The sequence below is a fragment of the Collinsella sp. TF07-1 genome, from assembly GCF_003437235.1.
GTDB lineage: Bacteria > Actinomycetota > Coriobacteriia > Coriobacteriales > Coriobacteriaceae > Collinsella.
Genome location: NZ_QSRV01000004.1, coordinates 44,442 through 97,674 on the forward strand (window position 1 = coordinate 44,442; position 53,233 = coordinate 97,674).

Sequence of the window (53,233 nt, forward strand, 5' to 3'; positions counted from 1 at the left end):
CCCCGTCCCAGAAAAATCATCGGAGTGGCTAAATAGCCTGAATTGATAAAGCGATTTAGCAAAAACATCGCATCTGACCTGCATTCTTCTTGTAGTGGTATCTTCATAAGGTAACCATCTTTACCTACCGTTTACCGCTAGTTTTAGCACGTTTACCAAACCGCGCACCCTCTGCTCAAGCCTGCCCAAAACCCGCCGTATAGTTCCCTCACGGCCTGCATCTGGCGGGTCGATTCGTTACCACGGTCGTGCGCGTAAGCGCATGGAAGGGGAAGTATCGTGAGCGATTGCAAGAGGGTTTACCGTTTTGGAACCGACGCCCAGGGCACCTGTGTCACCGAGGGCGACAAGTCCATGAACTTCGTGCTTGGTGGCAAGGGCGCTAACCTTGCCGAGATGAGCCGTATCGGCCTGCCGGTTCCCGGTGGCTTTACCATTACCTGCCAGACTTGCGTTGAGTACTCCGGCGCCGGCAACGTGTGGCCGGAGGGCGCGCTCGACGAGATCGTTGCCGCCGAGGTCGACCTCGAGGCCCGCTGCGGCAAGAAGCTCGGCGATGCCTCCGATCCGCTGCTCGTGTCGGTCCGCTCGGGCGCTCCGTTCTCCATGCCCGGCATGATGGACACGGTTCTCAACCTGGGCCTCAACGACGATTCCGTCCAGGGCCTTATCGCCCAGACGCAAAACCCGCGCTTTGCCTGGGATAGCTACCGCCGCTTTATCCAGATGTTCTCCAACGTCGTCATGGGTGTCGATGCCGACTTGTTCGAGAATGCCCTGACCCAGGCCCGCCTGGTCGCCGGCGTTCGCGTCGATTCCGAGCTTTCGGCCGAGGACCTGCAGGAGCTCGTCGAGACCTTTAAGGGCATCTTCTCCGAGAACGTCGAGGCTGCCCTGTATCCCGAGCTCGAGGTCGCTGACGGCAAGCCCGTCTTCCCGCACGACCCGGAGCTTCAGCTGCGCCTTGCCATCCAGGCCGTCTTTGGCAGCTGGATGAACGAGCGCGCCTGCATCTACCGCAAACAGCACGGCATCTCCGACGAGCTCGGTACTGCCGTCAACGTCCAAGCCATGGCCTTTGGCAACAAGGGGGAGACCTCTGCGACCGGCGTCGCCTTTACGCGCAACCCGGCCGACGGCACTAAGGAGTTCTACGGCGACTTTCTGGTCAACGCGCAGGGCGAGGATGTCGTCGCCGGCATCCGCAACACCGAGCCCATTGCCGACCTCAAGACCACCCCGGGCCTCGAGTCCGCAGGTGAGGAGCTCGAGCGCGTGTTCCTGACGCTCGAGGATCATTACCGCGATATGTGCGATATCGAGTTCACCATCGAGCAGGGCAAGCTCTGGATGCTCCAGACCCGCGTGGGCAAGCGCACTGCTACCGCCGCCCTGCGCATCGCTATCGAGATGGTCGAGGAGGGCCTCATCACCCGCGAGGAGGCCGTGAGCCGCATCGATCCCGCGCAGCTCGATCAGCTCCTGCACCCGCAGTTCGACGCCTCCAAGAAGTACGAGGCCCTGGCCAGCGGCCTTAACGCCAGCCCCGGTGCCGCCGTGGGTGAGGTCGTGTTCTCGAGTGATGACGCCGTCGCGCGCGCCAACGAGGGCCACAAGGTCATTCTGGTTCGCTGGGAGACCAACCCCGACGACCTGAAGGGTATGGTTGCCGCCGAGGGCATCCTGACCAGTCACGGTGGCAAGACGAGCCATGCCGCCGTTATCGCCCGCGGTATGGGTACGCCCTGCGTCTGCGGTGTCGAACGCTTCCACATCGACGCTGCCGAGAAGGTCGTGCACATCGAGGGCAGCGACCGCGTGCTGCGCGAGGGTGATGTCATCTCCATCGACGGTACCCAGGGCATCGTCGTCGACGGCGCCGTCGACCTGGTTTCGGCCGAGCTCACCGGCGACCTGGACACCATCCTGTCCTGGGCCGACGAGATTCGCCTGGACGAGACCTGCGGCCACGCCAACCACGTGCGCGTCAACGCCGACAACCCCGAGGATGCCGCGCTCGCGCTCGAGTTTGGCGCCGAGGCCATCGGCCTGTGCCGCACCGAGCATATGTTCCTGGGCGACCGCAAGAACATCATCCAGAGCTTTATCCTGTCCGATGACGAGGCCGTAAAGCAGCAGGCCCTGGCCGACCTGCTCAAGGTCCAGACCGAGGACTTCCTGGCGATGTTCAAGACCATGTCCGGTCGCGATGTGGTCGTGCGTCTGCTCGATCCGCCGCTGCACGAGTTCCTTGACGATCCGCGTGAGCTTGAGGTCGCCATCACCAAGAAGGAGGCCGCCGGCGCCAGCGAGGAAGAGCTTGCCGCCCTGCGTGCCCGCCTGCGTCGTATCGACGGCATGGTCGAGTCCAACCCGATGCTCGGTCTGCGCGGCGTGCGCCTGTCCGTCGTCTTCGGTGACCTGCCGCTCATGCAGGTCCGTGCCGTGGCAACGGCTGCCGCCCGCCTTATCAAGGAAGGCGTCGACCCGCGTCCCGAGATTATGGTCCCGCTCGTTTCCATTACGGCCGAGCACGTTCAGACTCGCGAGGTCATCGAGCGCGTGATCGCCGAGGTCTCCTCCGAGGAAGGTGTCGAGCTCAACATTCCCGTGGGCACGATGCTCGAGCTGCCGCGCGCCTGCATGGTCGCCGACGAGATCGCCCATCACGCAGATTTCTTCTGCTTTGGCACCAACGACCTCACCCAGACGACCTTCGGCTTCTCCCGCGACGATGCCGAGGCCAAGTTCATTCCGCTGTACTTGCACAAGAAGATCCTGAAGGACAACCCCTTCGAGACCATCGACACGGCGGTGCTGGAGCTCGTGCGCTTGGCCGTCGAGAAGGGCCGCGCCACCAATCCCGACATGCACTTTGGCGTGTGCGGCGAACACGGCGGCGACCCCAAGTCCATCAAGGGCCTGTTTAACGTGGCCGATGTGGACTATGTGTCCTGCTCGCCTTACCGCGTGCCCCTGGCGCGTCTGGCTGCCGCTCAGGCCAAGCTCGAGGCCAAGCGCAACGCCTAGCGCCCTGCGCATCGACGCCTGGCATAGTCCCCCTTCATACCGCCCGTCTCATTCGTGAGGCGGGCGGTTATCATGTGCGGGTTTTGTCTTTTTGTCTGCGTAAAAAATTGTTCTTGCAGCAGAAACCCGCGCGTGTATACTCGAATACGTTTGTTCAACTACGTGCCGGCCAGGGTGGTACGGCACCTCTAGAAGAGTAAGGAATTGCACATGGATTACATCCGCGCAATCGAGCGTCAGCAGATCCGCGAGGACATTCCTCAGGTTCGCGTCGCCGACAACGTCAAGGTTCACTACCGCATTAAGGAAGGCGACCGCGAGCGCATCCAGGTCTTCCAGGGCGACGTCATCCGCATGGCCGGCGCCGGTGCCCGCGAGACCTTCACCGTCCGCAAGATGTCCTTCGGTGTCGGTGTTGAGCGTACCTTCCCGCTTCACAGCCCCAAGATCGCCAAGCTCGAGGTCGTTCGTCATGGTCGCGTCCGTCGCGCCAAGCTGTACTACCTCCGCGACAAGGTGGGCAAGGCTGCTCGCATCCCCGAGAAGCGCTAAGAAGATCGCAGCGTCTGTCCACTCGTTTGGACACAAGGGTCACCTTCGGGTGGCCCTTCTTTTTATCTGATTTGCATGCAAGGAGGGCCTGGTATGGCCAACATGACGAGCTCGGTTTCGGCATCGCAGGTTGCCGGTGAGTTGGCGAGCGCTACGTTTGAGGAGATTCCCGCCCTCGTGGAGCATTATCGCGAGGACCCACGCCAGCAGGTGATCAAGGCTTGTGAACGCGCCCTCAAACGCCATGCCAAAGAGCTTGCCGAGCGCGAGCGCGTCAATGACATGTACGAGCTTATGCATGAGCTTGGTGGCGATGGGGTGGTCGTTGGTGTCGACGAGGTGGGTCGCGGATCGGTGGCCGGCCCTTTGACGGTATGCGCCGTCTGTCTTCCTATGGAGCCGCGCGTCTGGGGTATCAACGATTCCAAAAAGCTCACGCCCGCGCGCCGCGAGTTGCTCTCAGTGAAGATTGCCGAGGTGGCGACGGCGATCGGTTTTTGCCATATCGCGCCGAAGGATATCGATGAAATGGGCATGGCCCGTGCTATCCGTACTGCCGTTGCGGGCGCCGTGGCCGATACGGGACTTGAGCCCGACTGCGTCCTCATGGATGGTAACCCCTTGGGCGCCGTTCCTAACGAGCGCGATGTGGTGAAGGGCGATGCCAAAATCGCCTGCATCGCCGCGGCGTCCATCATGGCCAAGGTCACGCGTGACGAGATGATGGTCGAGTACGACGCCGAGTATCCCGAGTACCATCTGGCCGAGTCGAAGGGCTATGCAAGCCCCGAGCATATCGAGGCCATTCGCAAACATGGACTTTGTCCACTGCACCGCGTGAGCTTTTGCGGAAACTTTCTGCAGACTGAGCGCCTTTTCTAGGTCAATTGTGGAGACAGGGACCTCTGGGGTTTTATAAACCTGCTGGTGGCGGGCCGTATGCAACACCATTGCTGCGTACGGCCCGTTTTTTGACGGCATTTGGTCAGCTTTTGGTTTGCTTCCGGTACTTACCCGCACGAAAGGTGCCCTCATCATCGGGGCAATGCAGCGTGCGGGAAAGGAGACCCCATGAGTGCCGCAAGCAAAAAGAGCAAGACGCAGCAGCTCAAGGAGCGTTGGGAAAACGGCGAGCTCGACTGCGGGGCGATGACGCCTGAGTTTATCAAGGGACTCAGTCCCCGCGAGCTGGGCATGCTGGGCGAGCTGATCACCATCGACTACTTTAACGAGCGCGGCTACACCTTGCTGGAGCAGGGTTATCGTTGCTCCGAGGGCGAGGCCGATCTGGTGCTGCTCGATGAACTCGACGATGTCGTGGTGATGGCCGAGGTCAAGACCAGACGCGTCGCACTGGATTGCAGCACGCGGGTCTTTCCCGAGGAGGCCGTGGACGCCCAAAAGCAACGCCGCTACCGCCGCATCGCAAGTTGCTATCTCATGGAGCATTATCCGCTCAAGGCGATTCGCTTCGATGCCGTGGGTGTCACCATTCGTGGCGGGCATATCGCCGAGATCGAGCATCAGTACAACGCGTTCGATTGGCAGGTGTCGTGATGGCGTTCGAGACGTTTGCCGTTCACGCGGCCTGCATCCGTGGCGTCGAGGCGATTCACGTCACGGTCGAGGTCTCGCTTGCCGGTGGTGTTCCGGGCATCCAAATGCTCGGCATTCCGAGTATGGAGGTGATGGAGTCACGCGGTCGTATTCGCTGCGCGATGCGCTCCGCCGGGTTCGAGATCCCACGCTCGGGCATTACGGTCAACCTAGCGCCCGGCGATATTCGCAAGACCGGTAGCGGCTTTGATCTGCCCATCGCCATCGCGGTTCTGGCGGCCGATGGGCAGATTCCCCGTGACAACCTCGATCGCTGCCTTATCGCCGGCGAGCTCGGCTTGGACGGTACGGTGCTTCCCGTCAAGGGCGAGGTGGCGTTTCAGCTATTGGCGCGTGATATGGGGCTGTCCTTTATCGCCGGCAGGTCCGATCAGCATGTGCCGCTCGCGGGCGTGGATTGTGGATTCATCGATCATTTGTCTCAGCTTGCCCATGGCATGGGCGAGGCGGCTCGGCACTATCTGGATTCCGAGGGCGTCGAGGCGACCTTTGAGCCTGAGCTCGACTATGCCGACGTGCTGGGGCAGGAAGTCGCTAAACGCGGCATGGCGCTTGCGGCGGCAGGAGAACTCGGCTTGCTCATGATCGGGTCCCCGGGATCGGGCAAGACGATGCTCGCGCGTCGTATGACCGGCATCCTGCCCGAGCTTTCCGTTGAGGATCAACAGGAGGCGCTGTGCATCCATTCGGTTTTGGGTGAGAACATTGATGGCTTGTTGGCGGGGCACCGGCCCTTCCGCAGTCCCCATCACAGTATTTCGACCGCAGGTCTTATCGGCGGTGGGCGCCCGGTGCACCCGGGTGAGATCAGCCTTGCTCATGGCGGCGTGCTATTTTTGGACGAGCTTGCCGAGTTTCCCACGGGTGTGCTGCAGACGCTGCGTCAGCCCATCGAACGCGGCTACGTCAGGATCGTACGCGTCGACGGGGCCTTTACCTTCCCGTCGCGCTTTCAGCTGCTGGCTGCGAGCAATCCCTGCCCCTGCGGCTTTTTGGGCGATCGTGAGGTACCGTGTCGCTGCTCGGCGGCGATGGTCGAGCGCTATCGGTCTAAACTGCGCGGTCCTTTGGCCGACCGTATCGACATGATGATCGATGTGACCCGTCCCGACCCTCAGGTGATTATCGAGGGCGCGGAGGGTATGTCGTCAGCTGAGTTACGTGACTACGTTGTGCGCGGTCGCGCTTTTCGCGCTTGGCGCGAATCCCGTATGGACGATGCTGATGCCGAGGCCGAGGATGACGAGACACGGTCCATTGACGGCGTCGTTTCGACCTTTGAGCTCGATGATGCGGCGGAGAAGTGTGTGCTCGGCCTGTCGAAGCGCACGCATCTCACGGGCCGTGGCATCGTGCGCCTGGTTCGCATTGCGCGCACGATCGCAGATGTCGCCGAGAGCGAGCATGTGACGCAGGACCACGTGCTCGAGGCGGCGATGTACCAGGGAAGGAGGGACCAATGATGGCCGAGGGAACCTTCGAGCTGCATCCAGGTGATACGTTGTATCCCGAGACCGTTTTGGAGCTTTCTGATGTACCCCAGACGCTCTATGTGCGCGGCAACCCCGAGGTGCTTTCGACGCCCGCGCTCTCCATCATCGGCGCGCGCAAGGCCTCGCCGTATGGTCTTGCCGTGGCAGAGCTTGCGTCAAAGGTAGCGGTCGAGGCGGGCGTGACGGTAGTCTCGGGCGGCGCGGTCGGTTGTGACCAGGCCTCGGGTTGGGCTGCGGTCAACGCTGGCGGTAAACACGTCGTGGTGCTGGGGACGGGCGCCGACGTGGTCTACCCGCGTTCGAGCGCGGGGCTTATTACGCGCACACTCGATACGGGTGGCGCGGTCGTGTCGATCTCTCCGTGGGGCATGGGTCCGCGCAAGTTTGCCTTTCCGCGCCGCAATCGCGTAATCGCGGCCTTGTCGCAAGCCCTCTTTGTATCCGAGGCGGGTATGCCTTCCGGGACGTTTTCTACAGCCGAGGCTGCTATGGATTTGGGGCGAGAACTTCTTGCCGTGCCGGGGTCGATCCTATCGCCCGAGTCGCGTGGCACGAATTACCTCATTGCGAACGGTGCCTGCTGCATCATCGACGAGGAATCTATCGAGATGGCTATTTCACGCATCTACGGCACCCTGCGCTACTCGCGCCCCGATGCTCCCGGCATTGCCGACCTGGATCAAACACAGCAGACCGTGATGCATGCACTCATCGCCTCTCCGCTCAAGGTCGACGACATCGCGGCACTCGTCTCGCTCGATGCCGTTGGCGTACTTAAGCTCCTGGGTTCGCTTGAGCTCGAGGGCCTTATCGAGCGCATGATGGATGGAAGGTATGCGCCCTCCAAGTTTGCTCTTCACGCCCAGACACCCTTCGGTCACAATGGAAAACATGTCAATTAGAAAGGTGTTTGCAGATGCTGTTTGATCAGGTGACGGTTATCGGTGGCGGTCTGGCGGGTTCGGAGTGCGCGATTCAGCTGGCGGATCGCGGGTTTTCCGTAAAGCTGTGCGAGATGCGCCCCCAGGTGAGCTCCCCGGCCCACCATACCGATCACCTGGCAGAGCTCGTCTGTTCCAATTCGTTTAAGTCGACCCGTCTGGATTCCGCGGCTGGTTTGCTGAAGGCCGAGCTTGAGCGCATGGGTTCGGTCCTGCTCGATTGCGCCCATCGCGCGGCTGTTCCCGCCGGTGGCGCCTTGGCGGTCGACCGCGTCAAGTTTTCCGAGCTTGTCGAGGACGAGGTTGCCGCCCGTCCCAATATCGAGATCGTTCACGGCGAGGTCACGCAGATTCCCGAAGGTCACGTGGTCATTGCCGCCGGCCCCTTGTGCTCGCCGGCGTTGAGCGAAGAGGTCATGAAGCTCGTCGGTGGCGACGCCCTTGCGTTCTTCGATGCCGCGGCGCCGATCGTCGATGCCTCCACGCTCGATATGGACGTGCTGTTCTCGCAGTCGCGCTACGAGGAGCAGGGGAGCGGCGACTATCTCAACGCTCCGCTCAACAAGGAAGAGTACGAGGCCTTTATCGAGGCGCTTACCACGGCCGACCGCGTGGTGCTCAAGGACTTTGAGGGCGGCGATCTGTTCCAGGCCTGCCAGCCTGCCGAGGAAGTTGCGCGCACCGGCAAGGACGCCATTCGCTTTGGCGCCATGAAGCCCGTCGGCCTCACCGACCCGCGAACCGGTCGTCGTCCCTGGGCGGCGATTCAGCTGCGTGCCGAGAACAAGGAGAAGACCGCCTATAACCTGGTGGGCTTCCAGACCAACCTGACCTTTGGCGAACAGAAGCGCGTCTTCCATATGGTGCCGGGCCTGGAGAACGCTGAGTTCTTCCGCTACGGTGTCATGCACCGCAATACCTTTGTCGATGCGCCGCACGTGCTCGATGGCACCTTTGCCGTGCCTGGTACCGGCGTGCGCCTGGCCGGTCAGATCACCGGCACCGAGGGGTACATGGAAGCCGTGGCGACAGGTCTGCTCGCGGCACTCAACACCTATGCCGAGGCTGTCGGGGCCGCTCCCGTCGAGCTGCCGCGCGTGGGTGCTTTGGGCGCGCTCGTGGGCTATGCGACCGATCCTGCCACCGTGGGCTATCAGCCTATGCATGTCAACTTTGGCCTGGTGCCGCCACTCGATGATGGTAAGCGCCGCAGCAAGCGCGACCGCTACCAGGCCTATGCGGACCGTGCGCTCGAGGCCCTTGATGCCTATCTGGCCACTCGCCCCGATCTGTTTGGAGGCGACCGGTCATAGCCTTTGACCTGTACGACACCGTCGACTCGTTTATCGCCTATATCGCACGTGTCGAGGGGCTTTCTCCCAATACGGTGACGGCCTATGGCTCGAGGCTGGAGCGCTTTGCTGCCTGGTGCGAGCGCGAGGATATCGATGCTTTCGCTGCCGACGTGCGCACCATTCGTCGCTATCTTGCCGAGCTTTCGCGTGAGCGGGTGGCTCCCCGAACGCTTGCGGCGCATCTGTCGGCTATCCGATCGCTCTATCGATGGATGGCTGCCGAGGGGGTCGTGGAGGGCGATGTGGTCTCGGCAATTTCCTCGCCCAAGCTCCCGCGCGATCTACCCGGTGTGCTGACGACCCAACAGGTGGAGGCGCTGCTCAAGACGCCTGATACCTCAACACCCGCGGGACTGCGCGATGCGGCGATGCTCGAGCTGCTCTATGCCTCGGGCGCCCGTATCTCTGAGCTCGCAGCACTCAATGTGGAGTCCATTGCGTGGTCCGAACGCACGCTGCGCCTGTGGGGCAAGGGGAGCAAAGAACGTATCGTCCCTCTGTATCGTCGTGCGCTCGAGACGACGCGTCTCTATATTGAGGAGGGGCGGCCGGAGTTGCTCGCTCAGGCAAAGCGCCGTGACCCCGCTACCGGGCCGCATCCTCTGCTTATATCGGCGCGCGGTAATCGCATGAGTGCCGCCATGCTCAGGCGGCGGTTTCATATGCTGGCGACGCTCGCCGGCATTCCGGCCGACATCGCCCCGCATGCGATGCGCCATACCTTTGCGACCGACTTGCTCGAGGGCGGCGCGGACCTGCGCTCGGTTCAAGAGCTGCTGGGTCATGCGAGCCTGTCCACGACGCAGATCTACACGCATCTCACGCCCGATCGGCTCAAACGTGCCGTGGCTCAAGCCCATCCCCGAGGCGAATAGTGGCTGGGACGTCCCGCGCCGCGCTCAGGTGTGTGGTTTTGATTGCGGGTTGGCAGGAAGATGCATTCCTGCTATCATTCATCGGGTTGCTTCACGGCAACAGGTTTTTATCACGCACGCGCGGCTACTTCATACCGTGGTGCCCGGGCTTTGGTAGCACATGTCCGGGTTGGTTTTGGAGGATGACCCCGCGCGGAGGCAAACCACAGGAGGTTTAACATGGCTACCAAGATTAATATCCGCACCCTGCTCGAGGCCGGCTGCCACTTCGGTCACCAGACCCGTCGCTGGAACCCCAAGATGAAGCCGTTCATCTTCGGTGAGCGCAACGGCATCTACATCCTCGACCTCAAGCAGACCATCCTCGACGCCGATCAGGCCTACACCTTCGTCAAGAACGTCGCCAAGGGCGGCAATGTGCTATTCGTCGGCACCAAGAAGCAGGCTCAGGAGGCCGTCAAGAACGCTGCTGAGCGCGCCAACATGCCTTACATCAACCAGCGTTGGCTCGGCGGTATGCTGACCAACTTCGTCACCATCCGCTCCCGCATCAACCGCATGGAGGAGCTCGAGGCCATGGTCGAGGACGGCCGCATGGCAGTGCTCCCCAAGAAGGAGCAGGCTGTGCTCGGCAAGGAGCTCACCAAGCTCCAGACCAACCTCGGTGGTGCCCGCGACATGAAGGGTCTGCCCCAGGCTCTCTTCGTCATCGACACCAAGCGCGAGGAGAACGCCATCAAGGAGGCTCAGCGCCTGAACATCCCCGTCGTCGCTCTGATCGACACCAACTCCGATCCCGACGAGGTCGAGTACGGCATCCCCTGCAACGATGACGCTATCTCCGCTGTCACCCTTATGTGCGAGCTCATGGCTGACGCCTGCCTCGCTGGCTCCGGCAAGGAGCAGGTCTCCGAGGCCGAGATGGCCGCTGAGCCCAAGGCCGAGTAAATCAGTCTTAGTTAATTCTTTTTCATCTCTTTGAAAGGAACCACAATGGCCCAGATTACCGCCGCTATGGTCAAGCAGCTCCGCGAGATGACCGACTCCCCGATGATGGAGTGCAAGAAGGCTCTCGTCGAGGCTGACGGCGACATGGACGCCGCTGTCGACGTTCTGCGTAAGAACGGTCTTGCCAAGGCTGCCAAGAAGGCTGGCCGTGAGACCAACGAGGGCGCTGTCGCCGCGTTCGTCTCCGAGGATGGCAAGACCGGTGCTCTGCTCGAGCTCTCCTGCGAGACCGACTTCGTTGGCTCCAACGCCAAGTTCACCGGCTTTGCTTCTAAGGTCGCTGAGGTTGTCGCTACCACCGAGCCTGCTGACGTCGACGCTCTGCTCGAGAAGCCGATGGGCGAGGAGACCGTTTCCTCCGAGCTCACCGAGATGATTCACATCATGGGCGAGAACATGAAGATCTCCCGCTTCGCTGCCCGCAAGGCCGAGAACGGCGCGCTCGCTTCTTACATCCACATGGGTGGTAAGATCGGCGTCCTCGTCGAGTTCGCCTTCGAGAAGGCCGAGACCGCTCAGGCTGAGTCCTTCAAGACCTTCGCTCACGACGTTGCCCTTCAGGTTGCCGCCGTCGCCCCGATCTGCGCTACCCGCGATCAGGTTCCGGCCGAGACCGTCGAGCACGAGAAGCAGATCTACATGGCCCAGGCTGCCGAGTCCGGCAAGCCCGAGGCTATCCAGGAGAAGATGGCTGTTGGCCGTCTGGAGAAGTTCTACAAGCAGTCCGTGCTCACCGAGCAGGAGTTCATCAAGGACAGCTCCCTCACCATCAAGAAGTACGCTGAGCAGGTCTCCAAGGAGCTCGGCGACACCATTACCGTCGTTGCCTTTGACCGTCTGGTCCGTGGCGAGTAAATAAGCTCTTGTAGCTGGTAATGAGCAGGCTGTGGGTTTTACTCACAGCCTGCTTTTTCATGGCTCTTATCAGAGCCTTTGATATCATATTGAGAGTCTAATTAAAGGAGGATCGCTTTGTCCGACATCCGATATAAACGCGTGCTTCTTAAGCTTTCCGGCGAAGCACTGATGGGCGACGGCCAATATGGCATCGACCCCAAGGTTACCGATCATCTTGCCAAGCAGGTCAAGGAGCTGCTCGCCGTTGGCCATGAGGTCGGCGTCGTTGTCGGCGGCGGCAATATTTTCCGTGGCATGGCCGGCGCTGCCGGTGGCATGGAGCGTGCCCAGGCCGACTACATGGGCATGCTGGCAACCGTTATGAACGCGCTCGCCCTGCAGGATGCCTTCGAGCATAACGATGTTCCCTGCCGCGTGATGAGCGCTATCCAGATGAACGAGATCTGCGAGCCCTATATTCGCCGTCGCGCTATCAACCACCTTTCCAAGGGCAACGTTGTTATTTTTGCCGCCGGTTCGGGTAATCCGTACTTTACGACCGACACCGCCGCGGCTCTTCGTGCGTGCGAGATCGGCGCCGAGATTCTGATTAAAGCCACCAAAGTTGACGGCATCTACGACAAGGATCCCGTCAAGTGCGCCGATGCCGTCCGTTTTGACAAGATTACCTATCACGAGGTTCTCGTTCGCGGCCTGCAGGTTATGGATTCCACAGCTACGGCCCTGTGCCAGGATAACCGTATGCCTATTTTGGTCCTCAACATCGATGGCGAGGACACCGTCAAGCGCGCGCTCGCGGGTGAGCCCGTCGGCACGCTCGTCTATCAGGAGGATTAAGCATGGCAGAGAACATCACCGCCCATATGGACAAGTCGCTCGAGTCCCTCAAGCATAACTTCTCCAAGGTCCGTACCGGTCGTGCCAACGCCAACATTCTGTCCGACATCACCGTCGATTATTACGGTGTCCCCACGCCGGTCACGCAGGTTGCCGCCGTCAAGACCCCCGAGGCTCACATGCTGCTCATCGAGCCGTGGGATAAGGCGCTCATCAATGCTATCGTCAAGGCCATCGGCGCTTCCGATCTGGGTATTACCCCCAACTCCGATGGCACCGTCGTTCGTCTTCCGTTCCCGGCTCCCACTGAGGAGCGCCGTCGCGAGCTCGTCAAGGAGTGCCGCGAGTACGCCGAGCAGGCCAAGGTGTCTATCCGTAACATCCGTCGCGACTTCAACAACAAGCTCGAGCGCGATGAGGAGCTCACCGAGGACGACGTACGTCGCGAGCAGGCCAAGGTCCAGAAGCATACCGATGAGTATGTCGCCAAGGTCGAGGAGCTTCTGAAGGAAAAAGAAGCCGAGGTCATGGAGATCTAAGGTGCAATACGACGAGCATAAACTGGTCGAGTACTTTGCCGACGCCCCTGCGGGCGTCGGTTTTTCCGACCTTGACCTCAATAACATTCCGCACCATATCTCGTGCATCATGGACGGCAACGGTCGTTGGGCCACGTCGCGCGGTCTTGCACGCACCGAGGGCCACAAGGCGGGTATCGTCTCGCTGCGCGAGATCATTACCGCCTGCGTGCGCCTGGGCGTCGACGTGCTTTCGGCCTATGCATTTTCGACCGAAAACTGGAATCGACCGCAGCACGAAGTCAACGTTCTGATGCACCTGTTTGCCAAGACGTTTATCGACGAGCTGCCGCTTCTGAAGCGCGAAAATGTGCGCGTAGTCTTTTTGGGTGACATTTCCGCGCTGCCCAAGAAGACTCGCGACGTTTTTGAGCGCGGTCTTGCCGAGTGCGCCGATCACACCGGTATGACGCTGGCGCTTGCCGTCAACTACGGCGCGCGTGCCGAGATTACCCGCGCTGTCCGTCAGATCGCATCCGACGCTGCCGCCGGTAAGATCGATCCTGCCGCAATTGATGACGACATGGTGGCTTCCCACCTCTATACCGCCGGTCTTCCCGATCCCGAACTTGTGATTCGCACCTCTGGTGAGCTGCGCCTTTCGAACTATCTGCTGTGGCAGGTGGCTTATTCCGAATTCTACGTCACCGATACCTATTGGCCTGACTTTGATCGTTGGGGCCTTGTCGACGCCATTTTGGCCTATCAGGGCCGTGACCGTAGGTTTGGTGGACTGAGCAAGACCGAGGAGGCTTAATCGTGTCCGATCGTCCCAAGGCATCTGCTCCCAAGACGCCAGTTTCCGCGGCGCCTGCGCGCAAGGCTGCCACTGCGGGAGCGCCTGCAGCGAAGAGCGGCACCGGTTCGTGGCTGGCGGGCTTTATTACCCGTGCCGCCGCCGGTATCGTCTACGCCGTTGTCTTTATCCTGTGCCTGGTTTTGGGTATCGTGCCCACGGCCATCTTTGTTTCTGTCATGAGCGGTCTGTGCTGCTATGAGTTTTTCCGTATGACAAGGCTCGATGGCAAGATGGCTAACGAGCGCATGGGTATCGCTGCCGCCGTACTCTTTCCGCTGTCGGCGTTGGGCGATTCGATGTTGCTGAATGCCCTGCTTTTTGCCTTGATGCTCGCTGTGGGCATTTGGTATGTCTGGTCGCCGCGTACCCGCATCTCTGATGTGGCCGTGACGCTCATGGGTCCCATCTACACTGGCTTTATGCTGTCGGCTATCGTGCTGCTGCGCGATGCCGTGCCCGGTTTTGCCGGCGCCCTGCTTTCAGTGGGCGTTTGCGCGTCCCTTTGGGTCTCCGATTCGTTTGCCTACATCGTGGGCAGCCGTATCGGCAAACACAAGATGGTTCCCAAGATCTCCCCCAAAAAGAGCTGGGAGGGGTTTGCCGGCGGCATCTTGGGCTCGGTTTTGATTTGGCTCATCCTGTGGGCGACGCACTTCTACAAGCTCAGCCTGCCCTATGCGCTGCTGTGCGGCGTGGCCGTGTCTATTCTGGGCGTTATCGGCGACCTTATCGAGTCCCGCATCAAGCGCGGTGTGGGCGTCAAGGATTCCGGCAACCTTATCCCGGGCCACGGCGGAATGCTCGATCGTAGCGATTCGCTTATCTTCGGTTGCATCACCGCACAGCTGTTGCTGATGATCGGAGGCGTGCTGTAATGTCCTTCCAGACGACGTATGGCCCCGATGGACGCCTTCGCGTTGCCATCCTGGGTTGTACGGGCTCTATCGGCACCCAGGCGCTCGATGTGTGCCGCCAGCATGCCGATCGCCTGCAGGTGACGGCGCTGTCCGTTAATTCCAGCACCTCGGAGCTCGTTGCCGCTGCCCGCGAGTTCTCGGTTCCGGCGGTTGCCGTTGCCGATGTCGCTCATGGCGATGACGCCGTGCTGCAGGAGTTGCCCGAGGGCACACAGCTCGGCGTTGGCGCGCAGGCGGTTTGCGAGCTCGCGCGTCGCGACGATGTCGACTGCGTGCTCGTCGCTATTGTGGGCGCCGCCGGTCTCGAGGCGAGCCATGCGGCCTTGACCTCGAATAAGCGCCTTGCCCTTGCCAACAAGGAGTCCCTCGTCGTCGGTGGCGACTTGCTTATGCCGTTGGCGCAACCGGGCCAGCTTATTCCGGTCGACTCTGAGCATTCCGCCATCTACCAGTGCTATCTGGGGGAGAACCCGCGCGAGGCCCACTGCATTTGGCTCACCTGCTCGGGCGGTCCGTTCTTTGGCCGCACGCGCGACGAGCTCGATCGCGTGACGCGTGCCGATGCCCTCGCGCATCCCACGTGGGCCATGGGTGCCAAGATCACCATTGACTCCGCCACCCTCATGAACAAGGGCCTGGAGCGCATTGAGGCCATGCATCTGTTTAACTGCGACCTCGATTTCATTAACGTGGTCGTGCAGCGTCAGTCCAAGATTCACTCTATGGTCGAGTTCGCCGACGGCTCCGTGATGGCGCATCTCGGTGCATCCGACATGCGTATCCCCATCCAGTTCGCGTTCTCGTATCCCGAGCGTTGGGATACTCCGGCGCCTCGTATCGATTTCCGCGAGCTGGGGCAGCTCACGTTTGATGCTGCCGACATGGATACCTTCCGCTGTCTGGCACTGGCCGAGCGTGCCGGCAAGACGGGTGGCACCATGCCGTGCGTTCTCAATGCCGCCAACGAGGTCGCCGTCGATGCCTTCCTGCACGATGGCTGCAGCTTTACCGATATCGATCGCATTGTGGAATCCTGCATGGACGCCCACGATATGCAGGTGGTCGATTCGTTTGAGCAGCTTCGCGACATCGATGCGTGGGCGCGTGAAAAGGCTGCGCAGGTGCTCGCCGCAACCCGTTCCTAACCCATAAGGATTGCTTTTTCGTTTTATGGATACTGTTCTGAGCGTTCTCTCATCGGTCTTTTGGGGCCTGCTGATGCTTTCCGTCCTCGTGTTTTTGCACGAGGGCGGCCACTTTTTGGCGGCGCGTGCCTGCGGCGTCCGTGTGACCGAGTTCTTTTTGGGTCTGCCGTGCCGCTTTGACATCCATTACACGTCGCGTCGCATTGGAACCAAGTTTGGCGTGACCCCGCTGCTGCTGGGTGGCTACGCTGCCATCTGCGGTATGGATCCGACCGATGTTTCGTGCGCCGACCGCGTGCTCGCGGCTATCTATCGTCATGGTCGCGTGACCGTGGCCGACCTTGCTGTCGAGCTCGAGCTTTCCGAGGAGGATGTGCTCGAGGCATGCGCCCTTTTGCTGGGCTGGGGCTCCATCGCGCCCTGGTATGAGGAAGGGGAGAAGCCCTCGCCGAGCTACTATCCCACCAAATATCAGACGTTGCCGCGAGACACGGCAGGCTATACCACCTTTGATGGTCGTCGTTTCGATCGCGAACATGCGACTGCCGAGGGCGATGTGTGGGAGCTGCCGTGCGGCGAGGCCGAGTTCCTTGCGCAAGAGCGCTCGCACACCTATCTTGGCCAAGGCTTTCTCAAGCGCGCCTTTATGCTGCTCGCGGGCATTATCGTCAATATCCTGACGGGTTTTTTGCTCCTTATGAGCATCTATTCCATCGCAGGTGTCACCGTGCCGGTGGATACCAATGTGATTGGCCAGGTTGACGAAGGCTCGATTGCCGCCTCGGCGGGAATCGAGGGCGGCGACGCGATTCTTTCGGTCGACGGTGTATCGTGCTCTACCTGGATGGATGTCTACGATGCCATCGGCAAGGCCGCCGGTAAGGGCGATATCGCCATCGAGTACGAGCGTGACGGCAAGCAGCATTCGACCACGGTTGCGCTCAAAGAGGACGAGCGCCTAGGTGTGTATGCCTCTACGCAGGTGGTCCGTATAGACCCGATCACCTCGGCGCGTCTGTCATTCTCCTATGTTGTACAGACGGCGGATGGCGTGATGCGCCTACTCCAGCCGCAGCATACGATGGAGATTCTCGATCAGTCTTCTTCGATCGTGGGTATTAGCGTTATGTCCTCACAGGCTGCTGCTGCCGGCCCTGCCACGTTCCTTTCGTTTGCCGCCCTCATTTCATTCTCGCTTGGCTTTATGAACCTGCTGCCCATCCCGCCACTCGATGGCGGCAAGCTAGTCATCGAGATCATTCAGAAGATTGCGGGCCGCGAGCTTCCGCTCAAGGTCCAGACGATTGTGAGCTATGTGGGCATCGCGCTCTTTGCGCTGCTGTTTGTCTATATGCTTCGTTCCGACATCCTTCGATTTATTCTGTAGGGGAGTGTTTGGATTGTCTTTATCCCATCCTTTGCCTCGCGAGCTGACGCGCCCCGTGCATGTGGGCGGCGTGCAGATCGGTGGCGGCGCGCCGGTGGTGGTCCAATCTATGACCTGCACCGATACCGCTGATGCCCAGGCAACGCTTGCGCAAGTGTGCGCGTTGGCGCAGGCTGGCTGCGATATCGTGCGCGTGAGCGTGCCCTCCGAGGCCGCGCTTGAGGGCTTCCGCACCATCTGTGCCGAGTCTCCGGTGCCGATTGTCGCCGATATCCACTTTAACCATAAGCTCGCCATTGGTGCCGTTGAGGCCGGTGCCGCCAAGCTGCGCATCAATCCCGGCAATATCGGCGATTGGGCCAAGGTTGACGCGGTGATCGATGCTGCGGGTGCCGCGGGCTGTGCGATTCGCATTGGCGTGAACGCGGGCTCGCTTGAGCAAGATATTGCCGAGCGCGACGACCTCACGCAGCCCGAAAAGCTCGTGATGTCGAGCGAGCGCTTCGTCAAGCACTTTGAGGATCGCGGCTTTACGAATATTGTGCTTTCGGCCAAGGCCCATAGCGTGCAAACGACGCTCGATACCTATCGAGCCCTGTCACGTGAGATTCCCCACGTTCCGCTTCACCTGGGCGTGACGGAGGCGGGGACCAAGCTTCAGGGCACCATCAAGAGCTCTGTAGGCTTGGGTATCTTGCTTTCCGAAGGCATCGGCGACACCATGCGTGTGTCGCTCACGGCCGATCCGGTTGAGGAGCCGCCGGTCGCCTGGGGAATTCTACAGTCGCTGGGCCTGCGTCGCCGTGGTCCCGAGATTGTCTCGTGCCCCACGTGCGCCCGCTGCCAGGTTAACCTCATTCCCATCGCCGAGGAGGTCACCGAGCGGCTTAAGAACTATTCCGCGCCGCTTTCGATTGCCGTCATGGGATGTGCCGTTAATGGCCCCGGTGAGGCTTCTGATGCCGACCTGGGCGTTGCTTGCGGACGTGGTCAGGCCTTGCTCTTTTCGCATGGCCAGATCATTGGTAAAGTAACTGAGGACCAAATTGTCGACGCGCTTATGGCAGAGGTCGACAAGCTTATTGAGGAGAAATAAATGACCCGAGCAATGTATATGTCTAAGCTCTATGCGCCGACGCTTAAAGAGGATCCGGCGGACGCTGAGCTCGCCAGCCACCGCCTGCTGCTCCGTGCCGGCATGATCCGCAAGGAGGCCGCCGGCCTGTATTCCTATCTGCCGCTCGCTTGGCGCTCGATCCGCAAGATCGAGAACATCGTGCGCGACGAGATGGATGCCGCCGGTGCTCAGGAACTCATGATGCCCATCATGGTCGATGCCGAGCTGTGGCGTGAGTCCGGCCGTATCGATGCCTATGGCAAGGAGCTTGTGCGCTTTGATGACCGCCACGGCCGCGAGTTTGTGCTCGGACCCACGCACGAGGAGACCGTGACTGCCCTGGTGCGCAATGAGTTGCGTTCCTACAAGCAGCTGCCAGTGAACCTCTATCACATCCAGGATAAGTTCCGCGACGAGTTCCGTCCCCGTTTTGGCCTGATGCGCGGTCGCGAGTTCATCATGAAGGACGCCTACAGCTTTTCTGCTACGCAGGAGAGCCTGCAGGAGGAGTACGACAAGATGAAGCAGGCCTATGCCAACATTTGCGAGCGCTGCTACATCAAGGCTCTGCCCGTTGTCGCCGACTCCGGCGAGATCGGTGGCGATACCTCCGTCGAGTACATGGCTTTGGCCGACGCTGGCGAGGCTTCGCTCGTCTACTGCGACGATTGCGGCTTCGCTGCCGACGATGAGGCCGCAAGCACCAAGGTCGTTGTGACCGAGGGTCCTGGCGACGGTACGCTTACCAAGGTCGAGACTCCGGGCATGGGCACCATCGAGGCCGTTGCAAAGTTCTTCGGCTTCCCCGAGAACGGCACGCGCAAGTCTCTGGCACTCCTCGACGCCGAGGGCAAGCCCGTCGTGGCCATTGTTCCGGGCGACCACGAGCTCAACGATTGCAAGGCCGAGCATGTCTTTGGCAAGGGCTATCGCATGATGACTGATGAGGAGCTCCAGACCTACGGTCTGCATAAGGGCTTTATCGGACCGGTTAACCTGCCCGAGGGCATTCGCCTGGTGTGCGACGAGAGCCTGCGCGAGTCCAAGCAGTGGGCCTGCGGTGCCAACGAGGTCGATTATCACTTTACCGGTGCCTGCCCCGAGCGCGACTTTACCGTCGACGAGTGGGCCGACCTGGTAACCGTCGTTGCCGGCGATCCCTGCCCGCACTGCGGCAAGCCGCTCTCTGCTGCTCGCGGCATCGAGGTCTCGCAGGTCTTCCAGCTGGGTACCAAGTATTCCGAGGCCATGGGCGCCACCTTTATGGACGAGGACGGCAAGGAGAAGCCGCTTATCATGGGTTGCTACGGCGTTGGTGTGTCCCGCTCGCTTGCTGCCGTCGTGGAGCAGCACAACGACGAACACGGCATCGTCTGGCCGGTCTCCGTTGCCCCGTACGAGGTCGCGGTGATTCCGCTCGATCCCAAGAAGGAGGAGTGCGCTAACGTTTGCGACCAAATCGTCGAGGGCCTGTGCGCCGAGGGTATCGAGGTTGTCGTCGATGACCGTGACGAGCGTCCTGGCTTTAAGTTTGCCGATAACGACCTCATGGGCTTCCCGTATCAGGTCGTGCTTGGCAAGCGTGGCCTCAAGAATGGTACTGTGGAGCTCAAGGACCGTGCCACGGGCGAGCGTGAGGACGTGGCGATCGACGAGGTCGTCGCCAAGATTGCCGAGCTTGTTAAGGCGGCCCGCCGTTAATCGACGATTCTGCTATTAGATGTAATTGCGGGACTGCTCCGTATCTCTCTTAGGAAGAGATGCGGAGCAGTCTATTTTGTTGCGTGAATAAACTCGATGGGTAAAGGAAAACCCCACAGCCCATATGAGCTGCGGGGTTTTCTTGTGCCTCCGATGCGAAATAAATCGCTCAGATATTACTGATAATCGACGACGTCGATCCAGTTCTTCAGGAACTCATCGTTCACGTTGCGCTTACGAGCGAGCTCGGAAGCGGCGACGATGCTCGTCCACTGACGCACGACCTGCATGGGCATGTCGGCGCGGTCGCAGTAGAGCTCCAGGTAGGCCTCAGCCTGGTCCTTGCTGTTGAGGGCGAAGAGCAGGTAGGTGGTGGCAACGTCGGCAGCAGGGGAGCCCTGGGTGGCGTGTGCCCAGTCGCACACATAGAGCTGGCCGTCGTCGCCGACGATGACGTTGGAGGGGTTGAAGTCGCCGTGGCAGACCTTAAACTCCTTGGTCATGCCGTCCAGACGCTCCTGAAGGTTGTAGCGCGTGGTGGCATTGAGCTGATCAAGGCTGTCGATCATGCGGGCGAACTTGTCGCGCTGACGGTTGAGCAGCGGGGAGGTGTAGCCGTGGATCTCGATCTGGAGGTCGACGAACATCTCGAGATACTCACCAAAGCGCTGGGGCTCGGCAGTCATCTTCTCGGCAAGGGTGGTGCCCGGAACCTTCTCGGTCACGAGCGCCCAGCCGTTGGCGTTCTCGAGCTGGGAAACCTCGAGAGCCTTGGGGCTGCGGATGCCGCACTCATTGATGCGGGCAAGATTCAAAGCCTCGTTGAACACGTCGGAGACAGGCTTGGTCTCGTTAAAGACCTTGACGATCTTGTCGCCCAGGTCGTAAACGACCTTGTTGCCACGGCGGACGAGCTCGGTCTTGGAATCGGGTAGCAGCATGGTTGCATCCTTTCAACGATGCGATAGAAGCGACGGCGGGGGTGTGTGAAACACCCGTGCACCCCCGCCGTTAAAAACCGTGCTAAAACTAGCAGACGGCGTAGTCCTGAGGCTCGCGGCCGTAGTAGGCGTCCAGGTAGAGCTCCTTGATCTCGCTCATGAGCGGGTAGCGCGGGTTGGCGCCGGTGCACTGGTCGTTGAATGCCTGCTCTGTCATCTCGTCGAGGGTGTCGAGGAAGTACTGCTCGTCAACACCGTAGTCGGCGATGGTCTTCTTGACGCCGATGAAGTCCTTGAGCTCCTCGAGCTTCGTGATGAAGTTCTCGAAGACCTCCTTGTCGTCCTTGCCCTCGATGCCGCAGTACTTGGCCATCTCGGCGTAGTTGTGCAGCGCGTTGGGGTAAGGATACTGGGAGAAGGTACCCATCTTGACGGGAGCCTCGGCGGCGTTGTAGCGCATAACGCGGGTCAGGATGACGGCGTTGGCGATGCCGTGGGGCAGGTGATGGAAAGCGCCGAGCTTGTGGGCCATGGAGTGGTTGAGGCCCAGGAAGGCGTTGGCGAAGGCCATACCGGCCATGCAGGAGGCGTTGTGCATCTCCTCGCGGGCGTGCGGGTCCTTGGCGCCGTTCGTGAAGCTGGAGGGCAGGTTCTCAAAGACGAGCTTAGCAGCGCGCTCGGAGAGGCCCTTGGTGTAGTCGGAAGCCATGATGGAGACGTAGGACTCGATGGCGTGGGTCATGACGTCGATGCCGGAGGCAGCGGTCAGGCCGCGCGGGGCGGTCATGCAGTTGTCGGCGTCGACGATAGCCATGTTGGGGAGCAGCGCGTAGTCGGCGAGCGGCCACTTGATGCCGGTCTCCTTGTCCGTGATGATGGCGAACGGCGTGCACTCGGAGCCGGTACCCGAGGAGGTCGGGACGGCGACGAAGTAGGCCTTCTTGCCCATCTCGGGGAAGGTGAAGATACGCTTGCGGATGTCCATGAAGTCCATGGCCATGTCCTCAAACTTGCACTCGGGGTGCTCGTACATCATCCACATGATCTTGCCGGCGTCCATAGCGGAGCCACCGCCGACGGCGATGATGACGTCCGGCTCAAAGAGAGCCATCTGCTTGGCACCACGACGTGCGCACTGCAGCGACGGATCGGGCTCGACGTCGTAGAAGCAGTCGTGGGCGATGCCCATCTCGTCGAGCTTGGCCTCGATGGCGCGGGTGTTGCCATTCTTGAAGAGGAACTGGTCGGTGACGATGAAGGCGCGCTTCTTGCCCATGACGTTGCCCAGCTCGTCGAGGGCGACGGGCGTGGAACCCTTCTTGAAGTAGACCTTCTCGGGAGCGCGGAACCACAGCATGTTCTCACGGCGCTCGGCCACAGTCTTAACGTTGATCAAGTGCTTCACCCCAACGTTCTCGGAGACGGAGTTGCCGCCCCAGGAGCCGCAGCCCAGGGTCAGAGACGGCTTCATGCCAAAGTTGTACAGGTCACCGATGCCACCGTGCGAAGACGGGGTGTTGATGACGATACGGCAGGCCTTCATGACGTGCTCGAACAGGCTGATCTTCTCGGCCTGGGCGGGGTGCACGTAGAGAGAGGCGGTGTGGCCCGGGCCACCGGCGAGCACCAGGTGCTCGGCCTTGTCGACGGCCTCCTGGAAGTCCTTGGCGTGATACATGGCCAGGACCGGGGAGAGCTTCTCGTGGGAGAACTCCTCCTTGGCGGGGTCGGTGGAGGTGACCTCGGCGATCAGGATCTTGGTCTTGGCGGGAACCTCGATGCCGGCGAGCTCGGCGATCTTGGCGGCAGCCATGCCGGGGATGCGGTGGTCGAGGGCGCCGTTCTTGAACATGGCGGCACGCAGGGCCTCCATCTCGGCACCCTGCTTGACGAAGTAGCAGCCGCGCTTCTGGAACTCGGCCTTGACCTGGTCATAGATGGTGTCGATGACGGTCACGGACTGCTCGGAAGCGCAGATCATGCCGTTGTCGAAGGTCTTGGAGTGGATGATGGAGTTCACTGCGAGCAGCACGTCGGCGGTGTCGTCGATGATGACCGGGGTGTTACCGGCGCCGACGCCCAGGGCGGGCTTACCCGAGGAGTAAGCGGCCTTGACCATGCCCGGGCCACCGGTGGCGAGGATGATGTCGACGTCGCGCATGACCATGTTGGTCAGCTCGATGGAGGGGACATCGACCCAGCCGATGATGCCCTCGGGGGCGCCGGCCTTGACGGCGGCGTCGAGCACGAGCTTGGCGGCGGCGATGGTGCACTTGGCGGCTGCCGGGTGCGGGGAGATGATGATGCCGTTGCGGGTCTTCAGGCTGATCAGCGTCTTGAAGATCGCGGTGGAGGTGGGGTTGGTCGTCGGGATGACGGCGCCCACGATGCCGATGGGCTCGGCGATCTTGGTGATGCCGTAGGCCTCGTCGCGCTCCAGAACGCCACAGGTCTTGGTGTTCTTGTAAGCGTTGTAGATGTACTCTGCGGCGTAGTGGTTCTTGATGACCTTGTCCTCAAGAACGCCGCGGCCGGTCTCCTCGATGGCCATCTTCGCCAACGGGATACGAGCCTTGTTGGCGGCCATGGCGGCCTCATAGAAGATCTTGTCGACCTGCTCCTGCGTGTACGTAGCAAAAAGCGCCTGGGCCTCTCGCATCTGAGCGAGCTTAGCCTCAAGCGCCTCTACGTTGTCCACAATTGCGGGAGTAGTGTTTTCCGGTGACTTTTTCACCATTTGTGTCTCCTTGCGATCGGAGATTTACCCTACGTCTTGCATGATAGCAAGAAATAATTCGGTAAACGGTAAGATTCCCGTAAAAGGCATACTAAAACGTTTCAATCAACTGAAACGTTTCAACTATAACTATCTGTCTATTGCATTGCCCCGCTCATTGGGGACAGACTTACATGAGTGCTTTCACTCATTTGTGACAGACATGGATTTGTCATTTTGCCGTTCTGGGCCTGTTTTTGGCGCAGATTGGATATAAATAGGTCACAGGCTCAGCATTTCGCGTTCCTTCTCTCCTTTTAGGTGTTGCCTGTACGGCTTTGAAAGGAGAGACCATGCCCCGATGCGCCCGCGAAATATCGCTCACCGGCTATTACCACGTCTTTGACCGCGGCAACTCCAAACAGATCATTTTTGAAGATGATTCCGACCGCTATCGTTTCTTATCGGACATCTCAGACAGGTTTGCGTGCCATGACGTGGCGGTGTTGGCCTGGTGCCTTATGGATAATCACTTCCATTTGATGGTTGATGACCCATATGACAACCTTTCAAAGGCAATGCAGTGCGCGCTGACGGCCTATGCCAAGTATTTCAATGGAAAAACGGGAAGAACGGGTCACCTGTTTGATAATCGCTATTCGCGGATCGCGGTCGAGTCGGACACGCAGGCGGTGCAGTTGCTCGATTATATCCATCTCAATCCTGTGAAAGGTGTGCTCGACTCGCTCGATGCCTACCGCTGGTCAAGCTACAAGGCATACCAGCTGGGATACGATCCCTTTGATATCTGTGACGCGGCTCCTATGCTCGATATTGTCGGAGGCTCTCGTTGCTATTGCGAGCATCTCGAGGAAGTTGCCGGGCGCATCTGGTCAGTGGAGATTCTTCCGCGCCGACGGATCCCCGATGAGGACGCCCTTTCCGTTGCGCGCGAAGTTTTGCCGAGCATGGATCCTGCGCTGCTCAAGGCCCTGCCACGCTCCGAACGTGATGCCTGTCTGCTGAGGCTCAGGCGGGCACATCTCACGGTCAAGCAAATTGCCCGTATCACCGGTATCGGCGCTACAAGCGTGACCAAGGCCACTGTAGGCTGGAAGGAGGCAGCGTGAGGTAGGGGCCGAACCGCAGTCGGCATGCGTTACGTCTGTCCCCAATGCGTGAAAACACTCATGTAAGTCTGTCCCCAATGAGTGCAAAAAGGCGCCCTCCGTGGGGGAGGGCGCCTTTGGTAAGTTCTATGTGAACGCGAGGTCTTTGACCCGGAGAGTCCGAGGTACTTGTTGGTAAGACCTTATTTAGGAGCGCGCAACCTTGCCAGACTTGAGGCAGGTGGAGCAAACGTTCATCTTGCGACGGTGACCATCGACGACGACGTAGACGCGCTGGATGTTGGGGCGGAACTTACGGTTGGTGACGCGGTGAGAGTGGCTGATGGAGCGACCGGCAACGGGGTGCTTACCGCAAACTTCGCAAACTTTGGACATAACTGACCCTCCTTGGGCGACAAACGAACATGTCGCGTTAACAAACAAGCCTGAACTATAGCACAGAAGCAGCTCCCTGTGCGTAATCTACACAGAGATATTCCTCTTTTGGCGATAGTGCTCACGCCACGGCCCTGGACGTAGATCCGATTTGCGTGCAGCAGAGGGGATTATGCCAGCTCGTGCGTGCGTTTTCAAGCTCGTCCCACAAATATATATAGGTTTATGGAGCACCTGCGCCCGTTTACGAATTGCCCTGTATTTATGCTCGCAATTAAGCTCGAGGTTGGCTACACTATCCCTTGACCATTAAAGGGGTACGAGATACCCACATGGAATTATATAGCTGCCAAAGAGCAGCCCTTCCTGTGGGTGTCTGGTCCGCTTTAAGCGGTCGGGCATCTATTTTTTTTGACTGTGTCAGCAGTCAAGACATGTGAGGAAGGAGATCGATGGGCACGACTTCCCCCAAGGCGGTCATCATGGACGAGACCGCCGTCAATCGAGCGATGACCCGCATCGCGCACGAGATTCTCGAGCGCAACGAGGGCTGTGAAGACCTCGCTCTGGTCGGCATCGTCACGCGCGGCGACCTTCTGGCAAAGAAGCTCGCCGAGGAGATCAAGGAGATCGAGGGCGTCGACGTTCCGCTCGGCAGCCTGGACATCAGCTTCTACCGCGATGACTATGCGACCAATTTCGCTCCCGCGATCCACGCTACCAACATTCCCTTCAGCGTCGACGGCAAGCGCGTCGTGCTGGTGGACGACATCCTGTATACGGGCCGTACTATCCGCGCCGCTCTGGATGCCGTCATGGACCTGGGCCGTCCGAGCCGCATCGAGCTGGCAGTTCTCGTTGACCGCGGTCACCGTGAGCTCCCCATCTCGCCGGACTTTGTCGGCAAGAACGTTCCCTCGTCGCATGAGGAGAACGTGCACCTATATATGAAGGAAGTCGACGGCCACACCGCCGTCGAGATTAACGACGTCGCGCCGGGTTCCCACGTGGGCTCCGCGCCGCTGGGAGGTGAGTAGTACCGTGGCGTTCAACCATAAGCACCTGATCGACATTACCGAGTACTCCGAAGAGGACATCAAGCTCATCCTCGAGACCGCCAAGGCGTTCTCCGAGGTCAACGAGCGTGCGATCAAGAAGGTCCCCACGCTCAAGGGCAAGACCATCGTCAACATGTTCAACGAGCCCTCGACGCGCACCCGCAGCTCCTTCGAACTCGCCGAGAAGCGTCTTTCGGCCGACAGCCTCAACTTTGGCGGCTCCTCGACCTCCACGGTCAAGGGTGAGAGCCTCGTCGACACCGTCGAGACCCTCAACGCCTACAAGATCGACTGCATCGTCGTGCGCGATAAGCACGCCGGTGCTCCCTACATCGTCACGCAGAACTCGCCCGCGAGCGTTATCTGCGCCGGCGACGGCAAGCACAACCATCCCACGCAGGCCCTGCTCGACCTGTACACCATCTGGGAGCACAAGGGTGACTTCCACGGTCTGAAGGTCGCCGTCGTCGGCGATATCGCGCACTCCCGCGTCTGCGGCTCGCTGATCCCTGCCCTTAAGATTATGGGCTGCGAGACCTACGCCGTCGCCCCCGGCACGCTGCTGCCGCCGGCGCCCGAGGTTCTGGGCTGCGACCACGTGACGAGCGACCTCGATTCCGTCCTGCCCGAGCTGGACGTCGTCTATATGCTGCGCGTGCAGCAGGAGCGCCTCGAGGGTGCCCCGTTCCCGACCATTCGCGAGTACCACAAGCTCTTCGGTCTGACCAAGGACCGCGAGAAGCTCATGAAGCCCGACGCGATCATCTGTCACCCGGGCCCCATCAACCGCGGCGTCGAGTTCGACTCCTATATGGCCGACCACCCGCAACGCTCCGTCATCCTGGAGCAGGTCTACGCCGGTATCTGCGTGCGTATGGCTATCCTGTATCTGCTGCTTGGAGGTGCCGATAATGGCCTTGCTTCTTAAGAATGCCCACGTCGTCGACCCGTCCGTCGAGCTTGACGGTGTCGTTGACGTCCTGATTGACGGCGATAAGATCGCCGAGGTCGGCGAGAATCTCGCCGTCGAGGGAGCCGAGGTCCGCGACCTTTCCGGCAAGTACCTCGTCCCCGGCCTGGTGGATATGCACGTTCACCTTCGCGAGCCTGGCTACGAGGTCAAAGAGGACATCGAGAGCGGCACCCGCGCTGCTGCCAAGGGCGGCTTCACCGGCGTGTGCGCCATGCCCAACACCGACCCCGTTACCGATAACGGAACCGTCGTTGAGTTCGTCAAGTCCCGCGCTGCCGAGGTCGGCCACTGCCGCGTCTATCCTTCTGGTGCTATGACTCGCGGCCTTAAGGGCGAGGCTATGTCCGAGATGGGCGATATGGTCGCCCACGGCGCCGTCGCCTTCACCGATGACGGTCGCGGCGTGCAGGGTGCGGGCATGCTCCGTCGCTGCATGGACTACGGCAAGATGTTCGGCAAGGTCTTTATGAGCCACTGCCAGGACGAGGATCTGGTCGGTCACGGCCAGATCAACGAGGGCAAGGTCTCGACCCGTCTGGCCCTCGAGGGTTGGCCGGCCGCCGGCGAGGAGCTTCAGATTGCCCGCGACATCGAGATTGCCAAGCTGACCGGTGCCAAGCTGCACATCCAGCACATCTCCACCGCTCATGGCCTGGAGCTCGTGCGTGCCGGTAAGGCTGCCGGTGTCCAGGTGACCTGCGAGGCCACCCCGCACCACATGTTCCTGACCGAGAACGACCTGGACGAGACCTACAACACCTCGCTCAAGGTCAATCCGCCGCTGCGCACCGACGAGGATGCCGAGGCCATCCGTCAGGGTGTTATCGACGGTACCGTCGACGCTATCGTTACCGACCACGCTCCCCACACCCCGTGGGAGAAGGCCCGCGAGTTCGAGCTCGCGCCCTTTGGAATGATTGGCCTCGAGACTTCGCTGTCGCTCGTGCTCACTGAGCTGGTCAACACGGGCAAGATGAGCGTGAGCCGCATGGTCGAGCTCATGGCCATCAAGCCGCGTGAGATTCTGGGCCTCGATCAGGTTCAGGTCAAGGCGGGCTCTGTCGCCGACCTGACCGTGTTCGACCCCTCCGCAACCTGGACGGTTGGCGAGGACGGTTACGAGTCGCGCGCCGAGAACTCCGGTTTTGCCGGCCGCACGCTCACCGGTCGTGCCACCGATGTATTTGTCGGTGGCAAGCAGACGCTCGCCGACGGCTGCATCTGCTAGCATAGCCTTATCGCTTTTGTGCGCGGCGCCCTTGCGGTGCCGCGCTTTCTGTTCGTTTAGACCATGCAACCGCATGGGGGATTGGAGCGTCTATGCCCACACCTTCCACTGCACGCATGCACGACTTCGAGGTCGTCTCGAACCGGGAGATCGCCGACGGCATCTTCTCGCTCGTCATCTCGGCCCCCAAGCTTGCAAGTGCGCTCAAGCCCGGTCAGTTTGTGAACATCGCCGTCCCCGGCGATGCGTCTTCTCTGCTTCGTGTGCCCTTGAGTTTCTACCGCGCCGACGCCGAGGCCGGCACCGTCGAGCTGTGGTACGCCGCCGTGGGCGACGATACCCGCCGTTTGTCCCAGATGGGCCCTGGCTCCACCTCTAACCTGTTGGGCCCCGGTGGCCGTGGCTGGATGGTACCCGAGGGCACCAGGAAGGCACTGCTCGTCGCCGGTGGCATCGGCGTTCCGCCTGTGCTGTGTCTTGCCGGCATGCTTGCCGAGCAGGGTGTTGATGTGGACGTGTGCCTGGGCTTTGGCACCGCTTCCAAAGTCGTGGGTGTCGATGAGTTCCGTGCGCTGGGCGCCACGGTTAACGTGTGCACCGACGACGGTTCGCTCGGCACGCACGGTTTTTGCACCGATCCTGCCGCCGAGCTGCTTGGCGAGGGCGGCTACGACTACGTGGCCAGCTGCGGTCCCGCCGTCATGATGAAGAAGGTCGCCGCCGCAGCCGCCGAGGCCGGTGCGTACTGCGAGGTGTCGCTCGAGCGCATGATGAGCTGTGGCTTTGGCGCCTGCAACACCTGCAATGTCGAGACGGTCGACGGTATGAAGGGCGCCTGTATGTGCGGCCCTGTGTTCGATGCTTCCAAGGTGGTGGTCTTCTAGTGGGTACCGTGAACATGGCCGTCGATTTCGGCGGCGTCAAGATGCAGAACCCCATCAACACCGCAGCCGGTACCTTTGGCTACGGTTGGCAGTTCCAGAACTTCTTTGATGTTTCCCAGCTGGGCGCCATCACCACCAAGGGTTGCGCTGCCGAGCCCTGGCCCGGCAATCCCGCGCCTCGCATGGCCGAGATCCCGGGCGGCATGATCAACTCCGTGGGCCTTCAGAACCCCGGCGTGGCCGCCTTTGCCCGTGAGTCCGGTCCTTGGCTCGAACAGCTGTCCAAGGACGGCTGCCAGGTCATCTGTCAGGTTGCCGGCCACTCCGTTGACGAGTTTGTCCGCGCACTCGAGATGTATGTCGAGCTGTGCCCCTGGGCTGCCGGCTACGAGATCAACGTGAGCTGCCCTAATATTGCCGCCGGCGGTGCCGCCATGGGATCAACGCCCGAGGGCGCCTCTTCCGTTATGGCTGCCTGCCGCAAGGTGACCGATAAGCCGCTGTTCGTAAAGATGGCTCCGGTCAACGTTGCCGAGATTGCCAAGGCTCTCGAGGCCGCCGGCGCCGACGGCCTTTCGGTCATCAACTCCATCCAGGGCATGGCCATCGACGTTCATACCCGCAAGTCCCGCGTGGCCAAGCCCAAGGGCGGCCTTTCGGGCCCGCTGTGCCACCACATCGCCGTGCGCATGGTCTGGGAGGTTGCCCAGGCCGTCGATATCCCCATCAACGGTGTCGGCGGTGTCATGACTGGCGAGGATGCGGCTGAGTTTATCCTGGCCGGCGCCACCTGCGTGTCGGTCGGCATGGCCAACTTCGTCGATCCGTGTGCTTCGCTTAAGATCGCGCATGAGCTCGAGGCCTGGGCCGAGTCCCAGGGCGTAAAGGACATCAACGAGCTGGTGGGTGCTTTCGAATGCTAGAGAATGATGCCCGCGACCGTGTTATCGTCGCCCTCGACTGCGACCGTGAGCGCGCGCTCGAGCTCGCCCACGAGCTTTCGGGCCATGCCGCCTGGCTCAAGGTCGGCATGACGCTCTATTACGCTGAGGGTCCCCAGATCGTCAAGACCTTTAAGGACCTTGACTTTAAGGTCTTCCTCGACCTTAAGTTCCATGACATTCCGCATCAGGTGCGCGGCGCTGCCCGCTCGGCCTCGCTTGCCGGTGCCGACCTGCTTTCGGTCCACGGCCTGGGCTCGGGTGCTATGCTCGCTGCCTGCCGCGAGGGTGCCGAGGAGGCGCGTGAGGACCGCGCCAAACTCGTCGCCATCACCGTGCTCACGAGCATGAATCAGGATGCCTTGAGCGAGATCGGCGTCGAGTCGCCCGTGGCCGAGGAGGCCGCCCGCTTGGCAAAGCTTGCTCAGGCCAACGGCATCGATGGCATCGTGTGCTCACCGATGGAGGCTCACGACATGCGTGAGCTGCTGGGTCCTGATGCCCTGATCGTGACTCCGGGTGTGCGTCCGGTGGGTGCCGCCCTTGGCGACCAGTCCCGCGTGGCGACGCCTTCCCAGGCTATCGAGCGTGGCGCAAGCCACATTGTGGTGGGCCGTCCCATCACCGGTGCCGACGATCCGGTTGCCGCCTTTGACGCCATCGTCGCCGAGCTGGTCGAAAACGTCGCGTAAAAGATTCCCCTAAGTCACCACTTTTGGGTCTCATTAGCACAAAATAGCCCCTGTGCCTGCGTAAACTTTCCCATCCTTTGTGTGGAATCGCAGGTCAGGGGCTTAACTTTGGGCGCAGTATATTGCACTTTTTGCGGGTATCGTCTAACCTATGGAGCCGCGATTAGGCATTTTGTACGTTCTACGTGCTAAAATGCCAATTATTGAATCAGATATAACCCAACTATTTGGAGGTACGAATGGCACTCCCTCAGCTTACCGACGAGCAGCGCAAGCAGGCTCTTGAGAAGGCTGCTGCCGCACGTCACGCCCGCGCTGAGCTTCGCGAGCAGATCAAGAAGGGCGAGAAGTCCCTCGAGTCCGTGCTCAACTCCGATGACCCCATCGCTTCCCGCATGAAGGTTTCCACCCTCATCGAGTCTCTCCCCGGTTATGGCAAGGCCAAGGCCGCCAAGATCATGGAGGAGCTCGGTATCTCCGCTACTCGTCGCGTCCAGGGCCTCGGCGTCCGTCAGCGCGAGCAGCTCCTCGAGCAGCTGACCAAATAAGTGAGCGCTCAGGATTCCAAGCTCTTTGTGATTTCTGGACCGTCAGGCGCAGGCAAGGGTACGCTCGTCACTCGTGTGCGCGAGCGCCGCTCGAACCTGGGTCTGACGGTTTCGGCTACCACGCGAGCACCACGCAAAGGTGAGGTCGACGGCGTCAACTACTTTTTTCTGACGCGTGAGGAGTTCGACCGCCGCGTGGCAAACGGTGAGTTTGTTGAGTGGGCCGAGGTCCACGGTAACTGCTACGGCACGTTGGTGAGCGAGGTCACATCCAAGCTCGCCTCGGGCTCGTCTCTGATTTTGGAGATCGATGTCCAGGGCGCCCTGCAGGTGAAGGAGCGTTTCCCCGAGGCCGTGCTGATCTTTATCAAGCCGCCTTCGCTTGAGGTGCTCCGCGAGCGTCTAGTCGGTCGCGGTACCGAGACGCCCGAGACGATTGAGCTGCGTATGGCAAACGCCGCCGATGAGCTTGCCCTTGCCGACCGCTACGACGACGTCGTGGTGAATGACGATCTCGACCGCGCGACCGATGAGCTCGTTCGCGTTCTCGATATGCATGAAAGGATCTGAGGTCCGTGTCCGTTGTAAAGCCTTGTATTGACGATCTTCTGGAGAAGACCGATCATAACCGCTTCCTGCTCGCTTCGCTTGCCTCCAAGCGCGCCTGCGACATCAATAGCATGCTGCGTGGCCAGCACAACCGCGTGCTTGCCGTCCAGGATGTCGATGACATCACCATCGGGCTTTCCGGTGCCGATACCATCTCGATGGCTATGGACGAGATTGTCGACGGCGACATCTCTTACGACGAGGCCCGTTACGAGAAGGCGCTCGGCCACAAGGTTGCTGAAGCCTAAATGGCGGCTCGCGTCTGCCTAGTCCACTATCACGAGGTTGGACTGAAGGGCAAGAACCGCGCACATTTTGAGCATATCCTCATGGATAACATTAAGGCGGCCTTGGCCGCCTTTTCCGTGAACGCCGTGTCTCGAATTTCCGGTTATATCCTCGTGACCTTTAACGAGCATCAGGCCGACGAGGCGGCGCGTGTCATCCGCACCGTCCCCGGCGTTGCTCGTGTGTCTTTGGCGTATCACACCAACCGCGACCCGCAGGAGTACTGCGCCGCCGCCGTGAAGGCGCTGCGCGAGTTTGGTTCCTTCGATTCGTTTAAGGTGCACGCCAAGCGCTCCAATACTGACTATGAGCTCACCTCGATCGATATCAATCGTCAGGTGGGCGAGGTACTGTGTGAGGCCTTCCCCGATAAAAAGGTTCAAATGCACGACCCCGATGCAATGGTGCACGTACTGGTGGTCCAGGGCAGCGTTTATGTGTACGCGCGCTCTGAGCGCGGCGTGGGCGGTCTGCCGGTGGGTTCTGCCGGCAAGGTCGTGACGCTGCTGTCGTCGGGTATCGATTCTCCGGTGGCGACCTGGATGCTCGCGCGTCGCGGCGCGGTGTGCGTGCCGGTGCATTTCTCCGGTCGTCCGCAGACGCCCGATACGAGCGAGTATTTGGTGCAGGACATCATCCGTGCGCTTGCGCCGGGTGTCCAGATCGGTCGTCTGTACGTGGTGCCGTTTGGCGACTGCCAGCGTGAGATTTCGGTTACCTGCCCCAGCAACCTGCGCGTGATCATGTACCGCCGCATTATGTATTCGGTTGCTGAGCGCATTGCACACATCGAGGGTGCCAAGGCTATCGTTACGGGCGAATCGCTTGGGCAGGTTGCCTCCCAGACGCTTGAGAACATCATGGCCGTCAACGAGGCCGTGAAGATCCCCGTGTTCCGTCCTCTCATCGGTTCGGACAAGCAGGAGATCATCGCACGTGCCGAGGAGATCGGTACATTCGATATCTCGACTGAGGCCGCTCCCGACTGCTGCACGCTGTTTATGCCGCGCCGTCCCGAGACGCACGCTAAACTCGATGCCGTGCATGAGGCCTGGGAGTTGTTCGATCATGAGGAGATGATCGAGCGCCTGCTTAAGCAGACCGAGTACATCGACTTCGAGAGCAACACGTACAAGGCCCCTAAGACCTTAAAACGCAAACATTCGGAGCTTGCTCCGCGTGAGATTTACCAAGATCACGAATAAATTTGTGCATAGACCGACGATGCGCCTGCATCGTCGGTCTTTTGCTATCTGGGCATTAGGCGATAAACGGTTCATTTGTCGACGTTTGCCTGAATAAATGGACATTATTGCGCAAGGTTTTGGTCAGCTTTTGGTTTGACCGCGAAAACCGGTTTTGGGGCGTGGCTGTTGCGGAGCTCCTTTCCTGACACGATGGTGTTGGGAGGTTTTGCTATGGCGCAGCGCGAACAATATGAACGAGTCAAAAAGATGGACCGCTGGGCGGGCAAACTGCTCGGTCATAAGGCAGTGGTGATGGCGATACTGGTCGTCATTGCGATGGCGAGTGGACTGGCAATGGCGAACCTTGGCGGCAGTGCCGGCGGCGTGTCGTTTGAGCGTACTGATGGTTCGGGCTCGTTAGTGGAGCCGGGATCCGGCGATGCCTCGAGCGGAAAGACATCCGAAGGCTCTTCGACTAAGGCTTCTGCCGCGGCAGAGGTCTATGTCGATGTCGATGGCGCCGTTGTGTCGCCCGGCGTATATCGTCTCAAGGACGGCGCGCGGGTGGCTCAGGCGATTGATGCCGCCGGCGGGCTGGCGCCCGAGGCAGACGTCACGGGGCTCAATCGGGCATCTAAGGTCGTCGATGGACAGAAGATTCACGTTCCAACGGTAGGGGAGCAGCAGGCGTCCATTGCGGAAGCCGGTGTTGATGTTGGGGCTTCCGCATCGTCGGGCGTTAGTGGCGCAACAGGTCTAGTAAACATCAATACGGCAAGCGCAGAAGAGCTGCAGACGCTCTCGGGCATCGGCCCCTCCATGGCCCAGTCGATTATCGATGAGCGGACAAAGAACGGTGCTTTCGCCTCGGTTGACGATCTGATGCGTGTGTCGGGAATCGGCGAGAAGAAGCTTGCCAAAATCAAAGATTGCATCTGCGTATGAGTGCGACCGAGCGCGAGCACGTGATGCCTCCGCGGCCCCTGATTCCGTGGACGATGGCCCTGTGTGCCGGCATGTGCATGAGCTGCGTCTTGGTGCTCAACATAGCCGCTGATGCGCTGCTGGGGGAGCGGGCGCCGGCGGTCGGGCCGCTATGGGCCATTCCCATTGCGGCTGCGGTATTCGTTGTGCTGGCTCAATCTTGTGCGCGGCTTGCCCCTTTGAAGCGGTGGCTGTATGCCGCGTCCGTCGGTCTCATAGCGGGTGCGGTCGTTTCGGCGTGGTGGGCCGTGGGTGCGCTCAACGCCTCGAAGACGCTCGACGGTCGAGCGGCAAGCATTCTCGAGTTTGTCGTGCAGGGTGACCCATCCATAAATGACGACGTGTATTCCTATACCTGCGAGGCGCGCTCGGACGGTAAGAACTTGGCAACGGTTCGCCTATCGTGTGACCGTGAGTTCAAGGTCGGGGCGCACGTGCGTGTTATCGGTCGCGTGTCACGTTTTGAGAACGATGCGTATGGACGATCGCGCGTGCTCCGAGGCGAGGTACGCAAGGTTAAAGCCGTTCGGATTGTGTCGGTCGATGAGGGTTCTCCGAGGCCACTGCTTCGGCTGCGAAATGGGCTGCTTGCGTCCATCGCGCCTGCGACCGACCCGGCGCGTGCGCTCATAGCCGGTGTTGTCTGCGGTCGTTCGGCCGAGCTGCGCGCCCAGCCTGCGGGCGAATGGTTTTCGGTGACGGGAACTGCGCATCTTATCGCCGTATCGGGCAGCCATTTGGCTATCGTGGGGTTTGTAATCGAGGGTTTATTGCAAAAGACTCGGTGTTCACGTGGTCTTCAACGGGCGATATTGGCGATAACGCTTGTGGGTTACGCTACCTTTACGGGCGCGTCTCCCTCGGCAGTGCGCGCGTGCTGCATGGTGTTCGCGACGCTTGTCGTAAACGGCGCGGGGCGTCGCCGGCATGGCGCTTCGGCACTCTTCGTAACCATGTCCATCTTTGTGCTACTGCGGCCGACGGTGCTGTTCGAGATGGGCTTTCAGCTCTCATGTGCCAGCGTCTTTGCCATCCTGTGCTTTTGCCCGTACGTCACCTATGCTTTGGGGGAGCTGGGTGTGCCGACAGGCATTGCCGGCATGCTTTCCGTCACACTGTGCTCGCAGTTGGCGACACTTCCCATTACCATTCCTGCCTTTGGTACGTTCTCGCTCATTGCTCCGCTTGCGAATGCGGTCATCGGTCCGGTGGTGAGTCTACTGCTCGCCGTGTCGATTGTGCTGGTTCCCTTTTCGCTCGTGGCGCCGTTGCAGGCTTGGGCACTCGTCGTACCCATGATTGCCGCCCGTTGCGCGTTGTTCTTCGAGCAGCTGTTTGCCGCCGTGCCGGGTGCATCCGTGAGCGTGCCGCCCGATAGCATGTGGATTTACCTGGTGCCGTGTTTGCTGGCGGCTCTGCTGGTCTGGTGGCCGCGTCCCCGTGCACGTCCTATGGCGATGGGGCTTGCATGCCTGGTGCTCTTGGCTGCGATTCCGTACGTCTACTGGGATCGATTCTCGCCGCCTTCGGTAACGGTGCTCGATGTTGGTCAGGCCGATGCGATTCTTATCCGCCAAGGTGGGACCGTGGCGCTCGTCGACTGTGGGCTCGATGAGCGCGTGGTGAGCGCGCTGGTCCGCAATAACGTGCACCATATCGATGCCGTCTTTGTGACGCATTGGGATGAGGATCACTGGGGTGGTCTGCCTGCCGTGCTCGAACAGTTTTCGGTCGGAACGATTGCCGTGGCGGCGGATGCGCTGGAGGATGCTCCTGCCGAGGTATTGAACCGACCTGGCGTGGAGTATCGGCAGGTGCGCCGTGGGGATACGGTCGACATCGGCTCATTTTGCGCCCGCGTGATGTGGCCATTCGAGTCCGTGGATGGCGAGGGCAATGAGGACTCTCTTGTTTTGCTGCTCTCCTACGATCAGGAGGGTAAGAGCCTGCGCGTGCTCCTCACTGGTGATGCCGAGCTCGATCAGGAGCGCGAGTTTATCCAGGAAGTGGGCGATATCGATGTAATCAAGCTGGGGCATCACGGTTCAAAAGTTTCCGTCGACACAGACCTGCTGGGCACGCTTAAGCCCGAGCTCTCTATCGCGAGCGCGGGCGAGGGCAACCGCTACGGCCATCCATCCGATGCCTGCATTGATGCGGTTCGCGATGCGGGCGGCGCATTTGCCTGCACCATCGAACATGGAGACATTACCGTCTCGCCGACCGCAACCGGTTTTGCCATGCGATGCCAGCGACCGTGATGACATCGTTGGCGCGCGGTGTGCCCCTGGGCTAAAATGGCACGGTACGAATTCGAGTGTGTGCGAGAGGGGAGCGTAATGTCCGAAACCGGTCTGCTGCCGGCATATCTGATCGTCGGTACCGATGGAGTCAAGCGCGACCACGCCGTCTCGCGTATGAAAGCTCGCTTGGAAAAGTCGGGTATGGTTGAGTTCAACCTCGATGAACGCGACATGACGAAAGATCCCGATATCGAGTCGATCATCGGCTCGCTCAATACCTTTCCCATGGGTAGCGAGTTTCGCCTGGTGATCCTCGACGGCTGCTCAAAGCTTGCCAAGGCGGTTTCGGAACCGCTCGTCGAGTACCTCGCAAGTCCCAGCCCTACGACGGTCTGTCTCATTATCGCCGACTCACTTGCCAAGAATACGCGCCTGTATAAGGCAATCGCCAAGATCGACAAGAAGGCTATCGTCGATTGCTCGGGTACCAAGCGCTGGGAACTGCCGCGCCGCGTTCAGCAGATGGCGACGCAGCACGGTAAGTCCATCTCGACGGCTGCTGCCGAGGAGCTCGTCTCGCGTTCGGGCGAAAACACGCGCATGCTCGATAACGATCTGGCAAAGCTCGCCCAGATGGTCGAGGCGCCCCAGATTGAGCTTGCCGACGTGGAGCGTTGGATTGTGCGTACGGCCGAGGTTCAGCCCTGGGACTTCCTCAACGCCGTCTCGGCTCGCGATATGCGGCGTTCGCTCGAGCTCTTTAAGCTTCTGCCCTCTAAGAGCTATGTGTGGACCTACACGCTGCTATGCGGTCGCATCCGTGAGCTGATCGTCGCCAAGGCGCTCGACTCTCGCGGGCAGGGCCGTGAGCTCGCCTCGACGCTCAAGCTTCAGGCCTGGCAGGTCAAGAATCACCTTACCTGGGCACGTCGCTTTTCGATGACCGAGCTCGTTGCCGCGCTCGAGGGCGCCGTCGATGTGGAGCTCGCGCTCAAGGGTTCGGCCGATTCGGAGACTGCGCTTTTGCTCTGGATTACGAACATCTTGAGAAAATCGTGATGATACCTGCCTATTTGACAAATTCGTTCTATCCCTTTGAGGGGGAGCGTGCTATAGTAGGCGCTTGCATGACCTCACCGTGTCTCAGAGGTGTCATACATTTTTTGCAAGGAACTCGAAAGGAACTCCAGAAGTGGCAAACATCAAGTCTCAGAAGAAGCGTATCCGCACCAATGAGGCAGCTCGCATGCGTAACAAGGCTGTCAAGTCCGAGCTCAAGACGCTGACCAAGCACGTCCAGTCCGCCGTCGCCGAGGGCGACGCCGAGAAGGCCCAGGCTGCCCTCAAGACCGTCACCAAGCGTCTCGACATGGCTGCCGCTAAGCATGTCATCCACAAGAACCAGGCTTCCAACCGCAAGTCCGGTCTTGCCAAGCTCGTGAACAGCATCAACGCCTAAGTTGTAAATTTCACACCACACAGATTACGCGCATAAATGGAGCCTGTTTTATGGAACAGGCTCCATTTTTTGTACCGCTCGGGTAAGATAGTCCGCATGAATACTTCAATTGACATTTCCCACATCCGCAACTTCTCGATCGTTGCGCATATCGACCATGGCAAGTCCACGATCAGTGACCGCATCCTCGAGCTCACCCATACCGTCGATGAGCGCGACATGGAGTCGCAGCTGCTTGACACGATGGACATTGAGCGCGAGCGCGGCATCACGATCAAGTCCAATGCCGTCCGCGTGTCCTATGACGCCGACGACGGCGAGACGTATCAGTTCAACCTGATCGATACGCCGGGCCACGTGGACTTCACCTACGAGGTCTCGCGTTCGCTGGCAGCTTGCGAGGGCGCGGTGCTCGTCGTGGACGCCACTCAGGGCGTCGAGGCGCAGACCGTTTCCAATGCGACGCTCGCCATGAACGCCAACTTGGACATTGTTCCGGCCATCAATAAGATCGACCTTCCCTCGGCGCACCCCGACGAGGTCAAGACCGAGATCGAAGACGATCTGGCCATTCCCGCCGACGATGCCGTGTGCGTGTCGGGCAAGACCGGCGAGGGCATCCACGATCTGCTGGAGTCCATCGTCTTTTTGATCTCGCCTCCCAAGGGCGATGCAAATGCCCCTCTCAAGGCACTTATTCTGGATTCGTACTTCGATGAGTACCGCGGCGTCGTCGCCACGGTGCGCGTCTTTGACGGTTCCATCAAAAAGGGCGATACCCTGCGCATGATGCAGGCCAAGGGTGACTTCTTGGTCGACGGTGTGGGCGTCAAGCGCCCTGCCGAGACGCCGGTCGATGCTCTGACCGTCGGCGAGGTCGGCTATGTGGTCACGGGTCTGAAGGACCCCGAGGCTGTGCGCGTGGGCGATACCCTTACGTGGGCTTCGAACCCCTGCCCCGAGCCGCTGCCGGGCTACCGCGAGGCCAAGCCCATGGTCTACACGGGCCTGTTCCCCATCGACAACAAGGACTACGAGAACCTGCGCGACGCGCTCGATAAGCTGCACGTCAACGATCCGTCGTTGGTGTGGGAGCCCGAGACGTCAGTGGCGCTGGGCTTTGGCTTCCGCGTGGGCTTCCTGGGCCTGCTGCACATGGAGGTCGTCAAGGAGCGCCTGGAGCGCGAGTTCAATCTAGACCTGATCGCCACGAGCCCCTCGGTCGACTACCACGTGTACAAGACTGACGGCGAGATGATCGATGTCCGCAGCCCGCAGGATCTGCCCGAGGCCACGCGCATCGAGCGTATCGAAGAGCCCTACCTCAAGGCAAAGATCATCTGCCCTCCCGAGTATACGGGTGCTGTCATGCAGCTCGCCATCGAACACCGTGGCGTCACGACCGATATGATCCACCTGACGAGCAAATCGGTCGAGATGCGCTTTGATATGCCGCTCGCCGAGCTCATCTTGGACTTCTTCGATCAGCTCAAGAGCCGCACCAAGGGTTACGCCTCACTCGACTACGAGTTCAACGAATATCGCCCCTCCGAGCTCGTCAGGCTCGACATCCTGCTTTCGGGCGACGAGGTGGACGCGCTGTCGTTTATCGTGCACAAGGATAAGGCCTATGGCCTGGCCCGCGGCCTGTGCGACAAGCTCAAGGAGATCATCCCGCGACAGCTGTTCGAGGTGCCTATTCAGGGCGCCATCGGCAATAAGATCATCGCTCGCTCCACCGTTAAGGCGCGTCGTAAGGACGTGCTGGCCAAGTGTTACGGTGGCGATATCTCGCGAAAGCGCAAGCTGCTCGAGAAGCAGAAAGAGGGCAAGAAGCGCATGAAGGCCATCGGCTCGGTCGAGGTTCCGCAGGAGGCCTTTATGGCGATCCTCAAGGTGGACGAGTAGGTCCATGGCGCTTTCTGAATACAGCAAGCGGCTGCTGGGTGCCTATGCCGAGCAGCCGTTCCTTATGGCTCCCATGGCGGGCGTAACCGACCCCGCCTATCGCATCATGTGTCGCCGCCGCGGTGCCAACCTTGCCTACAGCGAGATGGTGAGCGTTGCAGGCCTTGCCTATGCCAGCAACAAGACGTGGCGCCTGGTGTTGCCGGCCGACGAGGAGCAGCAGATTTGCGTGCAGCTCTTTGGCTCCAAGCCCGATCAGTTTGCGAGCGCCGTCGCCGCCGTCGAGGAGCGCGTTGGCGATCGCCTGTCGCTCATCGATATCAATATGGCATGTCCCGCCCGCAAGGTCGTTACCAAGGGCGAGGGCTCGGCGCTCATGCGCACGCCCGACCTGGCCGAGAAGATCGTCGAGGCCACGGTGGGCGCGGCGCACGTGCCCGTGACCGTCAAGATTCGCAAGGGCTTTTATGCCGAGGACCGCAATGCCGCGACATTTGCCCAGATGCTTGAGGGCGCAGGGGCTGCCGCAGTCGCCGTGCATGGTCGTTGTGCCACGCAGCTCTATACGGGCCAGGCCGATTGGTCCGTCGTCGATGAGGTTGCCGACGCTGTCGAGATTCCCGTGATTGGTTCGGGCGATGTGTTCTCGGCCGAGGACGCTGCCGAGCATCTGAGCGGCTCGGGTGCCAGCGCGGTGTTTATCGCGCGTGGCATCTACGGCAATCCGTGGGTGTTCGGCGATGCCCGAGCCCTTGCACTCGATGGCACGCCGGTTCCTTCTCGCTCCTCGGTCGAGCGCCTGGAGGCCCTGCGTGAGCACCTGACGTTGACGCACGAGCTTCTGCCGCTTATGTCGCGCGCCCGCACGTATGCAAGCTGGTACTTAAAGGGCATGCCCCACGCCGCCGCCTGGCGCGCTCAGGTGGTGCGCTGCTCCACGTACGAGGAGTTTATGGCGCTGGTCGATGATATCGAGCGCGACGTGGTGGCCTGCGAGGCCGCGCTTGCCGCCGGTGAGTCGGTGCCCGCTCATCCGCTGGAGGCTTAAGGGTGGCCGTTACCGCGCTGTATGTACACGTGCCGTTTTGCGCTCGGAAATGTCGCTATTGCGACTTTGACTCGCGCAGCGTGGCGCCGTGCGACCTGGACGCTGCGCTCGATGCCTATTTTGAGCACCTGTATGCGCGGCTCGATGCTTTTGGCAACGCTGGGGCACTCAGACAGATCCGCACTGTCTACGTAGGCGGCGGCACGCCATCGCTGGCAGGGGGGCGCCTGGTGGAGCTGGCGCGGCGTATTCGTACGTGGTGCGCTCCCGTTGAGTTTACCTGCGAGGCCAATCCCGAGTCGCTGACCGCCGAGCTTGCCATTGCGCTTGCCAAGGCTGGTGTCACGCGCATCTCTCTGGGCGTGCAAACCCTCGACAATAACGAGTTGACTGTCATCGGCCGCATCCATAATGCCGAACGGGCGCTTGAGGCTATCGCGACGGTGAAGGATGTTGGGCTCGATGTGTCGTGCGACCTTATGTGTGGGCTTCCCGGACAGACTATGGCGAGCTGGCAGTATTCGCTTAATGGCGTGCTTGCGGCGGCCCCGCACCATGTGTCGGTCTATCCGCTCACGCTCGAGGAGGGCACGCCGCTTTACCGCATGGCGTGCCGTGATGAGTCGCTTGAGCCCGATGAGGATTTCCAGGCCGCATGCATGGACGTGGCGCGTGATTGTCTGACTGCGACCGGCTATCACCCGTATGAGGTGGCGAGCTACGCGCTCGACGGCCATGAGTGTGCCCACAACATTGCCTATTGGACCGGACAGGGCTATCTGGGCCTGGGCCGTTCTGCCGCGGGCATGCTCGACGCCGAGGATTTCGACTGTCTTGCAGGTTTGTTCCTCGGCGTGTCTTCTCGAGGCGATGCGCACCGCGTGCGTCTGGTGCAACGCAACGATGCCGCGACGGCGTTTGAGGCCGAGTACCTGACGCATCGCGAGGCGGCAGCCGAGGATCTGATGCTCGCTTGTCGCATGACGCGCGGTCTCGCTTCCGACCTGTTGGTTCGCGCGGCTCGTGTCATCCCTGCCGATGAACTGACAGCGGCTTGTGATCGCGCTCTTGATCTTGGGCTTGCCACTTGGGTGCCCGAGCACGGTGATAACCATGCGGGGCCTACCGTCTCTGTCGATGTCCTCGCTGGCCGCACCTGTGCCCGCCTGGCGCCGACCCACCTAGGTTGGCTCGATGGAAATGTGCTGTTCGAGCTGTTTTGGGGTCTAGCTTAGGCCGCTCGGGTAGAATTACCGCAATATATACGCTGCTGTGAGCAGGAGGTTGCCGCGCATGGCGACGATGAACGAAAAAGATTACTACGAGATTTTGGGCGTCTCCAAGGACGCCACCTCGCGTGATATCCAAAAGGCTTTCCAACAAAAGGCCCGCAAGCTCCATCCGGACGTCAATAAAGAGCCGGATGCCGAGGAGAAGTTTAAAGAGGTTTCCGAGGCCTACGCCGTGCTCTCGGACGAGCAGAAGCGTGCGCGTTACGACGCCATGCGGTCGGGCAATCCCTTTGCCGGTGCACCGACGGCTTCGCCCTATGGCGGCGGCTATGCCGGCAGCGCCGGTTACGACAATCCCTTTGACGGCGGTTTCCCCTTCGGGGGCGCCTGGGGCCAGCCCCGTCGCGGCCAGGCGGCCTACAACCCCGAGAGTGGCGCCAACGTGGTCGTCGATATCAAGCTCGACGCCAAGGAGGCCAAGAGCGGTGCCCGCAAGACCGTTCGCTACACCCGCTTTGACACCTGTGGACATTGTGGCGGATCGGGCTCCGTTTCGTCAGAGCATGCCCACACCTGTCCGAGCTGCGGTGGTCGCGGCCATATCGATGTCGACCTGTCCTTCCTGTTTGGTGCGGGCACGTTCCAGACGGTTTGTCCTGAGTGTGGCGGTTCCGGCAAGGTCGTTGCCGATCCGTGCCCCGATTGCGGTGGCAGCGGCCGTATCCGTGTGACCTCCGAGCAGACGATTGAGTTTCCCGCCGGCACGCATGATGGCGACGAGGTGCGCATCCCCAACATGGGACACGCCGGCACGAACGGCGCTTCGGGCGGTGACCTGGTCGGTCGCGCGCACGTTGAGGCCGAGCGCCTGGAGGGCAAGGCTCGCACCGGCTTCTACCTCATGGGTATCATCGCACCGTTTTTGGTACTGTCGGCCATCTCGGGCGTGTTCTCCGCCTTTGCCATGATGTGCTTCATTCCGTTTGCCATGGGCTTGTTCATGGTGCTGTCGGACGGCGTGCTTCATCGCAGTCTGCTGTGGTGGAAGCGCGGTGCGATACAGTTTGCCAATGGATTTGCCAACGGTTTTATGTTCGCGCTCGTGTCGGTTTGGTTCGCGAGCTGCTCACAGCGGGCCGTGCTTTCGCCGTACGGAGTTCAATAACATCAAACCCACTGTTTGCGCCCGGCCCAGCTTGGGTATAGGACGCACTGTGACAATAATGAAAGTTGGAAGGATTCGGTCGTGTCGGAAAATAGGGATTACTACGAGGTACTTGGCGTTGACAAGGATGCCGACGCGCGGACGATTAAGCGCGCGTTTCTAAAGAAAGCCCGTACGGTACACCCGGATGTTTCGGACGACCCCGAGGCCGAGGCTAAGTTCAAAGAGCTCAACGAGGCGTATTCCGTTCTTTCCGACGAGCAGAAGCGTGCCAACTACGACCGTTACGGCACCGCGGACGGCCCTGGCGGCTCTGGCTATGTCGACATCAACGATATCTTTGGTGGCATGGGCATGGACGACCTGTTCTCGTCGTTCTTTGGCGGTGGCGCCGGTGGTGGCGGTCGCAGCCGTCGCGAGCGCCGTCGCGGTCGCGATATGGCCATTTCTCTTTCGGTGACGCTCGAGGAAGCGGCGCTCGGCTGCAAAAAGACGATCAGCTACGACCGTCTTGCCCCTTGCGAGGACTGCAATGGTACCGGCAAGGCCGAGGGCGCGACTGAAAAGCAGTGCAGCCGCTGCCACGGCACGGGCTATGTGACGACGGTCCAGCGTTCTTTCCTGGGCCAGGTTCAGTCCTCTTCGCCCTGTCCCGACTGCCACGGCGAAGGTACGGTCATCGATCATCCCTGCGAGACCTGTGATGGCCAGGGCCGCACGCCTTCTCACGAGAAGATTGACATCGATATTCCCGCCGGTGTTTCGACCGGTCGCCAGCTACGCGTGAGTGGTTTTGGCGAGGCCGGCCTTCGTGGCGAGCCGTCGGGCGACTTGATCGTCAACGTGCGTGTCGCCGACCACGAGCGTTTTAAGCGTAATGGCGATGACCTGTATCTGGTGAGCGATATCTCGATTGCGCAGGCCGCGCTCGGTTGCGAGATTGAGGTCGAGGGCATTATGCCTGACGAGGTCGTCAAGGTGTGCGTCCCCGCCGGCACACAGTACGGTGACACCGTGAGCGTCAACAATTACGGCATGCCGCGTATCGGCGGTGGCGGTTCGCGCGGTCGTCTGGTCGTGCAGCTGCGTGTTGTTGTCCCCACCAATCTCTCCAACAAGCAGCGCGAGCTGCTTCGCGCCTTTGCCGACGAGATGGGCGATGACGTCGCATCCGGTAAGAAGTCGGTGACCGACCGTATCAAGAGTGCCCTCGACGACATCCTCGATTAAGGAGCCCGTGTGCTCGCACCTCATATCTCTGTTGTCAACCTCGGTTGTCGTGTCAACCGGGTTGAGTCCGACCGTATTACTGCCGATCTTATGCGCCTGGGTTTTGCAATGGTGGAGCCTCAGGATGCAGAACTGATTGTTATCAATACCTGTGCCGTGACGGGGGAGGCCGAGGCCAAGACCCGTAAGGCCGTCCGCCATGCGCTGGCCTATCCGGGCGAGCCTTACGTGGTCGTAACCGGCTGCGTCGTCAACTTGCATCCCGAGGAGCTGTTGGAGCTCTCCGATCGCGTGATTGCCGAACCGTCCAAGATTGATGTTGCCGAGCGCGTCTGCGAGGTGCTGAGTGTCGAATCCGATAGCGTGCCCGCCTGCAGCGATGGCGACGTGGTCGATGCGCTCGGTCGTTCGCGGCTGGGCGTGAAGATCCAGGACGGCTGCAACCACCGCTGCACCTATTGCATCGTGTGGAAGGCCCGCGGCCCCGAGCGTTCCGTGCCCGTCGAGTCCGTGCTCGAACAGGTGCGTGAAGCCCAGGAGGCCGGCGTGCCCGAGGTCGTGCTGACCGGCGTGAATCTGGGTGCCTATGACGGCAAGAGCGCGACCGACGAACATGTCGAGATCGATGAGCTGCTCCAGGCCATCATGGAGCGCACCGAGATCGCCCATGTGCGCATCTCCTCGGTGGAGCCCATGGATATTTCCGAGCGCTTGCTCAAGGTGATGGCTCGCTATCCGAAGCGTATCGCGCCGTTTTTGCACCTGCCCGTGCAGTCTGGCTGCACGGCGACGCTGCATCGCATGGGCCGTCCTTATAGTGCTGAGGCCTTCGAGGACACGGTGCGCATGATTCGCGCTAACCTGCCACAGGCTGCACTTTCGTGCGACGTCATCGTCGGTTTTCCTGGCGAGACGGACGAGGAGTTCGAGGAGTCGCTGGCCCTGTGCCGTCGCGTGGGCTTTTCGCGCATGCACGTGTTCCGCTATAGCAAACGCCCCGGCACCCTCGCCGCCGACATGCCCGACCAGGTACCGCCCGAGGTCATGGCCGAGCGCAGCCGTCGCATGCGCGCGGCGGCTCAGGAGCTCGCGGTTGCCGATGCCCGCCGTCGCGCGGGTACCGTCGAGCGCGCCGTGCTTGAGTACGGTGACAATTTGACGCTCGGTTCGTTCCATCATGCCCGTCTTGATGATACCTGTGGACTCACAGCCCCGTGCCTGCTCGATGTTGCTATCATCGGAGTCGATGATTCCGGCTTGGTCCATGCACGCAGGGAGGTTCATGGAAGCCTCGAAGATTAGACTTACCGTTCCCGAGGGTATCGACCCCTCGCGCGTTTTGGGCGCCGGCGACGGCGTCCTTCGTGCGCTCGAGAACTTGGTGCACGCCCATGTGGTTGCCCGCGGTGACAGCGTTGCCGTGAGCGGTGATCCGGACGAGGTCGAGCTGGTCGCGCGTTTTTTCGAACATGCTTTTCGTGAGGCTGATGCCGGGCGCACGCTTTCTGCCGATGATGTCTCGCGCTGTCTGGCCGTTCTGCGCGACGGCGAGCATGATGCCTCGTCGTTGCGCGATGACGTGCTGCTATCGTACCGCGGTCGCGTTATCCGCCCCAAGACGCTCGGTCAAAAGCGCTATGTGGATGCCATCCGCTCTTCTACCATCACGTTTGGCCTCGGTCCCGCCGGTACCGGTAAAACCTATCTGGCCATGGCACTCGCCGTCGCCGCGCTCAAGCGCCATGAGGTTGGCCGCCTGATCCTGACGCGCCCGGTTGTCGAGGCGGGGGAGAACCTGGGCTTTTTGCCCGGTACCCTCGAGGAAAAGATCGACCCGTATATGCGCCCGCTCTATGATGCCCTCTTTGACATGATGGATCGCGAACGCACCGATGAGCTTATGGAGCGTGGCGTGATCGAGATTGCCCCGCTCGCCTACATGCGCGGTCGAACGCTGAGTGATGCCTTTGTGGTGCTCGATGAGGCGCAAAACACGACGCCCGAGCAGATGAAGATGTTCCTGACGCGTTTGGGTTTTAATTCCAAGTTCGTGATTACCGGCGACCTGAGCCAGCGTGACCTGGTGGGTCGTCGCGGCGGTCTTGCCGATGTCGAAAGAATTCTGGGTCGCGTCGACGATGTGGCGTTTTCTCACCTGGAGCGCGCCGATGTGGTGCGCCATGCCCTGGTGGGCCGTATTGTTGAGGCCTATGATGCATACGACGATGCGCGTGAGCAGCGCGCACACGATCGAAAGGAGTCCCGTTGAGTGTATTGATCAGCAACGATGCCGAGCTCGATACGCTGCTCGATGCCCAGGAGGTGGAGCACATCTGCTCAGTTGTGCTTGCCGCCGAGGGTGTTGAGCGTGAGGTCGAGATTTCCCTTTCGTATGTCGATGAGGACGAGATGCATGAGCTCAACCACGAGTGGCGCGGCATCGATCGCACGACCGACGTGCTCTCGTTTGAATGTGACTCGGCCTTTGACGAGGACATTCCCGCCGACGAGACGCTCGAGCTCGGCGATATTATCCTGGCCCCGCAGGTTATTGCCCGCCAGGCCCCCGGCTTTGGCAACAGCCCCGCCGATGAGTGCCGACTGATGCTCGTGCACGGAATGCTGCACCTGCTGGGTTACGACCACATCGAGGACGATGAGGCCGAGGTCATGGAGGCACGCGAGGATGCCATCCTGCGCGACCTGGCGCTTGAGCGCGGCGAGGACCCCAAACTCGTCCACGTCGGCCCCATAACCAATCATGCCCACGACTAGGAGCCGTCTATGATTCCCGGATCGAACAAGGACCATCCGTCCTTTTTAAAGTCGTTCTCATACGCGATGGAGGGCTTCGTCACTGCCGTCAAGACCGAGCGCAATATCAAGGTCATGCTCGTGGCGGGCGTGTGCACCGTCATTGCCGGCTGCATCGTGGGGCTCGATATTGCCGAGTGGGCTACGGTCATCATCTGCTGCGGCCTGGTGATTCACGGCGAGTTGTGCAATACCGCCATGGAGGCGATTGTGGACCTGGCGACCCAGGAGCTGCATCCGCTGGCCAAGCGCGCGAAGGATATCGCCGCTGCCTCTGTATACGTTCTTTCCATTACCGCCGCGATCGTTGGCTTGCTTGTCTTTGCCCACGCGCTCGACTTTATTTAGAAAGGGATTCCCATGTCCGACAATATGCAGCCTACCGATGGAGTTTTGGATGACGAGGTCCTGGACGAGGCTGAAGGTGCCGATTCGTTTGACGTGGTCGAGGAGTTCGATCCGTTTGAGGGTATGAGCGACGAGGAACTCGATGCCCTGTGCGACGAGGATGAGAGCCTCGTGGGCTTTGGCGACGTGGAACCCGGTTTCCGCAGCGGCTTTGTGGCCCTGGTCGGTCGCCCCAACGCCGGCAAGTCCACGCTGCTCAATGCCTGTTACGGCAAGAAGGTCGCCATCACCTCTCCGGTGGCCCAGACGACCCGCCGCCGTATGCGCGCCGTGGTCAACCGCCCCGGTTACCAGCTGGTCTTCGTTGACACTCCGGGTATCCACAAGCCCAAGGACGGCCTGGGATCCGAGCTCAACAAGAGCGCCCTGTTTGAGCTCAATGACGTAGACGTCGTCGCGTTTCTGATCGACGCCACCAAACCCATCGGCAGGGGAGACGCCTGGGTTGCCGAGCGTGTCAAGAGCGCCCGTTCCAAAAAGGTCCTGGTGCTTACGAAGGCCGACGAGGCCGATCCCGCCCAGGTTATGGAACAGCTCAAGGCCGCTCACGAGCTCATGGAATACGACGACGAGATCGTGACGTCGTCGGTCAAGAACTTCAACGTCGATGCGTTTATCGAGACCGTCGCTCACTTTTTGCCCGAGGGCCCGCGCTGGTTCCCTGGGGACATGGGCACCGACGCGTCCGACGAGACCCTCGTGGCCGAGTTTGTACGCGAGAAGGTTCTGCGTCGCACCCGCGACGAGATCCCTCACTCCGTGGGCGTCATCTGTGACGCGCTCGAGCAGACTAAGAAGGTTCTGCGCGTGCACGCCACGATTTACGTCGAGCGCGAGGGGCAGAAGGGCATCATCATCGGCAAGGGCGGCGAGATGATTAAGCATATCGGCATCGATGCCCGTCGCGACCTTGAGCGTATCTTTGGCACGCAGGTCTTTTTGGAGCTCGACGTGAAGGTCAAGGCCGGCTGGCGCGATGACGAGGCACAGATCCGCCGCTTTGGCTACAATGCCGAAGATTAAGCCTCGGCGTTCATGGCAGGCTCTCGCACATATCGCACAAAGGTGCTCGTCCTCGACAAGACGAAGCTCAAGGAAACCGACCTGATCTTGACCATGCTCGACGAACGGGGACGGCAGGTGCGTGCCGTGGCTAAGGGCGCGCGTAAGCCCGGCGGTCGCCTTGCGGCCCGCTGCGAGCTTTTCTGTACCGTCGATATGCTGCTCGCGCGTGGTCGCTCGCTCGACGTGGTTTCTCAGGCGGAGCTTATGGAGGCGCCACTCGGTGCCGCTCCTGACTACGAGACGATCTGTGCCGCCAGCGCGATTGCCGAGGTTGCGCGCGTGTGCTCGTTCGAGGATGCCGAGGATCCATTTACCTTTGCCATCACGCAGCGGGCGCTCACGCTTGTCGGCTGCGGGCTCGACTCGGCACATATGGACCTGCTCGTGGCGGCCTTTGTCTTTAAACTGCTGTCGCACGTTGGTTACCGCCCCGATTTCTCGGCATGCGTCTCGTGCGGCGATCCCATGCTCTCGCATTTCTCGGCCCAGGCCGGCGGGCTTCTGTGCGGGTCGTGCGCCTCGAGCGTGCCTGGCGCCGAGTTGGTATCGGTCGGCGAGGTCGCATGGCTGCGCGCTCTGATGTCCATGACCTTCGATGCCCTTATGGACGAGCAGATCGATCCGCATACGGCTGCGTTTTTGCTGGGGCTTTCGCATGTTTGGGCCGCCACGCACACCGATCAGCGGCTCCGTGCGATGGAATTCATGTTGGGTCGGTGATGATGCGCAGGCGCGCGCCGCTTGTGGTAACATACCGACCTGTTGGTACCTCGACCTTGGATGTTCGCTCCACCGGCGGCTTCCCAGTCCGAGGCGAATGGAGTCGCCCACAGGCGACGCGAAACGAAAGGTGAAACAATGACTGTTTCCAAAGAGCGTAAGGCGGAGCTGACCGCCCAGTTCGGTAACTCCCCGGTCGATACCGGTAACCCCAAGGTTCAGGTCGCCATCCTGTCCGAGCGCATCAAGGAGCTGACCGAGCACATGAAGTCCCACCAGAAGGACTTCCACACCCGTCGTGGCCTGCTTATGCTCGTTGGCCGTCGTCGTCGTCTTCTCTCCTACATCAAGAAGAACGACATTGTCGAGTACCGTGAGCTCATCAAGGCTCTGGGCATCCGCGACAACATCCAGTAAGGATTTGTACATGCTAAGAGCGTCCTGCGCAGCGGGGCGCTCTTTTTGTGTAAGGGCGTGAACAATCACGCTCTGAAGCGTGGCGGGGGCAGGGGGCCCGCGTCACATGAGAAGCCCGCAGGCAAGGGGCCTGTGGGGTAAAGGAGAACAATGACACTCGTATCCAAGACCTTTGAGCTGTACGGCAAGACCTACACCTTTGAGTCCGGCGAGCTTGCCAAGCAGGCCACCGGCGCTTGTCTGGTCAAGCAGGGCGACACCACGATGCTCGACACCGTGGTCGTCTCCAAGGAGCGCAAGAATTACGACTTCTTCCCGCTGACCGTCGACTTCAACGAGAAGATGTACGCCGCCGGCCGCATCCCGGGTGGCTACCTTAAGCGCGAGGGCCGTCCCAGCGAGAAGGCCACGCTCACGGCTCGCATGATCGACCGCCCGATCCGCCCGAGCTTCCCGGATGGCTTCCGCAACGAGGTGCACATCGTCGCCACCTCGCTCGTCGCCGACCAGGTCAACCCCTTTGACGTCATCAACGTCATGGGTGCTTCGCTGGCCATGACGCTCGGCGGCGTGCCCTTCGAGGGCCCGCTTGCCTGCGTGCGCATCGGCCGCAACGTGGAGACCGGCGAGTTTATCGTCAATCCCACCTATGAGGAGCGCGAGAACTCCGATCTGGACCTGGAGCTGGGCGGCTCTGCCGACTTCATCTCGATGGTCGAGGCCGGCGCCGAGGAGATCTCCGAGGACGACATGCTTGCCGCTATGAAGTTTGGCCAGGAGGCCCTTGCCGCCTTCTGCCAGGCTCAGGACGAGTTTGTCGCCGAGTGGGAGCAGGTCAACGGCGCCATCGTCAAGAAGGAGTACCCGCTCGACCAGCCCGTCGAGGAGGTCCAGGAGCGCATCTTCGCCCACTACGACGAGATGGCAGCCGCCCTTCGCGACGCCGACAAGCTCTCCCGTATCGGTAAGGTCGAGGCTCTGAAGGAGTCCATCCGTGCCGAGTTCACCGAGGAGGAGCAGGCCGCTTGGGAGCGCGAGATCCCCGTGGCGCTCAAGAAGCTCGAGAAGAAGGCCATGCGCACCATGGTCGTCGAGACCGGCGAGCGCGTCGACGGCCGTGCCGCCGATGAGATTCGCCCCATCATGGTGAAGGATAACTACCTGCCGCTCGTTCACGGCTCCGGTCTGTTCCAGCGTGGCCAGACCCAGGTGCTTTCCGTCTTGTCGCTCGGTATGCTCAACGAGGGCCAGCGTCTGGATACCATCGAGCCCGCCGAGGGCAAGCGCTACATGCACCACTACAACTTCCCGCCGTTCTGCACCGGCGAGACCGGCCGCATGGGCAGCCCCAAGCGCCGCGAGATCGGCCACGGCAACCTGGCCGAGCGCGCTTTGCTTCCGGTGCTCCCCGACGAGAACGAGTTCCCCTACGCCATCCGCGTGGTCTCCGAGGTCATGGAGTCCAACGGCTCCTCTTCGATGGCTTCGACCTGCGGCTCCACGCTCGCCCTTATGGACGGCGGCGTGCCCATTAAGCGCCCGGTCTCCGGTATCGCCATGGGCCTGATCCAGGAGGAGGGCAAGACCGTGGTCCTGTCCGACATCCAGGGTCTCGAGGACTTCCTGGGCGACATGGACTTTAAGGTCACCGGCACCACCGAGGGCATCACCGCCCTGCAGATGGACAACAAGGCCACCGGCCTTACCTTCGACATCCTGGCCCGCGCCCTGCAGCAGGCCAAGGAGGGCCGCGCCTTCATCCTGCAGAAGATGCTCGATGTGATCCCCGAGCCGCGCCACACCACGCGCAGCACCGCTCCGCGTATCGTCTCCATCCAGGTTCCGACTGACAAGATTCGCGACGTCATCGGTTCCGGCGGTAAGGTCATCCGTGGCATCCAGGACGAGACCGGCGCCTCGGTCGACATCCAGGAGGACGGCACCGTCTTTGTCGGCGGCACCGGCGAGTCCGTCGACCAGGCCGTCGAGCGTATCAAGCTCATCATCAAGGTTCCCGAGCCTGGCGAGGAGTACACCGGTCGCGTGGTCTCCATCCAGCCCTTCGGCGCCTTCGTCAACCTGCTGCCCGGTAAGGACGGCCTGCTGCACATCTCCCGCGTCGCCAAGGGCCGCGTGGAGAAGGTCGAGGACGTCCTCAACGTGGGCGACGAGGTCAAGGTCGTCGTCATCGAGGTCGACGACCGTGGCAAGATCTCGCTCGATCGTCTTGACAAGCCTGAGGCCCCGGCTCGCGCCGAGGGTGCCTCCGAGGGCGACGGCGAGCACTTCCAGCGTCGTGAGCGTCCGCGTCGCGAGCGCTCCGAGCGCAGCGACCGTCCGCGCCGTCCCGGCGACAACGGAGGCCGCAAGCCCCGCCGCCACCACGACGCCGAGTAACAGCCGTACATAACCAGCACCGCAAGGGCGACTCCGGACAGGGGTCGCCCTTTTGCTTGCGCCCGGGAGGGCCGCATATGAAGTTTCCTGCTCTACAGTCCTGCGCAAGACGGAAAGCACATTAAGTGCTTTCCTTTGCGTGCGGAACTCGCGATAAACTTCATATGCGGCCCTCCCGGGCGCAAGCAAAAGGACTGGTTAGTGCCGCTCGCTATTTAGTTAGACAGTCTATTCAGTAGTCAGATTTCAGATCTGTAGATAGCCGCAGCAGCATCTTCCCAGATAAAACCGACCAAAATAAACCTGTCCCTTTTTGGCAGGTTTCCCGTGGGGCGGGCACTGATGAAGTTTATCGCGAGTTCC

General features: G+C 60.9%; 49 protein-coding genes. 46 read left to right on the forward strand and 3 right to left on the reverse strand.

Going from position 1 to position 53,233, the window contains the following annotated elements:
* The first annotated feature begins 279 nt into the window (after nt 1–279).
* The 18 genes from ppdK (at nt 280) to DXC67_RS02640 (ending at nt 20,210) form a co-directional block, all read left to right on the forward strand.
* Nucleotides 280–3,030, forward strand: a complete 2,751-nt coding sequence (ppdK, locus tag DXC67_RS02555; protein ID WP_117637237.1) for a pyruvate, phosphate dikinase — start codon at nt 280–282, stop codon at nt 3,028–3,030.
* 210 nt (nt 3,031–3,240) lie between these two features.
* Nucleotides 3,241–3,582: a 50S ribosomal protein L19 gene (rplS, locus tag DXC67_RS02560; protein ID WP_006236098.1), complete on the forward strand. Its 342-nt coding sequence runs from the start codon at nt 3,241–3,243 to the stop codon at nt 3,580–3,582.
* 93 nt (nt 3,583–3,675) lie between these two features.
* The gene (locus tag DXC67_RS02565) at nt 3,676–4,464 is read left to right on the forward strand and encodes a ribonuclease HII (protein ID WP_055250018.1); all 789 of its coding nucleotides are present in this window, start codon (nt 3,676–3,678) and stop codon (nt 4,462–4,464) included.
* A gap of 189 nt (nt 4,465–4,653) precedes the next feature.
* Nucleotides 4,654–5,139, forward strand: coding sequence for a YraN family protein (locus DXC67_RS02570; RefSeq protein ID WP_117637238.1), 486 nt, complete (start codon nt 4,654–4,656; stop codon nt 5,137–5,139).
* Nucleotides 5,139–6,662: a YifB family Mg chelatase-like AAA ATPase gene (locus tag DXC67_RS02575; protein WP_117637239.1), complete on the forward strand. Its 1,524-nt coding sequence runs from the start codon at nt 5,139–5,141 to the stop codon at nt 6,660–6,662. Before DXC67_RS02570 ends, DXC67_RS02575 begins: the two co-directional genes overlap by 1 nt.
* A complete protein-coding gene (locus tag DXC67_RS02580; RefSeq protein WP_316242814.1) occupies nt 6,659–7,594 on the forward strand; it encodes a DNA-processing protein DprA in 936 nt (311 codons plus the stop codon). Before DXC67_RS02575 ends, DXC67_RS02580 begins: the two co-directional genes overlap by 4 nt.
* A gap of 14 nt (nt 7,595–7,608) precedes the next feature.
* Complete coding sequence (gene trmFO / locus DXC67_RS02585; protein WP_117637240.1) at nt 7,609–8,946, forward strand: methylenetetrahydrofolate--tRNA-(uracil(54)-C(5))-methyltransferase (FADH(2)-oxidizing) TrmFO; 1,338 nt, start codon at nt 7,609–7,611, stop codon at nt 8,944–8,946.
* 8 nt (nt 8,947–8,954) lie between these two features.
* Nucleotides 8,955–9,863, forward strand: coding sequence for a tyrosine recombinase (locus tag DXC67_RS02590; protein WP_369831357.1), 909 nt, complete (start codon nt 8,955–8,957; stop codon nt 9,861–9,863).
* A 219-nt stretch (nt 9,864–10,082) separates the two neighbouring features.
* Nucleotides 10,083–10,811, forward strand: coding sequence for a 30S ribosomal protein S2 (gene rpsB, locus DXC67_RS02595; protein ID WP_006236109.1), 729 nt, complete (start codon nt 10,083–10,085; stop codon nt 10,809–10,811).
* Between the two features lie 45 nt (nt 10,812–10,856).
* A complete protein-coding gene (tsf, locus tag DXC67_RS02600; protein ID WP_022094736.1) occupies nt 10,857–11,726 on the forward strand; it encodes a translation elongation factor Ts in 870 nt (289 codons plus the stop codon).
* A gap of 117 nt (nt 11,727–11,843) precedes the next feature.
* A complete protein-coding gene (gene pyrH, locus DXC67_RS02605; RefSeq protein WP_040359955.1) occupies nt 11,844–12,566 on the forward strand; it encodes a UMP kinase in 723 nt (240 codons plus the stop codon).
* A 2-nt stretch (nt 12,567–12,568) separates the two neighbouring features.
* Nucleotides 12,569–13,105 carry a ribosome recycling factor gene (frr, locus tag DXC67_RS02610; RefSeq protein WP_006236112.1) on the forward strand — a complete coding sequence of 179 codons (537 nt, stop codon included), beginning with the start codon at nt 12,569–12,571 and terminating at the stop codon, nt 13,103–13,105.
* Between the two features lies 1 nt (nt 13,106).
* Entirely contained in the window at nt 13,107–13,901 is a 795-nt protein-coding gene (locus DXC67_RS02615) for an isoprenyl transferase (protein ID WP_117637242.1), read from the forward strand.
* 2 nt (nt 13,902–13,903) lie between these two features.
* The gene (locus DXC67_RS02620; RefSeq protein ID WP_233503138.1) at nt 13,904–14,818 is read left to right on the forward strand and encodes a phosphatidate cytidylyltransferase; all 915 of its coding nucleotides are present in this window, start codon (nt 13,904–13,906) and stop codon (nt 14,816–14,818) included.
* Nucleotides 14,818–16,005, forward strand: a complete 1,188-nt coding sequence (dxr, locus tag DXC67_RS02625) for a 1-deoxy-D-xylulose-5-phosphate reductoisomerase (RefSeq protein WP_117564265.1) — start codon at nt 14,818–14,820, stop codon at nt 16,003–16,005. Before DXC67_RS02620 ends, dxr begins: the two co-directional genes overlap by 1 nt.
* A 25-nt stretch (nt 16,006–16,030) precedes the next feature.
* Nucleotides 16,031–17,392 (forward strand): RIP metalloprotease, encoded by a 1,362-nt coding sequence (locus tag DXC67_RS02630; protein WP_117637243.1) that lies wholly within the window; start codon nt 16,031–16,033, stop codon nt 17,390–17,392.
* A 13-nt stretch (nt 17,393–17,405) separates the two neighbouring features.
* Nucleotides 17,406–18,488 carry a flavodoxin-dependent (E)-4-hydroxy-3-methylbut-2-enyl-diphosphate synthase gene (gene ispG / locus DXC67_RS02635; RefSeq protein WP_117637244.1) on the forward strand — a complete coding sequence of 361 codons (1,083 nt, stop codon included), beginning with the start codon at nt 17,406–17,408 and terminating at the stop codon, nt 18,486–18,488.
* Nucleotides 18,489–20,210: a proline--tRNA ligase gene (locus DXC67_RS02640; RefSeq protein ID WP_233503139.1), complete on the forward strand. Its 1,722-nt coding sequence runs from the start codon at nt 18,489–18,491 to the stop codon at nt 20,208–20,210. It begins immediately after the preceding gene.
* 176 nt (nt 20,211–20,386) lie between these two features.
* Here the strand turns inward: DXC67_RS02640 and DXC67_RS02645 are convergent, their stop codons facing one another.
* Both DXC67_RS02645 and adhE read right to left on the reverse strand, forming a co-directional pair.
* Complete coding sequence (locus DXC67_RS02645; RefSeq protein WP_006236119.1) at nt 20,387–21,151, reverse strand: aminoglycoside phosphotransferase family protein; 765 nt, start codon at nt 21,149–21,151, stop codon at nt 20,387–20,389.
* An 88-nt stretch (nt 21,152–21,239) separates the two neighbouring features.
* Nucleotides 21,240–23,888, reverse strand: coding sequence for a bifunctional acetaldehyde-CoA/alcohol dehydrogenase (gene adhE, locus DXC67_RS02650; RefSeq protein ID WP_117637245.1), 2,649 nt, complete (start codon nt 23,886–23,888; stop codon nt 21,240–21,242).
* Nucleotides 23,889–24,220: 332 nt separating this feature from the next.
* On the opposite strand from adhE, the gene DXC67_RS02655 reads away from it, so the two are divergent.
* On the forward strand, nt 24,221–24,997 hold the full coding sequence (locus DXC67_RS02655; RefSeq protein WP_117637246.1) for a transposase: 777 nt from the start codon (nt 24,221–24,223) through the stop codon (nt 24,995–24,997).
* A gap of 186 nt (nt 24,998–25,183) precedes the next feature.
* Here the strand turns inward: DXC67_RS02655 and rpmB are convergent, their stop codons facing one another.
* A complete protein-coding gene (rpmB, locus tag DXC67_RS02660; RefSeq protein WP_022094725.1) occupies nt 25,184–25,372 on the reverse strand; it encodes a 50S ribosomal protein L28 in 189 nt (62 codons plus the stop codon).
* A gap of 452 nt (nt 25,373–25,824) precedes the next feature.
* Between rpmB and pyrR the strand changes: the two genes are divergently transcribed.
* The 27 genes from pyrR (at nt 25,825) to DXC67_RS02795 (ending at nt 52,870) form a co-directional block, all read left to right on the forward strand.
* Entirely contained in the window at nt 25,825–26,409 is a 585-nt protein-coding gene (gene pyrR / locus DXC67_RS02665; protein WP_006236123.1) for a bifunctional pyr operon transcriptional regulator/uracil phosphoribosyltransferase PyrR, read from the forward strand.
* 4 nt (nt 26,410–26,413) lie between these two features.
* Nucleotides 26,414–27,358, forward strand: a complete 945-nt coding sequence (locus tag DXC67_RS02670; protein ID WP_035138537.1) for an aspartate carbamoyltransferase catalytic subunit — start codon at nt 26,414–26,416, stop codon at nt 27,356–27,358.
* Entirely contained in the window at nt 27,342–28,631 is a 1,290-nt protein-coding gene (locus DXC67_RS02675) for a dihydroorotase (RefSeq protein WP_117637247.1), read from the forward strand. Before DXC67_RS02670 ends, DXC67_RS02675 begins: the two co-directional genes overlap by 17 nt.
* 116 nt (nt 28,632–28,747) lie before the next feature.
* Complete coding sequence (locus DXC67_RS02680) at nt 28,748–29,515, forward strand: dihydroorotate dehydrogenase electron transfer subunit (protein WP_117637284.1); 768 nt, start codon at nt 28,748–28,750, stop codon at nt 29,513–29,515.
* Nucleotides 29,516–29,529: 14 nt separating this feature from the next.
* Entirely contained in the window at nt 29,530–30,438 is a 909-nt protein-coding gene (locus DXC67_RS02685) for a dihydroorotate dehydrogenase (RefSeq protein ID WP_006236128.1), read from the forward strand.
* Entirely contained in the window at nt 30,432–31,148 is a 717-nt protein-coding gene (pyrF, locus tag DXC67_RS02690) for an orotidine-5'-phosphate decarboxylase (RefSeq protein ID WP_117637248.1), read from the forward strand. The genes DXC67_RS02685 and pyrF overlap by 7 nt, the downstream gene beginning before the upstream one ends.
* A gap of 239 nt (nt 31,149–31,387) precedes the next feature.
* Nucleotides 31,388–31,696 carry an integration host factor, actinobacterial type gene (gene mihF, locus DXC67_RS02695; RefSeq protein ID WP_006236130.1) on the forward strand — a complete coding sequence of 103 codons (309 nt, stop codon included), beginning with the start codon at nt 31,388–31,390 and terminating at the stop codon, nt 31,694–31,696.
* Entirely contained in the window at nt 31,697–32,266 is a 570-nt protein-coding gene (gmk, locus tag DXC67_RS02700) for a guanylate kinase (RefSeq protein ID WP_099431806.1), read from the forward strand.
* Nucleotides 32,267–32,271: 5 nt separating this feature from the next.
* Nucleotides 32,272–32,553 (forward strand): DNA-directed RNA polymerase subunit omega, encoded by a 282-nt coding sequence (locus tag DXC67_RS02705; protein WP_035138532.1) that lies wholly within the window; start codon nt 32,272–32,274, stop codon nt 32,551–32,553.
* Entirely contained in the window at nt 32,554–33,798 is a 1,245-nt protein-coding gene (gene thiI / locus DXC67_RS02710; RefSeq protein ID WP_117637249.1) for a tRNA uracil 4-sulfurtransferase ThiI, read from the forward strand.
* Nucleotides 33,799–34,011: 213 nt separating this feature from the next.
* Nucleotides 34,012–34,725: a ComEA family DNA-binding protein gene (locus tag DXC67_RS02715; RefSeq protein WP_117637250.1), complete on the forward strand. Its 714-nt coding sequence runs from the start codon at nt 34,012–34,014 to the stop codon at nt 34,723–34,725.
* Nucleotides 34,722–37,025 carry a DNA internalization-related competence protein ComEC/Rec2 gene (locus DXC67_RS02720; protein ID WP_117637251.1) on the forward strand — a complete coding sequence of 768 codons (2,304 nt, stop codon included), beginning with the start codon at nt 34,722–34,724 and terminating at the stop codon, nt 37,023–37,025. Before DXC67_RS02715 ends, DXC67_RS02720 begins: the two co-directional genes overlap by 4 nt.
* A 78-nt stretch (nt 37,026–37,103) precedes the next feature.
* Entirely contained in the window at nt 37,104–38,066 is a 963-nt protein-coding gene (holA, locus tag DXC67_RS02725; RefSeq protein ID WP_117637252.1) for a DNA polymerase III subunit delta, read from the forward strand.
* 133 nt (nt 38,067–38,199) lie between these two features.
* Nucleotides 38,200–38,466, forward strand: coding sequence for a 30S ribosomal protein S20 (rpsT, locus tag DXC67_RS02730; protein ID WP_022094714.1), 267 nt, complete (start codon nt 38,200–38,202; stop codon nt 38,464–38,466).
* 96 nt (nt 38,467–38,562) lie between these two features.
* A complete protein-coding gene (gene lepA, locus DXC67_RS02735; protein ID WP_117637253.1) occupies nt 38,563–40,374 on the forward strand; it encodes a translation elongation factor 4 in 1,812 nt (603 codons plus the stop codon).
* A gap of 4 nt (nt 40,375–40,378) precedes the next feature.
* Nucleotides 40,379–41,422 (forward strand): tRNA dihydrouridine synthase DusB, encoded by a 1,044-nt coding sequence (gene dusB, locus DXC67_RS02740; RefSeq protein WP_117637254.1) that lies wholly within the window; start codon nt 40,379–40,381, stop codon nt 41,420–41,422.
* A 2-nt stretch (nt 41,423–41,424) separates the two neighbouring features.
* Nucleotides 41,425–42,657: a radical SAM family heme chaperone HemW gene (gene hemW, locus DXC67_RS02745; protein ID WP_117637255.1), complete on the forward strand. Its 1,233-nt coding sequence runs from the start codon at nt 41,425–41,427 to the stop codon at nt 42,655–42,657.
* Between the two features lie 58 nt (nt 42,658–42,715).
* Nucleotides 42,716–43,819 (forward strand): DnaJ domain-containing protein, encoded by a 1,104-nt coding sequence (locus tag DXC67_RS02750; protein WP_199410563.1) that lies wholly within the window; start codon nt 42,716–42,718, stop codon nt 43,817–43,819.
* An 81-nt stretch (nt 43,820–43,900) separates the two neighbouring features.
* The gene (gene dnaJ, locus DXC67_RS02755; RefSeq protein ID WP_117637256.1) at nt 43,901–45,049 is read left to right on the forward strand and encodes a molecular chaperone DnaJ; all 1,149 of its coding nucleotides are present in this window, start codon (nt 43,901–43,903) and stop codon (nt 45,047–45,049) included.
* Nucleotides 45,050–45,058: 9 nt separating this feature from the next.
* Nucleotides 45,059–46,351 (forward strand): MiaB/RimO family radical SAM methylthiotransferase, encoded by a 1,293-nt coding sequence (locus tag DXC67_RS02760; protein WP_117637257.1) that lies wholly within the window; start codon nt 45,059–45,061, stop codon nt 46,349–46,351.
* Nucleotides 46,332–47,318 carry a PhoH family protein gene (locus DXC67_RS02765; RefSeq protein ID WP_117637258.1) on the forward strand — a complete coding sequence of 329 codons (987 nt, stop codon included), beginning with the start codon at nt 46,332–46,334 and terminating at the stop codon, nt 47,316–47,318. The genes DXC67_RS02760 and DXC67_RS02765 overlap by 20 nt, the downstream gene beginning before the upstream one ends.
* A complete protein-coding gene (gene ybeY, locus DXC67_RS02770; RefSeq protein ID WP_117637259.1) occupies nt 47,315–47,824 on the forward strand; it encodes an rRNA maturation RNase YbeY in 510 nt (169 codons plus the stop codon). Before DXC67_RS02765 ends, ybeY begins: the two co-directional genes overlap by 4 nt.
* Before the next feature lie 9 nt (nt 47,825–47,833).
* A complete protein-coding gene (locus DXC67_RS02775) occupies nt 47,834–48,211 on the forward strand; it encodes a diacylglycerol kinase family protein (protein ID WP_022094706.1) in 378 nt (125 codons plus the stop codon).
* A 12-nt stretch (nt 48,212–48,223) separates the two neighbouring features.
* Complete coding sequence (gene era, locus DXC67_RS02780; protein ID WP_199410564.1) at nt 48,224–49,294, forward strand: GTPase Era; 1,071 nt, start codon at nt 48,224–48,226, stop codon at nt 49,292–49,294.
* 12 nt (nt 49,295–49,306) lie between these two features.
* On the forward strand, nt 49,307–50,056 hold the full coding sequence (gene recO, locus DXC67_RS02785; RefSeq protein WP_117637260.1) for a DNA repair protein RecO: 750 nt from the start codon (nt 49,307–49,309) through the stop codon (nt 50,054–50,056).
* Nucleotides 50,057–50,194: 138 nt separating this feature from the next.
* A complete protein-coding gene (gene rpsO / locus DXC67_RS02790; protein WP_006235963.1) occupies nt 50,195–50,473 on the forward strand; it encodes a 30S ribosomal protein S15 in 279 nt (92 codons plus the stop codon).
* A gap of 150 nt (nt 50,474–50,623) precedes the next feature.
* On the forward strand, nt 50,624–52,870 hold the full coding sequence (locus tag DXC67_RS02795) for a polyribonucleotide nucleotidyltransferase (RefSeq protein WP_117637261.1): 2,247 nt from the start codon (nt 50,624–50,626) through the stop codon (nt 52,868–52,870).
* The last annotated feature ends 363 nt before the right edge of the window (nt 52,871–53,233 follow it).

Coding starts and splice junctions, on each gene's coding strand:
- rplS (WP_006236098.1), top strand. CDS start 3,241: ATGGATTACATCCGCGCAATCGAGCGTCAGCAGATCCGCGAGGACATT.
- DXC67_RS02565 (WP_055250018.1), top strand. CDS start 3,676: ATGGCCAACATGACGAGCTCGGTTTCGGCATCGCAGGTTGCCGGTGAG.
- DXC67_RS02570 (WP_117637238.1), top strand. CDS start 4,654: ATGAGTGCCGCAAGCAAAAAGAGCAAGACGCAGCAGCTCAAGGAGCGT.
- DXC67_RS02575 (WP_117637239.1), top strand. CDS start 5,139: ATGGCGTTCGAGACGTTTGCCGTTCACGCGGCCTGCATCCGTGGCGTC.
- DXC67_RS02580 (WP_316242814.1), top strand. CDS start 6,659: ATGATGGCCGAGGGAACCTTCGAGCTGCATCCAGGTGATACGTTGTAT.
- trmFO (WP_117637240.1), top strand. CDS start 7,609: ATGCTGTTTGATCAGGTGACGGTTATCGGTGGCGGTCTGGCGGGTTCG.
- rpsB (WP_006236109.1), top strand. CDS start 10,083: ATGGCTACCAAGATTAATATCCGCACCCTGCTCGAGGCCGGCTGCCAC.
- tsf (WP_022094736.1), top strand. CDS start 10,857: ATGGCCCAGATTACCGCCGCTATGGTCAAGCAGCTCCGCGAGATGACC.
- frr (WP_006236112.1), top strand. CDS start 12,569: ATGGCAGAGAACATCACCGCCCATATGGACAAGTCGCTCGAGTCCCTC.
- dxr (WP_117564265.1), top strand. CDS start 14,818: ATGTCCTTCCAGACGACGTATGGCCCCGATGGACGCCTTCGCGTTGCC.
- DXC67_RS02630 (WP_117637243.1), top strand. CDS start 16,031: ATGGATACTGTTCTGAGCGTTCTCTCATCGGTCTTTTGGGGCCTGCTG.
- DXC67_RS02640 (WP_233503139.1), top strand. CDS start 18,489: ATGACCCGAGCAATGTATATGTCTAAGCTCTATGCGCCGACGCTTAAA.
- DXC67_RS02645 (WP_006236119.1), bottom strand. CDS start 21,151: ATGCTGCTACCCGATTCCAAGACCGAGCTCGTCCGCCGTGGCAACAAG.
- adhE (WP_117637245.1), bottom strand. CDS start 23,888: ATGGTGAAAAAGTCACCGGAAAACACTACTCCCGCAATTGTGGACAAC.
- DXC67_RS02655 (WP_117637246.1), top strand. CDS start 24,221: ATGCCCCGATGCGCCCGCGAAATATCGCTCACCGGCTATTACCACGTC.
- rpmB (WP_022094725.1), bottom strand. CDS start 25,372: ATGTCCAAAGTTTGCGAAGTTTGCGGTAAGCACCCCGTTGCCGGTCGC.
- pyrR (WP_006236123.1), top strand. CDS start 25,825: ATGGGCACGACTTCCCCCAAGGCGGTCATCATGGACGAGACCGCCGTC.
- DXC67_RS02675 (WP_117637247.1), top strand. CDS start 27,342: ATGGCCTTGCTTCTTAAGAATGCCCACGTCGTCGACCCGTCCGTCGAG.
- DXC67_RS02680 (WP_117637284.1), top strand. CDS start 28,748: ATGCACGACTTCGAGGTCGTCTCGAACCGGGAGATCGCCGACGGCATC.
- DXC67_RS02685 (WP_006236128.1), top strand. CDS start 29,530: ATGGCCGTCGATTTCGGCGGCGTCAAGATGCAGAACCCCATCAACACC.
- pyrF (WP_117637248.1), top strand. CDS start 30,432: ATGCTAGAGAATGATGCCCGCGACCGTGTTATCGTCGCCCTCGACTGC.
- mihF (WP_006236130.1), top strand. CDS start 31,388: ATGGCACTCCCTCAGCTTACCGACGAGCAGCGCAAGCAGGCTCTTGAG.
- thiI (WP_117637249.1), top strand. CDS start 32,554: ATGGCGGCTCGCGTCTGCCTAGTCCACTATCACGAGGTTGGACTGAAG.
- DXC67_RS02715 (WP_117637250.1), top strand. CDS start 34,012: ATGGCGCAGCGCGAACAATATGAACGAGTCAAAAAGATGGACCGCTGG.
- DXC67_RS02720 (WP_117637251.1), top strand. CDS start 34,722: ATGAGTGCGACCGAGCGCGAGCACGTGATGCCTCCGCGGCCCCTGATT.
- holA (WP_117637252.1), top strand. CDS start 37,104: ATGTCCGAAACCGGTCTGCTGCCGGCATATCTGATCGTCGGTACCGAT.
- lepA (WP_117637253.1), top strand. CDS start 38,563: ATGAATACTTCAATTGACATTTCCCACATCCGCAACTTCTCGATCGTT.
- dusB (WP_117637254.1), top strand. CDS start 40,379: ATGGCGCTTTCTGAATACAGCAAGCGGCTGCTGGGTGCCTATGCCGAG.
- DXC67_RS02750 (WP_199410563.1), top strand. CDS start 42,716: ATGGCGACGATGAACGAAAAAGATTACTACGAGATTTTGGGCGTCTCC.
- DXC67_RS02765 (WP_117637258.1), top strand. CDS start 46,332: ATGGAAGCCTCGAAGATTAGACTTACCGTTCCCGAGGGTATCGACCCC.
- DXC67_RS02775 (WP_022094706.1), top strand. CDS start 47,834: ATGATTCCCGGATCGAACAAGGACCATCCGTCCTTTTTAAAGTCGTTC.
- era (WP_199410564.1), top strand. CDS start 48,224: ATGTCCGACAATATGCAGCCTACCGATGGAGTTTTGGATGACGAGGTC.
- recO (WP_117637260.1), top strand. CDS start 49,307: ATGGCAGGCTCTCGCACATATCGCACAAAGGTGCTCGTCCTCGACAAG.
- rpsO (WP_006235963.1), top strand. CDS start 50,195: ATGACTGTTTCCAAAGAGCGTAAGGCGGAGCTGACCGCCCAGTTCGGT.
- DXC67_RS02795 (WP_117637261.1), top strand. CDS start 50,624: ATGACACTCGTATCCAAGACCTTTGAGCTGTACGGCAAGACCTACACC.